This is a genomic window from Streptomyces sp. (assembly GCF_036524955.1).
GTDB lineage: Bacteria > Actinomycetota > Actinomycetes > Streptomycetales > Streptomycetaceae > Actinacidiphila.
In genome coordinates this window covers 1-56,447 of sequence record NZ_DATDBG010000120.1, presented here as the reverse complement: position 1 = coordinate 56,447, position 56,447 = coordinate 1, and the positions used below count along the sequence as shown (strand labels likewise).

Below are 56,447 nucleotides of genomic sequence, written 5' to 3'. Positions count from 1 at the left end.
CGACCGCAGTTGCGGGTGGTGGCCGCAAACGGGCGCGAAGTCCACAACGAATCCACACGCTCCCCTCGGACTGTCTCGGATGTTCTCGGATCTGCCTCGGGTTCGGACGCATCGGCCGTTTGACCTGTGCTCGGATGGTCTCGGATGGTCTCGGATAGTCTCGGGTTGGGACGCACCTTCCTTTGCAAGGCAGATGTCAGGAGTTCGAATCTCCTAGGCTCCACAGGTTGCTCCGCAGTCCGGCGGCCCCTCTCTCCGAACCGGGGGAGGGGCCGCCGGCGTTCAGCGGTCGTCGAACACGGCAGCGCCGGGCGAGGGGTTCCGCCGCTGGGACAGAACCCACCGCCCGGGTGCCGCTGGCTGCCGCGACCGGCCGACCGGCAGCCGCCCGCCGCTATTGCTCGTCCTCGTCCCGGCGGTCGGCCTCCGCCTGCTTGGCCTCCACCTCCGGGTCGAGCCCGGAGGCTTCCGGCGAACCGTCCACGCGGCCCAGACGCGGCGACGATCCGTTCAGCGAGGAACCGGTGTCGTCGAGCGGGTCGACCACCGACAGGGTGCCGCCGCCCGGAGTCGTCCGGTCGCCGCTCCCCGTCGGTTCGGACGGCTCCACCAGCCAGTCGGGATTGGCCTGCTTGCTCCACCATTTCCATGCGGCAACCGCAGCGCTTCCGGCCAGGCCGACGACGACCAGGCCGCGGAAGACGCGGCCCGTCTTCTCCCGCCGGATCCGCCTGCGCACCAGCCGGTCGATGTCCTCGGCCGTCACCTGGCCGCGCAGGGCGTGCAGGGCGGCGGCGCCGCGCAGAACCGCCTCGTCCCGCGCGGGGACGGCGACCGAACGGGTCACCGCGACCACCGTGCCCACCTTGGGCGCGGTGAACTCGGTGGCGGCCCTCGCGCTCTCCCGGGTCCGCCGGGCGGCGGCCTCCATGGCGTGTACGGCCTTGGGCGGCATCGCGGCCTGGGCCTGGACACGGGCCTGCCCCACCCGGGGCGCCAGCCGTGCCTCGTACTGATGCTTCGCCAGCACCCCGGCCTGGCGGCCGTAGACGCCGGCCTGCCGTCCGTAGTGGGCGGCGTTCTCCCTGGCCGTGCTCGCGTACGGTGCCGCCACCTCCGCGGCGTGCCGCACGCTGTCCTTCGTCACGTCGGCCGCGTGGCGCACGCTGTCGATGCGGGTCACAGGAACCTCCTCCTCGGTGGCGTACGGTTTTCGCCTTTCCACCCGGTTTGAAATCATGCCCGGCGCGGTGGGATACGGCATGTGCGGCAAGGCATACGGGTCAGCGTGCCCGGTCGGGGTCGTACCGCGGACCGGCGAGGGGGGAACCCCCGCGCGCCGAGCCGGTCCGTGCAAGGATTTGCCCCTCAGTGAAGACTATGGAAGGTAGAACGTGGCCGAGCAGCTCTACGCCACCTTGAAGACCAACCACGGCGACATCGTGATCCGGCTGCTGCCGAACCACGCCCCGAAGACCGTGGAGAACTTCGTCGGGCTCGCCGAGGGCACGCGCGAGTGGACCGACCCCAGCACCGGCAAGTCGTCCCACGACAGGCTGTACGACGGCACGGTGTTCCACCGCGTGATCTCCGGTTTCATGATCCAGGGCGGCGACCCGCTGGGCAACGGCACCGGCGGACCGGGCTACGAGTTCGCGGACGAGTTCCACCCGGACCTGGCGTTCGACAAGCCCTACCTGCTGGCCATGGCGAACGCCGGTCCCGGCACCAACGGCTCGCAGTTCTTCATCACCGTCTCGCCCACCACCTGGCTGACCCGCAAGCACACCATCTTCGGCGAGGTCGCGGACGAGGGCAGCAAGAAGGTGGTGGACTCGATCATCGGCTCGCCGACCAACCCGCGCACCGACCGACCGCTGGAGGACGCCGTCATCGAGACCGTCGTCGTCGAGAAGCGCGCGGGCTGATTCCACCGGTCCCGGACAGCGCCTGATCCCGTACCCTTCGGGAACACCACGCCGCGCCCGCACGTATGCGTGGATGAGCGTGCGGGATCACGCGCCGTCGTCAGGGGAGTGGGCTTCATGGACCAGGCGGTCTGCTGCTATCGGCACCAGGACCGGGAGACCGGTATTCGCTGCACCCGGTGCGAGCGGCCGATCTGCCCCGAGTGCATGGTGAGCGCCTCGGTGGGCTTCCAGTGCCCGGAGTGCGTCGGGGAGGCCCACCGCCGGACCGCGCCGCCGCGTACGGTGGCCGGGGGCCGGACGGCGGGCGACCCGTTCCTGGTCACCAAGATCCTGATCGGCCTGAACATCGCGGTGTTCCTGCTGGTGAAGGCGGTCGGCGACCGGCTGGTCGGCGATCTGGCGCTGTACGCGTCGTGCGGTACGAACCCCTTCACCGGGCAGCACATGTGCGCGGGCGTCGCCGACGGCCAGTGGTACCGGGTGCTGACCTCGGCGTTCCTGCACGAGCAGTACTGGCACATCGGCTTCAACATGCTGTCGCTGTGGTGGATCGGCGCCCCGCTGGAGCGGCTGCTGGGCCGGGTCCGGTACCTCGCGCTGTACCTGGTCTCGGTGCTGGGCGGCAGCGCGCTGGTGCTGCTGCTCTCGCCGAGCAGTCACACGCTCGGTGCCTCGGGGGCGGTCTACGGCCTGTTCGGCGCGACCGCCATCTACATGCGGCGGATGCGGTACGACATGCGGCCCATCCTGATCCTGCTCGCCCTGAACATCGTCTTCAGCTTCACCTGGGCGAACGTGAGCTGGCAGGGCCACATGGGCGGGCTCGTCGCCGGCACGCTGGTCGCGGTGGGGATGGCGTACGCGCCGCGGGACCGGCGCGCGCTCGTGCAGTGGGGGACGTGCGCGGGGGTGCTGATCGCCTCGCTGGTACTGACCGGTGTGGCTGTGGCACAGGTCACGTCCTGACGGCCGTGTCCCTGGCGTTGATCACACGTTATCCACAGCGTGTAGGTGAGGCTTCGCGCGTTGTGCACAGCTTGTGGGAGCTGCGGCGCGGAGGGCCGACCGTCCGGATTTTTCCCGAAAGATCAACGTTTTTGCCTGCCGGAGCAACGAAAGACCGGTGGCCGACAGTGCGGCCACCGGTCGTATCGGCGTCAACCTCGTAGAGGTTATCCACAGATCTTCCGACCTTTTCCCCACTGTGGATAACCGTGTGGAAAAGTTCGGGGCGCTGCCTTCACCGGCCGGGAGCGCCCGTGTTCCACCGGTGCGGGCGCCCTACTTCCACTGGGTCGAGACGACGAACCCGCCCGCGATGAAGCCGAAGCCGACCACGATGTTCCAGTTGCCGAACGCGTCCACCGGCAGGCTGCCCTGCGTCACGTAGAACAGGACGATCCAGGCCAGCCCGACGATGAAGAACGCCAGCATCAGCGGCGCCACCCAGCTGCGGCTGCCGAGCTTGATGGCGGTGGCGGTCCTCTCCGGTGGCGGAGTGAAGTCGGCCTTCTTGCGGATCCGTGACTTCGGCACGAGGGACTCTCCTGTCGATGCGCGCTGCTACCGCTTCCGGGCGTCGGTTAGCGTAGTGCTTACTCGGGCTGTAAGGAGACAGAGTACGGTGACGGAACGCGGTGATACTGCGCCCACCCCCTCCTCCCGTCCTGCCCACCGCACCGTAGCGCTGCGAGTGCTCAGCGCGGGAGTGTTCGCGCTGGCCGGGCTCATCTTCTGGATGAGCTTCGACACAGCCAAGGGCGTCGACATCCGCAGCGACGATCCGCTGCCGAAACTGTCGGACAACGTGCGCAAGAAGAACAGCCGGAACGAGCGGCTGGAGCAGCAGCTCGCGGCCATCCGTGGCGACGTCGACCAGCTCACCCGGCGGGGCAGCGGCCTCGGCCCCGCCGAGCGCAGGCGGATCGACGCCCTCGGCCGGGCGGCCGGCACCGCCCCGATCAGCGGGCCCGCGCTGAACGTCACCCTCAACGACGCCCCTCCGAACGCGACCGCGCTGGTCCCCGGCGTGCCCGAGCCGCAGCCCAACGACCTCCTCATCCACCAGCAGGACATCCAGGCCGTGGTCAACGCGCTGTGGCAGGGCGGCGCCCGGGGCATCCGCGTCATGGACCAGCGGCTGATCTCCACCAGCGCGGTCCGCTGCGTCGGCAACACCCTCATCCTCCAGGGCCGCGTCTACTCGCCGCCCTACCGGATCACCGCCGTGGGTGACCAGGGCGCGCTGCGCCAGGCCCTCGACCGCAGCCCCGCGATCCGGAACTACCTCCAGTACGTGGAGGCGTACGGCCTCGGCTGGAAGGTCGACGCCGACAGGAAAGTCACCCTTCCTGGTTACTCGGGCTCGGTGGACCTGCACCACGCGAAGCCGGTGACCGGGCCCTGACCTCGGCTGCGGCCCCTGGCGGGTGACGCCGCGCCGAAGCTTTGTCCCGCCGACGCCCCTCGGCGGTCGATCTCCCTTTACTCTGTTCCGGGACAGGAAGGAAGGCACCGCATGTACGGCTGGATCTGGCGGCATATGCCGGGCAACGCGTGGGTGAGGGCGTTCACCTCACTCGTGCTGATCCTTGTCGTCGTCTACCTTCTCTTCCAGTACGTGTTCCCGTGGGCGGAGCCGCTGCTCCCCTTCAACGATGTGACTGTCGACAACGGAATGGCCACTGTCCGATGAGCGCACGCATTCTTGTCGTCGACAACTACGACAGCTTCGTCTTCAACCTGGTCCAGTACCTCTACCAGCTCGGCGCCGAGTGCGAGGTGCTGCGCAACGACGAGGTCGGGCTCGCGCACGCGCAGGACGGTTTCGACGGGGTGCTGCTCTCCCCCGGTCCCGGCACTCCCGAGGAGGCCGGCGTCTGCGTGGACATGGTGCGGCACTGCGCCGAGACCGGGGTGCCGGTCTTCGGCGTCTGCCTGGGCCTCCAGTCGATGGCGGTCGCGTACGGCGGGGTGGTCGGGCGGGCGCCGGAACTGCTGCACGGCAAGACGTCGCTGGTGACGCACGAAGGCACCGGGGTCTTCGCCGGGCTGCCGAACCCCTTCACCGCGACCCGCTACCACTCCCTCGCCGTCGAACCGGACACACTCCCCGACGAGCTCCGCGTCACCGCCTGGACCGAGAACGGCATCGTGATGGGGATGCGGCACCGCGACGCACCCGTCGAGGGCGTGCAGTTCCACCCCGAGTCGGTGCTCACCGAATGGGGGCACCTGATGCTCGCCAACTGGCTCGCCGAATGCGGTGACCCGGGGGCGGTCGACCGCTCCCGCGGGCTCGCTCCGGTGGTCGGCACGGGCGGTCCCACCGGGAGGGCCGGGGCGTGACGACGCTCCGGCCGGAGCGTTCCGCCGACGGCCCGGTGTCCTACGAGGACACCGGCCAGTTCGCGGCGGTCGTCGGCCGGCTGGACGACCCGCTGAACGATCCGCTGCCGGGGCGGCAGCCGATGCCGCCGGCCCATGGGGAGCCGGTGTTCGGGGGACGGCCCGATGACCCGGAGTCCGGTTATCCGCAACCGGTCTTCGCGGAACCGCCGGCCTATCCGGACCCGGTCCTCACGGAGCCACCCGTCTTCACACAGCCGCCGGTCCTCACAGGGCCGGCGTTCGCAGGACCGGCCCGTACGCAGCCGGCGCCGGCCCACGGGGAACCGCCCTACGCGCAACCGGCCACCGCGCCCCCCCTGTTCACCGAGCTCGACCCCGTACCCACCGGACCGGAACCGGACCCCGGGCTGTCCCGGGCGGACCCGCGGCCCGCGTCGGCTCCCCCGGACGGGGGACGGGCCGCCCGGCGGAAGGCAGCCGCGCGGCAGGGCCCGGGCGGACACGCAGGCGGCGGCCACCGGGCCCGCGGACGCGGCGGCACCGCTCCCATCGCCCCGGCTGAGCCCTCCGCACCGCTCAGCCGGGTGGAGGCACGCAGGGCCGCGCGGGCCGCGAAGGACAGCACCGGGGTCCTGATCAGCCGGATCGTCGGCGAACTGTTCATCACGACCGGCCTGCTGATGCTCCTCTTCGTCACCTACCAGCTCTGGTGGACCAATGTCCGCGCCCACCAGCAGGCCAGCGGCGCCGCGAACAACCTCCGGGACCAGTGGGACTCGACCGAGGACGACCCGAACCGGGTACCGGGCACCTTCTCGCCCGGCGAGGGCTTCGCGATCATGTACATCCCCAAGCTCGACGTCAAGGCACCCGTCGCCGAGGGCATCTCCAAGCAGAAAGTGCTGGACAAGGGCATGATCGGCCACTATGACGGTGCGCTGAGCACCGCGATGCCCTGGGACAAGGCCGGCAACTTCGGGGTCGCCGCACACCGCAACACCCATGGCGAGCCGTTCCGCTACGTCAACCACCTGGTCCCCGGCGACAAGGTGGTGGTCGAGACGGCGAACACGTACTACACCTACGCGGTCACCAGTGCGCTGGCGTCCACCCCGCCCTCCAACATCAGCGTGCTGCGGCCCGTCCCGGTCGGCTCCGGGTTCACCCGGCCCGGCCGCTACCTCACGCTGACGACCTGCACCCCCGAGTTCACCAGCACCAACCGGCTGATCGTCTGGGGCAAGCTCGTCGAGGAACGGCCCCGCACCCAGGGCAAGCCCGACGCACTGCTGGGGGGATAACCGGGTGACGACCAGCACGACGGGCGGGCGGGGACGCATCGCTGCCACCGTCAGCCTTCTCGGCGAGCTGTTGATCACCCTCGGCCTGCTCCTCGGTCTCTTCGTCGCCTACTCCCTGTGGTGGACCAACGTCATCGCCAACCGCCACGAGCAGCAGGCGAGCGACCAGGTCCGCGAGAAGTGGTCGCAGGCCCCGGCCCGCGGCCTCGACACCCAGGACGGCATCGGCTTTCTGCACGTCCCGGCCATGGGCCGCGACTACGAGGTGCTGGTCAAGAAGGGCACCTCCAGCAAGATCCTCAACGGCGGCGTGGCCGGCTACTACACCGAGCCGACCCCTTCCGCCCTCCCCTGGGACCGCGGGGGCAACTTCGCCCTAGCCGCCCACCGCGACGGCCACGGCGCCAAGTTCCACGACATCGACAGAATCCACACCGGGGACGCGGTCGTCTTCGAGTCGAAGGACACCTGGTACGTGTACGAGGTCTACAAGATCCTCGACCAGACCTCGCAGTACAACGTCGCCGTCACCGACCCCGTCCCGACGCAGTCCGGCACGACCAGGCCGGGCCGCTACATCACCCTCACCACCTGCACACCCGTCTACACCTCCCGCTACCGCTACGTCGTCTGGGGCGTGCTCGTCCGCACCCAGAAGGTCGACGCGCAGCGGACCCCGCCGGCGGAGCTCACTCGGTAGGCGGTGCCCCGCGACGGCCGGTACGGCGAAAGGGGGCGGCCCGCACCTCACGTGCGGGCCGCCCCCTTTCATCGTGTCCGCTCAGCCGGGATCAGCCGCCGCCCGGGAACGTCCGGATGTGGACCGGCTGGCCTTCCTGGAGGGGCGCGCCGGGCCCGGGATCGGTCATCAGGACCCGGGCGCCGTCCCCGTTGGGGCCGTCGACCACGATCTGGAGGTTGAGCCCCAGACCGTTCAGCTGGTTGATCGCCTCCTGGAGCGGCTTGTTGAACAGGTCGCCCGGCATGGTCGCCTGCGGAGCCTGGGTGGGCGGCGGGCCGCTGGAGACGGTCAGCACGATCGGGGTGTCCAGCGTCTGCTCGCCCTCGCTGGGCTGCGGGGTCTGGCTGATGACGCTGCCGGCCGGGGTCTCGGTGGAGGGCTGGTCCTGCTGGGCGCGGACCACGTTGGTGAAGCCCTGCGCGTGGAGCGCGGCGACCGCGGCGTCGAACGGCTCGCCCTTGACGTTCTGCGGCGTGGTCTTCTTCGGCTCCTGCGACACGGTCAGGGTGATCTCGGTGCCCTTGGGCTTGACCTCACCCGGATCGGGGTTCTGGTCCAGGACGATGCCCGGGTCCTTGGTGGTCGAGGTCTGGTACTTGATCTTGGACGTGAAGCCCTTGTCGATGAGCTGCTGCTGAGCCGAGCTGACCTTGTCGTTCCGCACGTCCGGGACCTCGACCGGCGCCTGGCCCTTGGACAGCGCCACGGTGACCGTCTTGTCGGACGGGACCGGCTCGTTGGCGGCGGGGGTCTGCTTGCAGACGAGGTTCTTCTCGACGTTGGCGCAGAACTCGGCCGGGCCCTGGACGATCGTGAGATCGACGTTGGTCGCCGCGCGCTGGGCGTCTGCCAACGAGCTGTTGACGAAGTTCGGCACGACCGCGTTGTCCGACGGCGAGGCACCGCCGAACAGCGCCTTGCCGAGGAAGATCGCGCCGATCAGGACGAGGATGCCCGCGACGACCAGCAGCACCGTGGAGGTGTTGTTGTTGTTCTTCTGGCGGCGGCGGTCCGGCCGGTCGTCGTACCCGTAACCGCCGTCGTCCTCGCGCATCGGCGGCAGCATCGAGGTGTGCTGCCCGTCGGGCTGCTGCGGCAGGGCGGTGGTGGGGGCGGAGTCACCGTACTGGTGCGGATAGCCGTAGCCGACCGCGCCCATCGCGGCGGTCGCGGCGACCGGCTGGCCGTCCAGCGCCGCCTCGATGTCGGCCCGCATCTCGTCGGCCGACTGGTAGCGGTAGTCGGGGTCCTTGGTCAGCGCCTTGAGGACGATGGCGTCCATCGCCGGGGTGACCTCGGGGTCGTAGACCGACGGCGGCTGCGGGTCCTCGCGGACGTGCTGGTACGCCACCGCGACCGGTGAGTCGCCGACGAACGGCGGCCGTACGGTCAGCAGCTCGTACAGCAGGCAGCCCGTCGAATACAGGTCGGAGCGGGCGTCGACCTGCTCGCCCTTGGCCTGCTCGGGGGAGAGGTACTGGGCGGTGCCGATGACGGCCGCCGTCTGCGTCATGGTCATACCGGAGTCGCCCATGGCGCGGGCGATGCCGAAGTCCATCACCTTGACCTGACCGGTGCGGGTGAGCATGACGTTGGCCGGCTTGATGTCACGGTGGACGATGCCCGCGCGGTGGCTGTACTCCAGGGCCTGAAGGATGCCGACAGTCATCTCCATGGCCCGCTCGGGGAGCAGTTTGCGCCCGGAGTGCAGCAGCTCGCGCAGGGTGGAACCGTCCACGTACTCCATCACGATGTACGGGATCGAGACCCCGTCGACGTAGTCCTCACCGGTGTCGTACACGGCGACGATCGACGGGTGGTTGAGCGAGGCGGCCGACTGCGCCTCACGACGGAACCGGGCCTGGAAGGACGGGTCGCGGGCGAGGTCCACCCGCAGTGTCTTCACGGCGACGGTACGGCCGAGGCGCGTGTCGTGGGCGAGGTAGACCTCGGCCATGCCACCGCGACCGAGCACCGAGCCCAGCTCGTACCGGCCGCCGAGGCGACGCGGCTCTTCCATAGCTCTGCCCTCTCCTCAAACCCGTTCTCAACCCGAATCAACCGAATCGCATCACGTCATATCGCTTCTCGCTGTGTCGCGTACTGCCCTATCACGTGAAGCGCTGCCTTGCGCCTGCTCGGGCATACGCTACCGGGCGTCCGCGGGTGGGCCGCTCCCCGGCCGTCCGCTGATACCTGACCGGTACCTGGTAGCGAGCAGACCGGGCCGGGCGTGACGTACCTCTCATGTCCGTGTCACCTGCCGAGGACCGCCTCCATGACGTTCTTGGCGATCGGTGCGGCCAGACCGCCACCGGTGATGTCGTCGCGGTTGGCGGCGCCGTCCTCGACCACGACCGCGACGGCGACCGGCGAGCCCTGGTCGGTCATCGCGTACGAGACGAACCACGCGTACGGCTTCTGGTCGTTGTTCACACCGTGCTGCGCGGTGCCGGTCTTGCCGCCGACCCGCACCCCGGGGATCTGCGCCCTGGTGCCGGTGCCCTCCTTGACCACCGTCTCCATCATCTGCTGGAGCTTCTGCGCGTTCTCCGGGGAGAGCGGCTCGCTCAGCTTGCTGGGGCTGGTCTGCGCGATGGTGCTCAGGTTGGGCGCCACCAGCTTGTCCACCTCGTACGGCTTCATCAGCACGCCGTTGTTGGCGATCGCGGCGGCGACCATGGCCATCTGCAGCGGGGTGGCCGTGGTGTCGAACTGGCCGATGGAGGAGAGTGCGACTTGGTCCTTGCTCATCTTCGTGTCGAAGTTGCTGGCGTCCGCCCGGACCGGGACGAACTGCTCCTGGTTGAAGCCGAACTTCTCGGCCTGCTCCACCATGCCCTTGAGCCCCACCTCCTCGGCGCCGAGCTTGCCGAAGACGGTGTTGCAGGAGTACTTCAGCGCTACGCGCAGCGACGCGTTCTCGCAGGGAATGTTCCCCTCGTTCTTCAGCTCGGTCCTGGTGTTGGGCAGGATGTACGGCAACTCGGTTTGCGTCTCGGCGTCGATGTCGGAGAAGCGCCCCGACTCCAGCGCCGCGGCGGCGGTGACCAGCTTGAACGTCGAGCCCGGCGGGTAGGTCTGGCGCAGCGCCCGGTTCTGCGACGGATCGTCCGGGTTGTTCTTCTTGTTGAGCGCGATCCAGTTCTTCTCGTCGGTCCTGGAGTTGCCGGCGATGGTCGAGGGGTCGTACGACGGGGTGCTCGCCAGCGCCAGGATCGCTCCGGTGCGCGGGTCGATCGCGGCGACCGCGCCCTTCTTGCCGCCCAGGCCCCGGTACGCGGCCTTCTGCGCCTTGGCGTTCAGGGTGGTCACGACGTTGCCGCCCTGCTTCTGCTTGCCGGTGAGCAGGTCGATGGTGCGGTTGAAGAAGAGCCGGTCGTCGTTGCCGGTGAGGAACTTGTCCTCGACGCCCTCCAGGAACGTGGTCCCGAACGCCTGCGAGGCGTGGCCGGTCACCGGGGCCCACATGGCGCCGTCGGTGTAGGTGCGCTTGTACTGGAAGTCGCTGCCGGAGGTCTCGGTGTGGCCGGTGATGGCCCGGCCGTCGACGATGATGTCGCCGCGCGGCTGGGCGTACTGGTTGATGGCCACCCGGCGGTTGTGCGCGTCGTTGGAGAGCTGGTCGGCCTGGACGAACTGGACGTAGTTCACCCGCAGCAGCAGGGCGAGGACGAGCAGGCCGCAGAAGACCGCGACCCGTCGCAGCGGCTTGTTCACTGAGTACGCACCACCTGGGTCGCTTCGGCGTCGGGAGACGGGGCGGGGCTGGGGGCCGGCCGCCGAGCGGTGTCGCTGATCCGGAGCAGGATCGCCACCAGCGCCCAGTTGGCGATCACCGAGGAGCCGCCCTGGGCCAGGAACGGCATCGTCATACCGGTCAGCGGGATCAGCCCGGTGACGCCGCCGGCGACCACGAACACCTGGAGCGCGAAGGCGCCGGACAGCCCGATGGCCAGCAGCTTGCCGAACGGGTCACGGGCGGCCAACGCGGTACGGATACCGCGTTCGATCAGCAGCCCGTAGAGCAGCAGGACGGCCATCAGACCGGCCAGCCCCAGCTCCTCGCCGACCGTCGCCAGGATGTAGTCGCTCTTGGGGGCGATGCCGCCGATCAGCCGGGAGTAGCCCTGGCCGAGCCCGGAGCCGAAGATGCCGCCGGAGCCGAAGGCGTACATGGTCTGCGCGGTCTCGGTGACGCCGCCGTTGGAGGCCAGGTCCAGCGGGTGCAGCCAGTTGTGGACGCGCTCCTTGACGTGCGGCTCGAACGACGACACCAGGACCGCGCCGCCCGCGCTGAGCAGCAGGCCGAAGACGATCCAGCTGGTCCGCTCGGTGGCGACGTACAGCATGATCACGAAGAGGCCGAAGAACAGCAGCGAGGTGCCGAGGTCGGTCTCGAAGACCAGGATCAGCAGGCTGATCGCCCAGATGACCAGGATCGGGCCCAGGTCCCGGCCGCGCGGCAGGTACAGGCCCATGAAGCGGCGGCTGGCCAGCGCGAGGGCGTCCCGCTTGACCATCAGGTAGCCGGCGAAGAAGACGGTGATGACGATCTTCGCGAACTCACCCGGCTGGAGCGAGCCGATGCCGGGCAGCGTGATCCAGATCTTCGCGCCGTTCACGCCGGGGAAGAACACCGGGGCGACCAGCAGCGCCATCGCCACCATCATCGAGATGTACGTGTAGCGCTGGAGAATCCGGTGGTCCTTGAGGAAGACCAGCACGCCGACGAAGAGCGCCACACCCAGCGTGGACCACAGGAGCTGGTTGGGCGCCATCGCCTTGCCGAGCGCCGGTTCCTGGTCCAGCCGCCAGATCAGCACCAGGCCGAGGCCGTTGAGCAGGGTGGCGATCGGCAGCATCAGCGGGTCGGCGTACGGCGCGAACTTGCGGACCAGCAAGTGCGCGATGCCCGCCAGCAGGCCGAGGCCGACCCCGTAACCCAGCAGTCCGGCCGGGACCGAGTTGTCCTTGGCCAGGCCGACGTTGGCGTACGCGAAGACCGGGATGGCCACGGCGAACACCAGCAGGGCGAGTTCGGTGTTGCGGCGGTTGGGCGCGCCGACCGACGTGATGGTGGTGGTGTTGCTGACGCTCATGACGAGCCGGCTCCTCCTGCTGGTCCCCGTGCTTCTACTGGCCCGTACCGCAACTCTGGGCCAGCTTCTTCTCGTCGGGTGTCAGGGACAGGGGCGGGGCGGTCGTCGGGGTGGTGCCGGCGGTGGGTCCGGCGCCGGGGGCGGGCGTGGCGGAGGGCTTTCCGGCCGTGGGGGCGGGCGTCGCGCCCGGCTTGCCGGCCGTGGTGGGCTTCCCTGCCGCACCGGCGGCGCCCAACTGGTCCTCGGCGGCCTTCGCGGCGGCCTTCGCCCGGTCCTCGACGGCCTTGGCGTCGGCCACCTTCTTGCACACGCCGGCCTGCGTGGCCAGCTCGTCGGCCTTGTCGTCGGCCTGGCCGAGGCTGCTCATCGCGATGGTGTCCTCGACCTGCTTGCGCTGGTACGCAGGGAGGTACTTGAGTTCGATGTCGGTACGGTCCTTGTGCACCTTTGACAGGCTGATCCAGGCGAGCTTCTGGTCGATGCCCCGGTAGACCGCCACGTGCTCGCCCCTGGCGCCGACGTAGTACTGGGTCTGGGTCCAGGTGTAGGCGCCGAACAGGCCGACGCCGACGACCGCGAGCACGGCGACCGCGACCAGGCCGCGTTTGAGCCATGTGCGGTTCTTGGCCGGCTTGTCGAAGCCGGCGTCGTCGTAGGTGCCGAACGAGCCGAGCGGGGAGCCGCCGGCCGACGGGTCGCCGCTGCCGGGCGGGCCGAAGGCACCGGCCGGGCCGGCCTGCTGCGGGGTGCGGCCCAGCTCCGAGGCGCGACCCGCCGGAGTCTGGAGGTGGCGGGGGTCCTGGAACGGCAACTGGGTGTCGGCGACCGCGCCGACCACCACCGGGGTGTCGTTGAGCTGCGCCGCCAGGGTGTCGCCGTCGTCGGTGTCGAGGACGTCGGCGACGATGCAGGTGATGTTGTCGGGGCCACCGCCGCGCAGCGCGAGCTGGATCAGCTCCTGCACGGTCTCGTGCGGCGCCTGGTACCCGGCGAGGGTGTCCTCCAGCGTCTGGTGGCTGACCACCCCCGACAGCCCGTCGGAGCAGATCAGGTAGCGGTCGCCGACCCGTACCTCACGGATCGACAGGTCGGGCTCGACCCGTTCGCCGCTGCCCAGCGCCCGCATCAGAAGGGAGCGCTGGGGGTGGGTGGTGGCCTCCTCCTCGGTGATCCGGCCCTCGTCGACCAGCCGCTGCACCCAGGTGTGGTCCTGGGTGATCTGGGTGAGGACGCCGTCGCGCAGCAGGTAGGCGCGGGAGTCGCCGACGTGCACCAGGCCGAGGCGCTGGCCGGTCCACAGCAGAGCGGTGAGGGTGGTGCCCATGCCCTCCAGTTGCGGGTCCTCCTGGACCATGTGCAGCAACTGGTCGTTGGCGCGCTGCACCGCGGTGCCCAGCGAGGTGAGGATGTCGGAGCCGGGGATGTCGTCGTCGAGGGTGACGATGGTGGAGATCACTTCGGAGGAGGCGACCTCGCCGGCGGCCTGGCCGCCCATGCCGTCGGCGATCGCGAGCAGACGGGGGCCGGCGTAGCCGGAGTCCTCGTTCCCCTCGCGGATCATGCCCTTGTGCGAACCGGCGGCGAAACGCAGGCTCAGAGACATGCGTACCTCCCCCGTCGGTTCCGGGTACATCCGCACGCTGCCCACCCTCTCGCTCGCGTGTCGTGGCTCCGCTCGCCCATAGTGCGACTACTTCCGCAGCTCGATGACGGTCTTGCCGATGCGGATCGGCGCACCCAGCGGGACCGGCGTGGGCGTGGTCAGCCGGTTCCGGTCCAGATAGGTGCCGTTCGTGGATCCGAGGTCCTCGACGATCCACTGGCCGTCGCGGTCCGGGTAGATCCTGGCATGCCTGCTGGACGCGTAGTCGTCGTCGAGCACAATCGTCGAGTCGTGCGCCCGGCCCAGGGTGATCGTCTGGCCCTGGAGCGCGACCGTGGTACCGGCCAGCGAACCCTCGGCGACGACGAGTTTGGTGGGGGCGCCGCGTCGCTGGCGGGCGGCGGCGGGTTGCGGCTGGCGAGGGGCCGCCGCCTGCGCCTGCTGCCGCTGCTGCGGCGGGCGGGACCGGTCGTCCCCGCGGCGCGCGGCGCGCTGGGTCACCCGGGTCCCGAACAGGTCACTGCGGATGACCTGCACCGCGACGATCACGAACAGCCACAGCACGGCGAGGAAACCCAACCGCATGACCGTCAGGGTCAGCTCTGACATTGGCCCCGCTTCACCCTTCGGTTTGCCTGTACACGATGGTGGTGCTCCCGACGACGATGCGGGAGCCGTCGCGGAGCGTAGCGCGCTGGGTGTGCTGCCCGTCCACCACGATGCCGTTGGTCGATCCGAGATCCTGGACCACGGAGGGCGTTCCGACCCGGATCTCGCAGTGCCGGCGCGACACGCCGGGGTCGTCGACCCGTACGTCCGCCTCGGTGGAACGGCCGAGGACGAGGGTCGGGCGGGAGATCTGATGGCGGGTGCCGTTGATCTCGATCCACCGCCGGGCGCCGGCCGCGGGGGAACCGGCGGGGACACCGGTGCCCGGCAGCCGGGTGACGGGGGCCGGGCCGCTGGGGCGGGATGCCACTCCGGGGGGCGGCGAGGCGGGCATCGGCGGGGCGCCGAGGGGGCGCTGCGGGGCGCCGGGCTGCTGGTAGGCGGGGCGCTGGGGCTGGCCCTGCTGCGGGTAGGCCTGCGCGTTCTGCCCGTACGAGGGCAGCGGCGGGCTCTGCTGCCCTCCGTGCGGGTTCTGGGACTCGCTCCCGGCGAGGGTGCGGCTGCGCACCCGGTACAGCCCGGTGTCCAGATCGGCGGCCCGCTCCAGGTGCACCTTGATGCCGCCCATGAACGTGTACCGCTGCTGCTTGGCGTAGTCCGCGACCATCCCGGCCAGTTCCTCGCCCAGCTGCACGGCGTACGGGCTCAGCCGCTCGTAGTCGGGGGCGCTCAGCTCGACGACGAAGTCGTTCGGGACCACGGTCCGGTCGCGGTTCCAGATCGTGGCGTTGTTGTCGCACTCACGCTGCAGCGCGCCCGCGATCTCGACGGGCTGCACCTCACTCTTGAACACCTTGGCGAAGGTGCCGTTCACCAGGCCTTCCAGCCGCTGCTCAAAGCGCTTCAGTACACCCACCGGGCACCTCCTTCCTCGGGGCCTTCCTGCGAGCCGTTCCGTTGCTGTTCTCGATGGTGTTCCGGTCCTGCTGCGGCGGTCCGCCGCGGTCCTGCTTCCGTCTGCCTGCGGTACTGCTTACCGATCGTATCCACGCGTGGGACAAACCGGTGGTTCCCCGATCTGCCTGTACAGGGCAGTGTCGACCCTCACACCATGCTGCTCCTGCCCATCCCCCGCCCACTGCGATGGTAGAGGCGGCGCCGGTCCGTTGGTCGCCGGTTCGCCTGTCCCCGGTCGAGTGTTCCCAGTGTCCCGCACCGCCACGCCCCCCTCGCCGCCTCCCCCTGCCCCCCTGCCCCGCCTCGGCCGCCGCGGGCGAAACGCATGTGATTCCACCTCGCACGCCGTGCTAATCTTCTGCATGTCGGAAGGCGCTCTGACACTCACTCGGACCGACCAGTCCCCGGGTGTGTGAGAATCGGACGACAGCACCCATGCGCGGGTGGCGGAATAGGCAGACGCGCTGGATTCAGGTTCCAGTGCCCGAAAGGGCGTGGGGGTTCAACTCCCCCCTCGCGCACACAGTGACAGAGCCCCCGTCCCGGGATTACCGGGGCGGGGGCTTCTGCATGGACGGGGTTCCGCGGAACACCGAGAAGGGTGGCACGCCGCCGGGAACCGGGGCAGGGTGGTGTCCGTTGGAGCCAGTGGGCAAAGGAATCGTCAAATGGCGCCGCCCGCGCCGAACTGAGCAGGGAGAACCACCATGGGTGTCAGCCTCTCCAAAGGCGGCAATGTCTCGCTGACGAAGGAGGCCCCCGGACTCACGGCGGTCACCGTCGGCCTCGGCTGGGACGTACGCACGACCACCGGCACGGACTTCGACCTGGACGCGAGCGCGCTGCTGCTCGACGCGGCGGGCAAGGTCGTCTCGGACAAGCACTTCGTCTTCTTCAACAACCTCAAGAGCCCTGACGGCTCCGTCGAGCACACCGGTGACAACCTCACCGGTGAGGGCGAGGGCGACGACGAGGCGATCAAGGTGAACCTGGCCGGCGTTCCCACCGAGGTGGACAAGATCGTCTTCCCGGTCTCGATCTACGAGGGCGAGACCCGGCAGCAGAGCTTCGGCCAGGTGCGCAACGCGTTCATCCGCGTGGTCAACCAGGCCGGCGGCACCGAGCTCGCCCGTTACGACCTCACCGAGGACGCCTCCACGGAGACCGCCATGGTCTTCGGTGAGCTGTACCGCAACGGCGGGGTGTGTAATTCCCGCGCCGTCGGCCAGGGCTACGCCTCCGGCCTGCGCGGCATCGCCCAGGACTTCGGCGTCAGCCTCTGACAACCTCCGACGCCTCCGCGAGGCGTCGGAGGAACGGGACGCGCTCACCCGGCGGGGGTGCCGGTGAGCGCGGTCCCGGGCGCCGTACGGCTCACGCCGCGAACCGCGCCGCCAGCGTCTTCGCCTTCGCCGCCGCGTCCTCGTGTGCCTTCGCCCGCGAGGCGTCGGCGGCGTCTATCAGAGCGGCCATCTGGGGCTTGGTCCTGGCCAGCGTCAGCTCGGGAATGATGAAGTCCACGTCCAGCGCGAGCATGCCGGTGAGCACCTTCGCCAGGTACGTGGTCAGGAACTCGTAACTCTCCCGCGGCGTGCCGGGGCCGTAGCCCCCGCCGCGAGCGGCCACCACCGTGACCGGCTTCCCGGCCGCGGACGGCGACTCCCCCGCCGTCCTGCCGATGATGATCACCTGGTCCAGCCACGCCTTGAGCGCGGAGGGGACGGTGAAGTTGTACATCGGGGTGCCGATCAGGACGGCGTCGGCGCGTTCCAGCTCTTCCGCGAGCTCCGCCCGCAGGGCAGCAGCCTCGGCCTGCGCGGGGGTGCGGCTCTCGGCCGGGGTGACGGCGCCGACAATCCCGTCCGCGGTCAGGTGCGGCAACGGGTTCTTCGCGAGATCGCGGTAGATCACCACACCGTCCGGGTGCTGGCTCTGCCACTCCTTGCGGAAGGTCGCGGTGACCTCGCGGGAGATCGAGGGCTCGTGGAAGGCGGAGGAGTCGAGGTGCAACAGCGTGGCCATGGAAGCCTCATTCGGGTAGTTCCGGGCGAGTCCGCGGTCGCGCACGCCGTACGGGCTTGTACGTACGTGGGCGGCGTCGTACGGCGTTGTGCGACGTCAGCGGAGCCACAGGTTCGTGCGTAGCTATTGATAACACAGCAGCTTACTTTCTTGCAGTTCCTACCTCGCGGCGGAGTACCCTGTGTGCATGGACCGGGGACAGCAGGTGCGGGCGCGGGTGCCGTGCGCGGGCGTCGACGTGGCCTTGACGAGGGTCTTCGAGCTGTTCGGCAAACGCTGGACCGGTCTGATCGTGGCCGTCCTCACCCATCGCCCGGCGTACTTCGCCGAGGTGCGCCGCGCCATTCCGAAGATCAGCGAGCGCATGCTGTCCGACCGGCTGTCCGAACTGGCCGACGCCGGGCTCGTGGTGCGGGAGGTCGATCCGGGCCCGCCGCTGCGGGTCAGCTACGGACTCACCGAGGCCGGGCAGGCCATCCGCCCCGCCCTGCACGAGCTGGGCAAATGGGCCGAGCGCTACCTTCCTGACGGCCAGCCGTGCACCGAGGACGCAGAGTCGTGCACCGAGGACGACGTGGCGGCCGGCCTGGTGACGACGGCCAGTCTGCTCCCCGAGGGGCGAGAGGACGCCTGACGCCGGCGGCGGGCGTGGCCCCGTACACGCCGGACTCGCTACGGATGCTGCGCTGCGTCCGCGTTGTACCGCACCAGACAGCCCGCGAACTGCTCCAGGTCCGCCGGTGCCCAGCCGGCCAGCCGCTCTTCGAAGGCGCCTCGCCGGTTCTCCCGGGCCGCGGCCAGGATCTCCGTCCCCCGCTGGGCGAGGTGAAGCACCTGTACCCGGTGGTCCGCCGGGTCCACTCGGCGCTCGATGAAGCCGAGCCGTTCCAGTGCCGCCACCTGGCGGCTCACCGTGGACTTGTCCAGCAGGTAGTGCGTGGCCAGATCGGTGGCCCGGCAGCCCTGCTGCTCTGCCACGTGGGCGAGAATCGTGTACGACACCAGCGAGAGCTCGGGGTGCATCCGCGCGGCGGTGGCGCGCGCCCGGCGTGCGAAGGCGGTCAGTTCACGCTGGATGGTCTCCAGTGACGCCTCGCGCGGCGGACATCGCGGCCACTCCCCCTCCCACCTGCAGAGTTGTAGAATGCAACGATATCAGTCGGGGAGGGGAAGCTCGAACCAGACCACCTTGCCGACCGCCTTGCGGCTGGTTCCCCAGCGTCGCGACAGATGCGAGACCAGAGCGAGCCCGCGCCCCTGCACGTCGTCCGGGTCCGCGCGCTGCAACTGCGGCAGGTTGTGGTTGTCGTCGCTCACCTCGACCAGCAGTTTGCCGACCCGCATCAGCCGTAGCTCCACCTCGTAGGAGGCGGCCGTGATCGCATTGGTGACGAGCTCGCTGACCAGCAGTTCCGCGGTGTCGGCGAGTCGGTCCAGGCCCCAGTGCACGAGCTGGCGGCGGGTCAGAGCGCGGGCCTTCGCCACCTCGCTGTGGTCGGGGCGCAGCGTCCAGCCCACCACGTCCTCCGGCGCGATGCCCTCGAACCGGGCGACGAGCAGCGCCACATCGTCCCTGCGGTCCTCCGAGTGCAGTCGGCCGAGGATCTGCTCGCACACGTCCTCGGGCGTCTGCTGCGGCTCGATCACATGGGCGCACAGAGCGGCGAGCCCGGCGTCTATGCCCTGACCGCGTACCTCCACCAGCCCGTCGGTGCACAGCACCAGCCAACTGCCGTCGGGCGCCGGCACCTCGACGGTCTCGAACGGCACCCCGCCGACCCCGATCGGCGCGCCGCCGGGGATCTGCAACAGCTCACCCCGTCCGTCGGAACCGGCCAGCACCGGCGGGATATGGCCCGCGTTGGCCAGCGTCAGTGTGCGGCGGACCGGATCGTAGACCGCGTAGACGCAGGTCGCGAGGTGTTCGGTACCGAGGCGGTGGGCGAGGTTGTCGAGGTGGCGCAGGATCTGCGCGGGCGGCAGGTCGAGGCCGGCCATGGTGATCACGGCGGTACGGAACTGGCCCATGACGGCCGCAGCCTGGAGCCCGTGCCCCATCACGTCGCCGACGATCAGGGCGACCCGGCCGCCGGGCAACTGGATCGCGTCGAACCAGTCGCCGCCGACCTGCGCCTGCCGGTCCCCCGGCATGTAGTGATGGGCGATACGGACGCCGGGGATCCGCGGCGGCCGGGTGGGCATCATCGAGCGCTGCAAGGTCGCGGCGGCGCGCGATTCCTGCCGGTGCAGGCGGGCGTTGTCGATGTGGACGGCGCCGCGCGCCACGACCTCGCTGGCGGTGGCGGCGTCCCTGGCGTCGAAGGGGCGGCGGCCGGGGCCGCGCAGGAAGCACACCCGGCCCAGCACGGTGCCGCGCGCGGTGAGCGGCGCCACGATCATGGAATGGCCGGCCAGCAGCGGGCCGAGTGCCGGCACCCCCAGGTCGAGGGCGATGTCGGGGGCGATCGCGGGGTCCACCACGGGCACGAGGACCGGATCGCCGAGCCGCGGCACGATCTTCTCGGCGGGCATGGCCAGCAGCTCGCCCTCCGGCAGCGCGGTCTCCCACATCCCCGCCGGGCCGATGCGTGCGATGGCGACCCGGCGTACCAGAACGGTGTCCCCCGGTCGGTCGTCCTTGTGCGGTTCGGTGTCGGAGAAGAGCTGGTCCACGACCAGGACGGCGGCGAAGTCGGCGAACCGCGGCACCGTCACCGAGCACAGCTCGCGCGCGGTGGTGTGCAGATCGAGCGTCGATCCGACGACCGAGCCGGTCTCCCGCAGCAGCGCCAACTGCTCGTCGAGCGCGTTTCCCGCCGGGTGGGCCCGGAGCCCGGACCCCCCGTCCGCGCCGGACAGCAGCGGGGAGAGCGAGTGGAGGACGGTGGGCGGGGGGAACTGCACCGCGGTCAGCGCGGACGCGCTGGTCGGATCGGCGACCGGGGAGGCCGTACCGCTGGTGGTGGGCCCGTTGGGGTGCGGGGCCGGCGGGAGTTCCCTGCGTACCGAGGTGCCGGCGCGGGAGGCGGCGGCGACCCGGGCGTAGTCGTGCGGCATGACGGGCAGCCGAGTACCGCCCTCGACCTCGAGGGCGGGGTGGCCCAGGGGTGCGATCTGGCGCACGATGCGGTCCAGCCGACCGGGGCTGACGCTCGGCAGCACCGTGCCGAGCTGGGCGGCGAGCGCGTGGCCCTGCGCGGGATCGGCTGCGGGCGAGAGCACCGCGGCGACCGAGATGTCCTGGCGCTGCAGGCCTTCGGCGGTGTACGGCAGCAGCCTTCCGCCGACGGCGATCCGCAGGCCGCCGGTACGCAGCGGCTTGGCGTGCGCGGCGATGGCCAGCAGGCTGCGACCGACCGGTTCGGTGATGCGGTAGGTCCACCACAGGACGTCCCGCAGGTTGCCGTCGCGGTCGGTGGCGGCCAGCGCGCCGGCCCACGCCTGGTGCGTGAGGTCGTCCAGCAGGTCGAGGGTGTCCTGGTGGGGTGCGGCGGACGGTAGCCCGGAGGCGCCGGCCGCCCGGCGCGTCGCGGTGAGCAGCCCGGAGGCGCGCTGGCCGAAGACGTGTTCCCAGTGGTGGCCGAACAGCTCCTCGGCGCCGCGGTTCCAGTACGAGATACGGCCGTCGGGGTCGACGCAGAGTACGGCGAGGCGCAGGAGGGCGGCGACTCCGGTGAACGGCGGGAGCGGGGGCGCGGCCGGTTGCGGTGGGACGGGTTGCGCTGCGGCGGTGTGCGGGGGCGCGGCTCCGGGGGAGGTCGCGGCGTCGCCGTCGGGATGCACGGTGCTGTCGGGGTGCACGGCGCTGTGGGTGGCCGTCGCACCGTTGAGTGGCGCATGGGGGTCTGCGGCGGAGGCCTGCTGCCGCCGCTTGTGAGTGCCGTCCTGTTCCGGGAACGCCGGGTGCCCATGCGGCTCATGGTCATCGCGCTGTTCGTGACTGGCGGGACGGTCGGTGTGATGATCTGGGTCAATGGCTGCGGGATGCCGGGTGATCTCGTCCAACGTCGTGCACCTGCGGTTCGGCGCTGAGTAGGGTCCTGACGGTCAAGGCAAGCACGAAACCGCTGTCGGAGTCGGCTGAATAGCCGGATTACCCCCCGCGGTGGGACAGACGGCACCGTCGTCCGACACGGGCGGCGAAGGGGAGGGGGAGCGGTGAGCACACGGGTGCCGCATGTTGCGGGGTTCGCCGGACGGCCGCGGGCGGAGTCGGTGAAGAGCGCGGGGAAGGCAGCGCGCAAGCGGATGCCGCGGGGCGCGCACGGCCGGCCCGAGACCTGGACCTGGCCGGACCGGCGCCGCAATGGCGTGACCGCGGCGGTCGAGGCCGTCGAGGAGTCCAACGCCGGCCGCATCCCGGAGTTGATACCGCTGCGGGTCGGCCGCATGGCGGCCGGGCCCTTCGCCTTCCTGCGCGGCTCGGCGGGGCTGATGGGCGCCGACCTCGCCGACACGCCTGTCACCGGGATCGGCGCGCAGATCTGCGGTGACGCGCACGCGGCCAACTTCGGGCTCTACGCGGACGCCCGTGGTCGCCTGGTGATGGACATCAACGACTTCGACGAGACAGTGCACGGTCCGTGGGAGTGGGACGTCAAACGGCTCGTCGCCTCGCTCGTGCTGGCCGGGCGGGAGGCCGGCGCGGCGGAGGACGTGTGCCGGGCCGCGGCGTACGCGGCGGCCGGTGCGTACCGCCGCACGATGCGGCTGCTCGCCAAGCTGCCGGTGATCGACGCGTGGAACGCCATCGCCGACGAGGAACTGGTCACCCACGCTGACGCCCGGGACCTGCTGGGCACCCTGGAGCGGGTCTCGGCCAAGGCCCGGCGCAACACGAGTGCGAAGTTCGCGGCGCGGGCCACGGAGGAGGCCGAGGGCGGCGGGCGCCGGTTCACCGATGCGCCGCCGGTGCTGCGGCGGGTCGCGGACGCCGAGGCCGCGGCGGTGGCGGGCGCGCTCGACGGCTATCTGCGCACGGTCGGCGAGGACCGGCTGCCGCTGCTCGCGCGCTACACCGTGCACGACGTGGCCTTCCGCGTGGTCGGCACCGGCAGTGTCGGCACCCGGTCGTACGTCGTCCTGCTCCTGGACCACCTGGGGGAGCCGCTGGTCCTCCAGATCAAGGAGGCTCGGGCGTCGGCGCTGGTGCCGCATGTCGCGAAGGCGGGGTTTCACGTGGAACATGTGGAACACGAGGGGCGCCGCGTGGTGCTCGGACAGAAGCGGATGCAGGTGGTCAGCGACTTCCTGCTGGGCTGGGCCGAGATGGACGCGGTGCCGTATCAGGTGCGGCAGTTCCGGAACCGCAAGGGGAGCGTCGACCCTGCCGCCCTGGAACCCGGCCTGCTCGACGACTACGGCCGGATGACCGGTGCCCTGCTCGCCCGCGCCCACGCCCACAGCGCCGACCCGCGGCTGATCGCCGGCTACTGCGGCAGGAGCGACGAACTGGACGCGGCACTGGCGGAATTCGCCGTGGCGTACGCGGACCGCACGGAGGCGGACCATGCGGACCTGCTGGTGGCGATCCGGTCGGGACGGCTGGCGGCGGAACTCGGGAGCTGAGGGAAGCCTCGGGTGAACGGCGGGCGCGGCGTAGTAAGGGGCGTCGCGCAAGCCGGTCGGCCGTCGTACAGGTCCACGCGTCGGCCGTCGTGCAGGTCCGGCATCCTCAGGAACGCGGTGGCAGGGCCTAGGCTGTCCGGGTGACGAACACCTCCGGAACCGAAACGTCCGCCGCTTCCGCCGCCGGCTCCGCGCCCGCGCCCGGCCCGGAGGAACGGCTGGCGAAGGCGGTACGGGCGGCCGAGCAGGCGCTCATCGAGTTCGAGATCGCGGTGGAGACCTTCCGGGTCGAGGTGGAGAACTTCTCCCGGCTGCACCACCAGCGGCTCGGCCCGATGTACGCGCGGCTTGACGAACTCGACGCGCTGATCGCGGAGGCGGTCGCGGCGCGCAGCGGGGACCGGAAGGACATCGAGCGGGCCTGGCAGGCCAGGGCGCTGGTCATGCCGATGCCGGGTGTGGAGGAGCTGTTCGGCGGGTTGCTGGGATCCGACGGCGTACGGCCGGTGGAGGACCCGAATCCGCCGCGCCGGGTCCGGCCGGGCAAGGAGGCCCAGCGCCTCTACCGCGAACTCGCCCGCAAGGCCCACCCCGACCTCGCCCAGGACGACGCCGAGAAGGAACGCCGCAGCGCCTTCATCGCCCGCGTCAACGAGGCCTACGCGTACGCCGACGAGGAGGCACTGCGCTCCCTGTCGGAGGAGTGGGACGCCGGGCCGGTCCCCGAAGAGGCCCTGCCCGGCGAGGCCGAGGTGCTCTACGCCCGGCTGGAATGGCTCGCCGAACGCAAGGAGAAATTGGCCGCCATCGCGGTGGACCTGGACGAGAGTGCCATCGGGCAGATGATGAAGCTCTCGCCCGACGACCCGGACGCGCTGCTCAACGAGATCGCCGAGCAGTTGCTCGCCCAGGTCGCCCAGCGCGAGGCACGGCTGGCCGAGCTGGTCGGCCAGGGCTCCGGGGGCTGAGCGGCGGGCGCCGCGACCGGCTTCCCGGTCCCCGGGTACCCGGGTGAACGGGGCCGGTGGCGCGCTCGGCTGAGGTAGCGTTTCAGCGTTCCTCGTGGGCGGCCCGATCGCGGGCCGCCATGTGTCCCGTGCTCAGGAGGCCGTCTCCCGATGTTCCGCTCCCAGCTCCCCGCGGTGGATGCCGCCGCCGTACCGGCCGATGCGATCCTGCTGGACGTTCGGGAGAACGACGAGTGGGCCGCGGGCCACGCCGAGAACGCCCTGCACATCCCGATGGGCGAGGTCGTCGCCCGCATCGCCGAAGTACCGGACGGCGGCCGGGTCCACGTCGTCTGCCGCGTCGGCGGCCGGTCCGCGCAGGTCACCCAGTACCTGATCGCCCAGGGCATGGACGCGGTGAACGTCAGCGGCGGCATGCTCGACTGGGAAGCCGCCGGCCGCCCCCTGGTGGACGCCACCGGCGCCGAGGGCTACGTCCTCTGACCGCGTCCCCGCGAAGCCGGAACACTCAGGTGTCGAAGTCCACCTCAACGACCTGCGTCAGGGGGTGCGACTGGCAGGCCAGCACATAGCCGGCCTCGGTCTCCTCCGGTTCCAGCGCGAAGTTGCGGTCCATCCGCACCTCGCCCGAGACCAGCTTCGTCCGGCACGTTCCGCACACCCCGCCCTTGCAGGCATAGGGTGCGTCGGGGCGGTTGCGCAGCACCGTCTCCAGTACCGACTCGCCGTCCACGGTCGGCCAGCTCCCGCCACGGCCGTCCAGTGTCGCCCGGACTGTGGCGCCGCCGGGTACCGGCTTCCCTGCGGCTGCCGGGACCTCGTCCACATGGAAGATCTCCTGGTGGACCCGGGAGCGCGGCACGCCCAGCGCCCGCAGCGCCCGCTCGGCCGAGGTGACCAGGCCCAGCGGCCCACACAGGTACCAGCCGTCCACCGCGGCCACCGGCAGCAGCCCCGGGAGCAGCGCGGTCAGCCGGCCCGCGTCCAGCCGGCCCGACGGCAGCCCCGCCTGCTGCTCCTCCCGGGACAGCACCGGCACCAGCTGGAACCGGTCCGGCCACCGGTCCTTCAGGTCCGCCACCTCCTCCAGGAACATCATGGACGCGGCGGTCCGGTCGCTGCGCACCAGGCAGAAGACCGCCTCCGGCTCCCGCGCCAGCACCGTGCCGATCTGCGACAGCACCGGTGTGATGCCACTCCCGCCGACGACCGAGGCGAACCGTCCGGGTCGCGGCTCCAGCACGAAACGCCCCGCCGGAGTCAGCACGTCCAGCACGTCCCCCGTGGCGAGTTCCTTCAGGGCGTACGTGGAGAACTCCCCGTCGTCCACCAGCCGCACCCCCACCCGCAGGCGCTGCGGACCGGGGCCCTCGGCCGCGGGCGCCGGATCGCACAGCGAGTACGTCCGCCGTATCTCGGCGCCGCCCACCTGGCGGCGGATCGCTATGTGCTGCCCGGGCGCGTATCGGTATGTGCCGCGCAGCTCCTCGGGGACCTCGAAGGAGATGGTCACCGAGTCATCCGTGAGCGGGCGGACCTCCGCCACCCGGAGCGGATGGAACACCTACACCTCCTTGAAGTGATCGAACGGCTCCCGGCACGACTCGCACCGCCGCAGTGCCTTGCACGCCGTGGACGAGAAGCGGCTCAGCAGCCGGGTGTCGGTCGAACCGCAGTGCGGACAGTGGATCGCCAGGTCCAACGGGACCGGACCGGGCACCGGCCACGGCCCCGGGCCGGTCGGTGGTTCCGACGCCGGGCCGGAACCGCCGCCCTGCGAGCCGCGCGGGCTCTGCCGGGTCTGCGGGCGTGGCGGCGCCACCCCGGCCTCGGCGAGCTTGCGACGCCCCTCCGGACTGATCGCCTCCGTCGACCAGGCGGGCGAGAGCACGGTTCGCACCGCGACCTCGGCCATGCCGTGTGCCCTGAGCACTTCGGTGATGTCGGCGGCCATGGCGTCGAGCGCGGGGCAACCGGTCCAGGTCGGGGTCAGCTCCACCTGCACCCGGCCCGGGCCGAGCACCCTTATGCTCCGCAGCACCCCCAGTTCGGACAGGGAGATCACCGGCAGTTCGGGGTCCGGCACGGCGCCGACCAGCCGCAGCAGCTCCTTCTCCAGCCCGGTCGGAGCCATGGCATCTCCGGTCACCATGACGCCCCCGGGTGCGCGCGGTGCAGGTACTGCATCTCGGCCAGCAACCGCCCGAACGCCTCGGTGTGCACGCCCCCCCGCCCCCCGTCGGCCGCCCACGGCGTCCGGTCGAGGCTCTCCGGTATCGCGAGGGTCGCCCGCCGCAGGATGCCGCCCACTCGCTCCAGCCAAGGGCTGCGCAGCGCGGGCAGATCCACCCCGAGCCCTTCCAGCGGCTCGAACAGCTCGCCCGTGTAACGCCACAGCCGGTCCAGCGCCCGTTGCACCCGGCGGTGACTCTCCTCGGTTCCGTCGCCGAGCCGCAGCGTCCACTGCTCGGCGTGGTCGCGGTGGTAGGCCACCTCCTTGACCGCCTTCGTGGCGAGCGGTGCGAGCTCGCCGTCCGTGGCCGCGAGCGCCGCGTACAGCAGCTCCTGGTAGACGGAGAAAAAGAGCTGCCGGGCGATGGTCTCGGCGAAGTCCCCGTTGGGCCGCTCCACCAGCTGGACATTGCGGAACTCGTGTTCCTCGCGCCCGTAGGCCAGTTCGTCCTCGTCTCCGGTGAGCGAGAGCAGCGTACGGGCCTGGCCGAGCAGGTCGAGCGCGATGTTGGTGAGGGCGACGTCCTCCTCCAGCACCGGTGCGTTCCCGGCCCACTCCCCCAGCCGCTGGGCGAGCACCAGGGCGTCGTCCCCCAGCGCGAGGGCGGCGGCGCGCGGTGGCGACGTACGCTCGGTCGCGGTCACAGGTGCTTCACTCCTTCCGGGATGTCGTAGAACGTCGGGTGGCGGTACGGCTTGTCGGCGGCCGGTTCGAAGAACGGGTCCTTCTCGTCGGGGGAGGACGCGGTGACCGCCGAGGACGGCACCACCCAGATCGAGACGCCTTCCGCGCGCCGGGTGTACAGGTCGCGGGCGTTGCGCAGGGCCATCTCCGCGTCCGGCGCGTGCAGGCTGCCCGCGTGGCTGTGGCTCAGCCCGCGCCGGCTGCGGACGAACACCTCCCACAGCGGCCACTCGCCGCTGGGCCGGCTGGCCGGTGACGGCCCGGTGGCGACCTGCCCATCGGTGGGCTGTCCGGCCGTGGCCCGACCGGCGGTGGACCCCGTCATGCCCGTGCCTCCCTGTGCTTGGCCGCGTACGCCGCAGCCGCCTCCCGTACCCACGCGCCGTCGTCGTGTGCCGCGCGGCGCCGCTCGAGCCGTTCCTCGTTGCAGGGCCCGTTGCCGCGCAGCACCTCCTGGAACTCCTTCCAGTCGATCGGGCCGTAGTCGTAGGTCCCCCGCGACTCGTTCCACCGCAGATCGGGGTCGGGCAGGGTGAGTCCGAGCACCTCGGCCTGCGGGACGCACATGTCCACGAAGCGCTGCCGCAACTCGTCGTTGGAGTGACGTTTGATCTTCCACGCCATGGACTGGGCGGAGTGCGCGGACTCGTCGTCGGGCGGGCCGAACATCATCAGCGACGGCCACCACCAGCGGTTCACCGCGTCCTGGGCCATGGCGTGCTGCGCGGGGGTGCCGCGGCTGAGGGCGAGCAGCAGTTCGTACCCCTGCCGCTGGTGGAAGGACTCCTCCTTGCAGATCCGCACCATGGCGCGGGCGTAGGGACCGTAGGAGCAACGGCACAGCGGGACCTGGTTGGTGATCGCGGCGCCGTCGACCAGCCAGCCGATGGCGCCGACGTCCGCCCAGGTGAGGGTGGGGTAGTTGAAGATCGAGGAATACCGCTGGCGGCCGGCGTGCAGTGTGTCGAGCAGGTCGTCCCGGCTCACTCCGAGGGTCTCGGTGGCGCTGTAGAGGTAGAGCCCGTGGCCTGCCTCGTCCTGCACCTTGGCCATCAGGATCGCCTTGCGGCGCAGGGACGGCGCCCGGGTGATCCAGTTGGCCTCGGGCTGCATGCCGATGATTTCCGAGTGGGCGTGCTGCGCCATTTGGCGGATGAGGGTGGAGCGGTAGGCGTCCGGCATCCAGTCGCGGGGCTCGATCCGGGTGTCGGTGGCCACTGCGGCGTCAAATGCCGCCACCAGGGCGTCCTGGTGCGCCGTAGGCTGACCGGCGGTCACCGCGGGCTGTGCCGTGGTCGTCATCGGCCCCCTCCCTCTCTCGTCGGTGGCGCATCCGTGTCGGTGGTGTGAGATCGCGGACGGCTGCAGTGCGTAGCCGACCGATCGTTCGGTTGATTCCATGGTCGAGGGTGCGAGATGGGGTGTCAAGCCATTGCATGAGCCTGTGGATAACTCGGTAAGGTCACCCGCCGGGACCCGGGATCGGTAGCGTGCTCGCGGCAGCAGGCTGCCGGGGCGCGGGCGAGAGCGGAGAAGCGATGGAGTCTTTGGAGGGGGCGCCGCTCCGGGCGGGAGCGCTGTCACTGCCCGCCCGTACAGCTGTCGCGGTGACGGTCGGCGTCGTCACGGTGGGCGCCCTCTACCACCTCGCCATGGTGTTTCTGCACGTCGCGCCGGAGAACGCGCTCAGCAGGGAACACGCGGCGGCGATCAGCGATTACATCTATCCCGAGTTCGAGCAGAACTGGAAGCTGTTCGCCCCTGACCCGCTCCAGCAGAACATCCACGTGCAGGCCCGCGCCGAGGTCCGCAAGCCCGGGGGCGCCCAGGAGACCACCGGCTGGATCGACATCACCGGTATCGACGTCGCGGCCATGCGGCACGACCCCCTGCCCAGCCACACCCGGCAGAACGAACTGCGGCGCGCCTGGGGTTTCTACACCGGCACGCACGACTCCCAGGAGCGGCCCACCGCAGGCGACCGCAGCGACCTCAGCCGCGGCTACCTGCTGCGAATCCTGGTATGGCGCTTCGGCCCGGAACTCAACGGCGGCCAGGTCTTCCGCATCCAGGTCCGCGGCGCCACCACACCAGTGCCTCCGCCCTACCGGGGCGTCGGCCAGTCCGATACCGCCATCACGACCCAGTACCGCGAACTGCCGTGGTGGCACGTGAACACCACGTCGTCCGGACCGGAGCACGCCTCGTGAGCGCCCCCGGCACCCCGGTCCCTGGCACCCGGCTCCCCGTCAGCCACGCACCCTCCGAAGCGTCCCCGTTCACCGGTCTGGTCCCCGGCCTCCGCCGGGCCGTAGGCCGAGGCCTTGCCAAAGTCACAGGCAGCGCGGCCGGTCCCTACCAGAGCGCGATCCTACGGATCGGTTTCTCGCTGGTGTGGCTGCTGTTCCTACTGCGCGAGTGGCCGCACCGCGCCGAGCTGTACGGCCCGGACGGCTCCTGGAGCTTCGCGCTGGCCCGGCGGCTCATCGCCGACAACCACGCCTTCACCCTGCTGATGTGGAGCGACAGCCGAGCCTGGTTCGAGACCGTCTACGCGGCTGCCATCGTCGCCGCCGCGTTGCTGCTGGTCGGCTGGCGGACCCGGACCGCGGCGCTGCTCTTCATGGTCGGCGTGCTGTCCCTGCAGAACCGAAGCATCTTCGTGGGTGACGGCGGCGACAACGTGATCCACCTCATGGCCGTCTACCTGGTCTTCACCCGTTGCGGGCAGGTCTGGTCACTCGATCGCCGACGGGCGGTGCGGGAGGCGACGGCCGGCCGGTCCGGCGGCGCGGACCCCGTCGGGATCGCCCTGTGGACGGTGCTGGGCACGGCTCTGGTGGCCGCCTCGCTCGTCGGCAGGCTCACCACGGGCTGGGCACTGATCTTCTGGGCCTGCTGGGGCGGGCAGGCCGTGTGGTGGGCGGTACGCCGCTACGCGCCGGGCGAGCCGCGCACGGTGCTCGACATCGTCGCCGACGTCGTCCACAACGGCGCGATGCTGGTGATCGCCGCCGAGGTGTGCCTGATCTACTCCACCGCCGGCTGGTACAAGATCCAGGGTGGTCGCTGGCAGGACGGCACCGCGCCGTACTACCCGCTCCACCTGGACGACTTCACTCCCTGGCCCGCCTTGTCCCACACTCTCGCCGGGCATGCGGTCCTGATCATGCTGATCGCCTACGGCACCGTCGTCGTGCAGGTCGCCTTTCCCTTCGCGCTCTTCAACCGGCGGGTCAAGAACGTGCTGCTCGCCGTCTTGATCCTGGAACACGTCTCCATCGCCGTCCTGCTCGGCCTCCCCTTCTTCTCACTCGCCATGATCGCCGCCGACGCGGTGTTCCTGCCGACCGGCTTCCTGCGCTGGGCCGGTGAGCAGGTCGTGCGGCCGCTGCGGCCCCGCCGTGAACCACCGGGCGCGGCTATCGATCCGCAGCGGTCCCCCGACGCCACGGAGCAGGCCGCCGCCCCGTAACCCCACCGGCCCGGGACCGTAGGCTGACGCCATGACCGAGGACGAGGCCACCCGCCCAGAGGTGTCCGCCGACCCGGCCGCCACCGGGGCCGCCGCCGCGGTCCGGCGCTGGCGGGCGGTGGCGACGGACCCCGACACCGTGCTTCTCGACGGCTTCCACGCCCTCAAGCACGCCCTGCGCTTCGGCGCCGCCGTTCACGTCGCGGTCACCGCCGACAAGGACGCCACCCTGCGACTCGCCGCCGACCTGGCCACCGATCTCACGGCCGACCTCGGGCCGCGAGTCGCCGAGATCCCGGTCGGGGCGCTGCGTGAGCTGGTGGCCCGGGTCCACCCCACGGCAGTGGCCGCGCTCGCCGCCAGGTCCGACCGGGAAGCGAACCTGGCGGCACTGGCACGGCTGCCCCGTCAGGCCCCCGTCGTCGTCCTGGACAACCCGCGCAACCTCGGCAACGTCGGCGCCGTCATCCGGCTCGCTGCCGGGTTCGGCGTCACCGGCGTCATCACCACCGGCGATCTCGACCCCTGGCACCCCAACGCCGTACGGTCCGGCGCCGGGCTGCACTACGCGACCGCGGTGGAACGCACGACCGCGACTGGACTGCCGCCGGGCCCGCTGTATGTCCTCGACCCCGAGGGCAAGGACATCCGTGCCACCGAGCTTCCCGACGACGCGCTGATCGTCTTCGGCTCCGAACGGCACGGCGTCTCCGGCGAACTGCGCGACCGGGCCGCCGAGCTGGTGGCCCTGCCCATGCGGGCCCAGGTCTCCAGCTACAACCTCGCCACCAGCGTCGGCATGACTCTCTACCACTGGGCGGCCACCTCCCGGTCGCCCCTGGTGCCGGGACGCTTCTGACCCGGGCCCGGTCCGAGGGCTGCCCCGACGTCCGGCCAGCGGAGGGGGTCCGGGAGCCTGTCCCCGGGACCGGCCCGCGTATTCGGTCCCGGGCGACCCGCGATCAGCCCGCTGACCTGGCCCGGAAGCAGTTCCGGGTCCTCCCCGAGTGACCCGGACCTCGCTGTCAGGCTGGCCTGCGCACCTCCACCATCCGGAACCGGTTCGCCACGAACGCCCCGTCGCACAGCGCCGCGTTCGCCGCCGGATTGCCTCCCGAGCCGTGGAAGTCGGAGAACGCCGCGGTCTGGTTGATGTACACCCCGCCCGTGAGATTCAAGGAGAGCTGCGCGCACTCCTCCCAGCAGATTTCCTCAAGCAGCCGTTCCACTTCCGCCGAGGTGGTGTATCCGCCGACGGTCATGGCGCCGTGTTCCCGGATGGTGCGCCGCAGCAGTTCAAGGGCGCCGGTGGTCGAGTCGACGGCCACGGCGAAGGAGACCGGACCGAAGCACTCGGACATGAACGCCGCTTCCGCGTCGGGCTTGGCCCCGTCCAGCCTCACCACGGTCGGCGTGCGGACAACCGCGTGCGGGAAATCCGGGTGCGTCACCGAGCGGGAGGCGAGAGCCACCTCTCCCAGGCCGGGGGCGGCATCGAGCCGCGCCTCGACCTCCGGATTCACCAGGGCGCCCAGGAGCGCGTTGGCTCGCGTGTCATCACCGAGCAGCCCGTCCATCGCGGTGGCGAGGTCGGCGACCACCTCGTCGTACGTCCGCAGGCCGGTGTCGGTGCTGATGCCGTCCCGAGGGATCAGCAGGTTCTGCGGGGTCGTGCACATCTGGCCGCTGTAGAGGGACAGGGAGAAGGCGAGGTTGGAGAGCATGCCGCGGTAGTCGTCGGTGGAGTCGATCACCACGGTGTTGACGCCGGCCTTCTCGGTGAAGACCTCCGCCTGCCGGGCGTTGGCCTCCAGCCAGTCGCCGAAAGCCGTGGATCCGGTGTAGTCGATGACGCGGACCTCCGGCCGTACCGCCAGGGTCTTGGCCAGGCCCTCGCCCGGCCGCTCGGCGGCCAGGCACACCAGGTCCGGCGGGAATCCCGCCTCGGCCAGCACCTCGCGTGCCACCGCCACGGTGAGCGCGAGCGGCAGCACGGTCCGCGGGTGCGGCTTGACGAGCACCGCGTTGCCGGTGGCCAGCGAAGCGAACAGGCCCGGGTAGCCGTTCCACGTCGGGAAGGTGCTGCAGCCGATCACCAGGCCGATGCCGCGTGGCACCGCGGTGAAGGACTTGCGGAGGCTGAGCGGGTCGCGCTTGCCCTGGGGCTTGATCCAGTCAGCGTTCCCCGGGGTGCGCACCTGCTCGGTGTACGCGTACGCCACCGCTTCCAGGCCGCGGTCCTGGGCGTGCGGCCCGCCCGCCTGGAAGGCCATGGTGAACGCCTGGCCGGAGGTGTGCATCACCGCGTACGCGAACTCGTGAGTCCGCGTGTTGATCCGGGACAGGATCTCCAGGCACACCACCGCCCGCGCCTCCGGTCCCGCGTCCCGCCAGGCGGGCATCGCCGCGCGCATGGCCGGCAGCAGCACGTCCGGGTCCGGGCGCGGGTAGTCCACGCCCAGCTCTATGCCGTACGGCGACCGCTCGCCGCCCGTCCAGCCCACGGTGCCGGGCTGGTCCAGCTCGAAACGGCGGCCGAGCAGCGCCTCGAAGGCGGCACGGCCCTCCTCGGAGTCGGGGTACGCCTTCGGGTGTTCCGGATAGGGCGACCAGTACGCACGGGTCCTGACGGCTTCCAGCGCCTTGTCGAGCGTGCCGCGATGGCGTTCGATCAAGGGGACAGCGGAGAGATCGGCGGGCATGGGACCAACTCCTCGTCGAGCTGGGCTGAGTGGCTGGGACACCGCTAGATTAACCGAATGTTCGGTCGGTACAAGGGCAATGCCGTCCGGCCTGTGGACAACTCCGGGATCCGGGCCGACCGGGAATCAACCACCAGGGGGTTGTGGCGCGTGACCGCACTTGACCGCAGCAGCACCGTGGCCGTCGTCGGCGCCGGCACCATGGGTCAGGGAATCGCGCAGGTCGCGCTGCTCGCCGGCCATCGCGCACTGCTCCATGACGCCGTCCCGGGACGGGCGCGGTCGGCTGCGGACGGCGTCGCGGGCCGCCTCGACCGCACGGCAGCCAAGGGCCGGCTCAGCGCCGAGAGCCTCAGGACGGCGCTCCCCCGACTCGCCGCCGCCGACGCCGTCGAGGAGCTGGCCGAGGCCAGGCTCGTCGTGGAAGCCGTCGTGGAGGACCTGGCAGCCAAGCAGCGGCTCTTCGCCCAACCGGAGGCGGTCTGCGGTGATGACTGCCTGCTGGCGACCAACCCCTCGTCGCTGTCCGTCACCGCGGTGGCCGGCGGACTGCGCCTGCCCGCCCGCCTCGTCGGCCTGCACTTCTTCAATCCGGCGCCGCTGCTGCCGCTGGCCGAGGTCGTCGCGGGCGCCGCCAGCGATCCGGCGGCCGTCACCCTCGCCCACGACACCGCCGCGGCCCGCACGACGTGGACACCGCGATGCGGCTCGGCGTGAACTACCCGGTGGGCCCGCTGGAGTGGGGTGAGCGGATTTCCGTCTCCCATGTCTGCGACCTCCTCGATGCCCTGCATGCGTGGTACCCGAGTGGCCGTTACGCTCCCGCCCCGGAACTGAGGCGGCGTGCGAACGCGGCGGGAAATGTGGTCTCCTCATGACCATGCCGAAGCGCGACACCTATACGCCTGACTCGCTGCTCGCCGTTGCCGTCGAGGTCTTCAACGAGCGCGGATACGACGGCACGTCCATGGAGCATCTGTCGCGCGCCGCCGGCATCTCCAAGTCGTCCATCTATCACCATGTGCGGGGCAAGGAAGAACTGCTCCACAGGGCGGTGGGCCGCGCTCTTGAGGGCCTTTTCGGCGTCCTGGAGGAGCCGGGCGCGCGCGAGGGGCGCGCGATCGAGCAGCTCGAGTACGTCACACGGCGCACGACCGAGGTGCTGATAGCGGAACTTCCCTACGTCACGCTGCTCCTGCGCGTACGCGGCAACACCAAGACCGAGCGGTGGGCCATGGAGCGCCGCAGGGAGTTCGACCAGCGGGTGTCCGGGCTGCTCAAGGCCGCTGTGGCGGAAGGTGACCTGCGCGCGGACGTGGACGTCAGACTGGCCACGAGGCTGCTGTTCGGGATGATCAATTCCATAGTGGAGTGGTACCGGCCGAACGCGCGCGGCGCCGTGGACGGCGAACAGGTCGCGGACGCGGTGGTGCGGCTGGCGTTCGACGGCCTGCGGACGTAGCCGGGGCCCCGTCTCGGCTCCGCACTGGCCGATCGTCGTCCTCGCCGAATCCGGCTGGGGGGCTCATTCCCCCACCACGATGTCCGTTTCCTCGAAGACCAGGAGCGTCCGGCTGCTGAGCACCTCCTCGATGGCCTGCAACCGGGTCAGCACCAGCTCGCGCAGGCTGCGGTTGTCCACTGTATGGACCAGTAATAAAACGTCGAAATCGCCGCTCACCAGAGCAATATGGACGACACCCGGAAGAGTGACGAGTTTTTCACGAACGGTCCACCAGGAGTTCTGGACGATCTTGAGCGTGATGTAGGCCGAAGCGCCGTGCCCGGCCCGCTCGTGGTCGACGCGAGCGGTGAAACCTCTGATCACTCCGTCCTCGATCAGCCGGTTGATCCGGGCGTACGCGTTGGCGCGCGACACGTGCACGCGCTCGGCCACCGAACGCACCGAGGCCCTTCCATCCTCCTGGAGCAGCCGCAGGATCGTGCGGTCGATCGCGTCCAGAGGTCGGACCGGCGGTTCTCGTTCGGCCATCTGTTCTCTCGCCATCCCCCGGCGGCTCCATACCATGGACGTCCTGGCTCCATCTCAGGCTGTGCAGAACCGTTTGTCCACAGGCGGAACCACCCTGTAGCCAAAATGCCTCCGGCGACCGAACAATCGGTTGGGAGAGCGGAACCCGCTCGCGCCCTACGACCGCTCTCGGTCACCGACCACAAGGAGGTGCTTGCGATGACCGTGCTGGACACCCCTGCCTGGCGCCCCCGCACCGATGCCGCCCCGCTGCTGCCCGACCGGGAGCCGTACCGGCTGCTCGGCACCCCGGCCGCCGCCCGACTCGACGCCGCCCTGCTCAGGACGCTGTACGGGCATCTGGTGCGCGGCCGCCGGTACAACCAGCAGGCCACCGCGCTGACCAAGCAGGGACGCCTCGCCGTCTACCCGTCCAGCACCGGCCAGGAGGCCTGCCAGATCGCCGCCCCCCTCGCGCTGCGTCCCCAGGACTGGCTGTTCCCCAGCTACCGGGACACCCTGGCCGTGGTCGCCCGCGGTGTCGACCCCGTCGAGGCGCTCACCCTGCTGCGCGGGGACTGGCACACCGGCTACGATCCGCGCGCCCACCGGGTGGCCCCGCTCAGCACCCCGCTGGCCACCCAGCTGCCGCACGCCGTCGGACTCGCCCACGCCGCCCGGCTCAGCGGTGACGACGTGGCCGCGCTCGCCATGGTCGGTGACGGCGGCACCAGCGAGGGCGACTTCCATGAGGCGCTGAACTTCGCGGCCGTCTGGCAGGCACCTGTCGTCTTCCTCGTGCAGAACAACGGCTTCGCGATCTCCGTTCCGCTCGCCAAACAGACCGCCGCGCCCACCTTCGCCCACAAGGCGGTCGGGTACGGCATGCCGGGACGGCTGGTGGACGGCAACGACGCGCCGGCCGTGCACGAAGCGCTGACCGAGGCCGTCGACCGGGCGCGGGCAGGCGGCGGACCGACCCTCGTCGAGGCGGTCACCTACCGGATCGACGCGCACACCAACGCCGACGACGCCACCCGCTACCGCGACGACAGCGAGGTCGCGGCCTGGCGTGCCCACGACCCGATCGCCCTGCTGGAACGCGAACTGACCGGCCGCGGCCTGCTCGACGACGCACTCAGGCGGGCCGTGGCGGACGAGGCCGAGGCGATGGCCGCGTCCCTGCGCGAACGGATGCACGACGACCCGCGGCTCGACCCGATGGAGCTGTTCGCGTACGTCTACGCCGAACCGACACCCCAACTGCGCGAACAGCAGGCCCTGCTGCGGGCCGAGCTCGAAGCGGAGCGGCAGTCATGACCACCGCCATGCCATCCACCGACCGGGCACCCGCGCTCACCCGCAAGCCCGCCACGATGGCGCAGGCCCTCAACCAGGCCCTGCGGGACGCGCTCGCCACCGACCCCGCCGTCCATGTGCTGGGCGAGGACGTCGGCACCCTCGGCGGCGTCTTCCGGATCACAGACGGGCTCACCAGGGAGTTCGGCGAGGACCGCTGCACCGACACCCCGCTCGCCGAGGCGGGCATCCTCGGCACGGCGGTCGGCATGGCCATGTACGGGCTGCGGCCCGTCGTCGAGATGCAGTTCGACGCCTTCGCGTACCCCGCGTTCGAACAACTGGTCAGCCACGTGGCCCGGATGCGCAACCGCACCCGCGGCGCGACGGCGCTGCCGATCACCGTCCGCATCCCCTACGGCGGCGGCATCGGCGGAGTGGAGCACCACAGCGACTCCTCCGAGGCGTACTACATGCACACCCCCGGGCTGCACGTGGTCACCCCCGCAACCGTCGAGGACGCCTACGGGCTGCTGCGGGCCGCCATCGCCTCCGACGACCCGGTGATCTTCCTGGAACCCAAGCGGCTCTACTGGTCCAAGGCCGACTGGTCACCGCAGGCGCCGAACGAGGTCGCACCGATCGGCCGGGCCGCTGTGCGGCGTCCCGGCCGCACCGCCACCCTCGTCACGTACGGCCCCTCGCTGCCGGTCTGCCTGGAAGCGGCCGAGGCCGCGAAGGAGGAGGGCTGGGACCTGGGCGTGGTGGATCTGCGCAGCCTCGTGCCGTTCGACGAGGAGACCGTCGCGGCGGTGGTACGCGGCACCGGGCGCGCGGTCGTCGTCCACGAGTCGTCCGGATTCGCCGGCGCGGGCGCGGAGATAGCGGCCCGGATCACGGAGCGGTGCTTCCACCACTTGGAAGCACCGGTACTGCGGGTGGCCGGATTCGACATCCCCTACCCGCCGCCGATGCTGGAACGGCACCACCTGCCCGGTGTCGACCGCATCCTGGACGCCGTGGGGCGCTTGCAATGGGAGGAGGGGTGATGGCCGCCGTCAGGGAGTTCACCCTGCCCGACCTGGGCGAAGGGCTCACCGAGGCGGAGATCGTCCGCTGGCTGGTGGAGGTCGGCGAGGTGGTCGCCGTCGATCAGCCGGTAGTGGAGGTGGAGACCGCCAAGGCCGTGGTCGAAGTCCCCTGCCCCTACGGCGGAGTGGTCACGGCCCGCTTCGGCGAGGAGGGCGACACCCTCACGGTCGGCCGCCCGCTGGTGACGGTCGCGGTCGGCTCGGGCTCAGCGCATGGCCGGGCCGGCGGTCCGGTCGGCGGTCCGGGGCGCCGCTCCGGGGGCAGGAGCGGCGAGGTCGGCAGGGACGACGCAGCCGGCGGGGACAGCGGGGAAAGCGGGGGCGACCGTGGCTCGGGCAACGTCCTGGTCGGCTACGGTACGGGCTCGGCGGCGGCCCGGCGCCGCAACCGGGTACGGGCCGCGAGCGCCGCGACGGCGGCGGTGGACGGCGTGGCGACCTCCTCGGCGGATTCCCGGCCCGTGTCCCCGAAGGCGGCTCCTGGGGCGGCCGCTCCCCCGGAGGAGGGCCAAGGTCTGACCGGACCCGCACTCCGCGGCCCGGCGCTGACCCCCCAAGGCCTGACCGGACCCGCGGCCCAAGGTCCCACCGGACCCGAGGCCCAAGGCCCGACCGGACCCGCGCACCAGCGCCCCGCACCGGCACAGCAAGGCCCGGTCGCCGTGATATCGCCGCTGGTCCGCCGGATCGCACGGGAGCACGGTCTGGACCTGCGCGCCCTGACCGGTACGGGCCCGGACGGGCTGATCCTGCGGGCGGATGTCGAGCACGCGGTGGCCGAAGCGGGCGCCCTGGCCCCGGCTGCCTCCGCCCCTGCCCCGGCGCCCGCCCCGGCCCCTGCCGCGGCCCCTGCCGCGGCCCCCGCCCCGGCCGTGGAAGGCGTCGAGCGGATTGCCCTGCGGGGTGTGCGCGGCGCCGCCGCGGACAAGCTCTCCCGCAGCCGCCGGGAGATCCCGGACGCCACGTGCTGGGTGGACGCGGACGCCACCGAACTGCTCGCGGCACGGGTCGCGATGAACGCCGCGGCGCAGGCATCCGGCGCGCAGCGGATATCGGTCCTGGCGCTGCTCGCCCGGATCACGACGGCGGCGCTGGCCCGCTTCCCGGAGCTGAACGCCACGGTGGACACCGAGCGGGGCGAGATCGTCAGGCTGCCGGCCGTGCACCTCGGCTTCGCCGCGCAGACCGAACGCGGGCTGGTGGTGCCCGTGGTCCGGGACGCGCAGTCCAGGACCACCGCCGGGCTGGCCGCGGAGACAGCCCGGCTGACGGAGGCGGCCAGGGACGGGTCGCTGACGCCGGCCGAGTTGACCGGGGGCACGTTCACGCTGAACAACTACGGGGTCTTCGGGGTGGACGGTTCCACACCGATCCTCAACCATCCCGAGGCGGCGATGCTGGGGGTCGGCCGGATCGTCCCCAAGCCGTGGGTGTACGAAGGGGAGCTGGCGGTGCGGCAGGTGGTGCAACTGTCGTTCACCTTCGACCACAGGGTGTGCGACGGCGGTACGGCCGGGGGGTTCCTGCGGTTCGTGGCCGACTGCGTGGAGAACCCGGCGGTGCTGCTGTCCGCGGTCTGATCCCGGCGGTGGCCGCCACGGAACGCCCACGAACGACCGCTTCACCCACCGGCAGAGGGATACTCGCGGGCATGACCAGTGGTTACGACGCCGTGGTGCTGGCCGGTGGCGCGGCCAGGCGGCTCGGCGGCGCCGACAAGCCCGCGCTGTCGGTGGGCGGGCGGGTGCTGCTCGACCGGGTGCTGGCGGCGTGCGCCGCCGCGGGTAGCACGGTGGTCGTGGGACCGCGCCGGCCGACCGTACGGCCGGTGTGCTGGACCCGGGAGGACCCCGCGGGCGGCGGCCCGCTGCCCGCGCTCGCCGCCGGGCTGGCGGCCCTGGACGACGCCCATCGCTCGGGGCCCGGCGGTCCGGACCGGCCCGCGGTGGTGCTGGTGCTCGCCGCGGACCTCCCGTTCCTGACCGCGGACGCGGTGGACGAACTGGTGGACGTGCTCACCGCACAACCCACCGCACGGGATGACGGCACGGGCTTTGCCCCGGCCGACCGCGCGGTCACGCAGAGCGGCGCGGACCGGGAAACCGGCACGAGGACGGAATGGGAAGGGGTGATGCTCACGGACCCCGGCGGACGGGAACAGCCGCTGGCGGCGGTGTACCGGATCGAACCGCTGCGGCGCGAGCTCGCCCTGCTGAGCACGGAGCACGGGAGCCTGGCCGGGTTGCCGCTGCGGTTGCTGACGGGGGAGTTGGGCCTGAGGAGGATCGCCGACCCCACGGGGGAGGCGTCGTTCGACTGCGACACATGGGAGGACATCGCGGTGGCGCGGGCCCGGCTGGGTACCGCTCGGGAGGGGTGAGCCCGGCTGGCGTCGGAGCACGGATCGGGGACCATGGGCTTGTGTTGGACGAATGGATGGCAGCAGTCAAGACCGAACTGGGCATCGACCTCGACGTGGACACCGGCGTTCTGCTCGACCTGGCCCGTGACGCCGCGCACGGCGTCGCCCGGCCCGCCGCGCCCTTGACCACCTTCCTGGTGGGCTACGCGGCGGCGCGGGCGGGCGGCGGTCCGGACGCGGTACGGGAGGCGGCTGCCACGGCCGCCGCCCTGGCCGCGCACTGGGCCGGGGACGAGGGCGGCGAAGCGGACCCGGCAGGATGACCGGCACCGGCGGCGACGCGGCCGACCGCGCCCTCGACGACGCCCTCGCCCTGACCAACGAGCGGCGCCGCCCGCCGGGCGCGCCCGGCCCGTCCCGCACCGACCCGCTGTCTGTCGCCCTCGGGCTCGGCGAGGACGAGCCTCCCCGGCCCCCCGGGCCGCCCCGTGCACCCTCCGCCCCCACCGCCACCCCGCGGCTTTCGCACATGCCCGATTCCCGGCATGCCCACGGAAGTACCCCCGCCACCCCCTGGCCCGAGGCGCGGCGGATCGCGCGGCAGGCGGGCCGGCGGCTCGGGGCGCGGGTCGAGCCCTTGGGGGAGGGCGCGGTGGGCATGGCGCTGACGAGGGGGTTGGTGGCCCTCACCGACCTGCCGTCGTTCGACTCCTCGGCGATGGACGGATGGGCGGTGGCGGGTCCTGGTCCCTGGCGGCTGACCGGGCAGGTGCTCGCGGGGCAGCGGTGGAGGCCTCCGCTGAACGACGGGCAGGCGGTGCGCATCGCGACCGGCGCCGTCATGCCGCCGGGGGCGACCGCGGTGCTGCGGACCGAGCACGGCGGGGTGGAGGGGGAGTGGTTGCGGGTGAGGGCGCCTCATGCGGCGCCGGCGCCGGGTCAGGACGTGCGGCCTCGGGGCCGGGAGTGCCGGAGCGGCGAGGAGTTGCTGCCCGCGGGCACCGTGGTGACGCCGGGGGTGCTGGGGCTGGCGGCGGCGGCCGGGTACGACGAGCTCACGGTGACCGCGCGCCCGCGGGTCGAGGTGCTGGTGCTCGGCGACGAGTTGCTGGACCGCGGGCTGCCGCGGGACGGCCGTGTGCGGGACGCGCTCGGCCCGATGCTGCCCTCCTGGCTGCACGCGCTCGGCGCCGAGGTGCTGGCCGTGCGGCGCCTGGTCGACGACGCCGACCTGTTGAGGGAGGCGGTCACCGCCAGCCCCGCGGAGCTGGTGGTCACCACGGGCGGTACGGCGGGCGGTCCGGTCGACCATGTCCACCCCGTGCTGGCGGCGATCGGCGCGGAACTGTTGATCGACGGCGTGGCCGTACGACCGGGGCATCCGATGCTGCTGGCCGAACTGCCGTCGGGAAAGGGGCATCTGATCGGGCTGCCGGGGAACCCGCTGGCCGCGGTGTCCGGGGTGCTGACGCTGGCCGCTCCCCTGCTGCGTACGCTCGCCGGTCGTCCGGTGCCGGCACCGTACGCCGCGGCGCTCACCGCGGACGTGACCGGCCATCCCGTCGACACCCGCCTGGTCCCGGTGGTCTTCGACGACGAGTCCGCCGCCCGACCGCTGCACTTCGCCGGTCCCGCGATGCTCCGTGGCCTGGCCGCCGCCGACGGCATGGCGGTGATCCCGCCAGGCGGTGCCCGCGCCGGGGACGAGACCGCGGTCCTGGACACGGGGGTGCTCGGCCCGACCTGGTGAGCAGCGGGTCTGCCGCATCCTGCAGGACCGCAGCCTGACCCGGCGGCCGGTCGTGCCCGCCCTCCTCCTCGCCCTCCCGCGCGCCGACCGTGATCGACCGCCGGGCCGCCCCGGCCGGAGCGCCTCGCCGGGATGATGGGAGCCGGAGTTCGGCGTTGCCGCGTCGTACCGCCGTCCAGGACGCTGTGAAGGAGTCGCCATGGCCGCCCGGGTCACCGTCAGCCTCGACGCGCATCTCGCGATCGAGGTCATGCTCCTGACCGGCACGAAGAACCCGCAGGACGCGGTGGAACTGATCGTCCGCGACTACCTGGAGCGCGGCCGGCGCACGGAGGCGCGGATCGGCGATCCCGACGACGGTTCGCGGGTCAGCGACCTCCAGCCGTACCAGCCTCCGGAGGGCTGACCGTCACCCGGCCCTGTTGCCGGCGCGGTGGACGCGGCGCGTGCCGGAGTAGCCTCGCCTGCATGTACGCGATCACGATTCCGCAGCCGGGCGGCCCGGAGACGCTGACCTGGGCCGAGGTGCCGGACCCGGTGGCGGGGGACGGAGAGGTCGTCATCGAGGTAGTGGCCACCGCCGTGAACAGGGCCGATCTGCTCCAGCGGCAGGGCTTCTACGACCCGCCGCCCGGCACCTCCCGGTATCCAGGGCTGGAATGCTCGGGGCGGATCGCCGAAGTGGGCCCGGGCGTGACGGGCTGGTCCGTCGGCGACGAGGTGTGCGCGCTGCTGGCGGGTGGCGGCTACGCCCGGCGGGTGGCGGTCCCGGTCGGCCAACTCCTGCCCGTCCCCAAGGGAATCGACCTGGTCACGGCGGCGGCGCTGCCCGAGGTGACGGCCACGGTCTGGTCGAACGTGTTCCAGCTCGCGCACGTGCGTCCCGGTGAGACGCTGCTGGTGCACGGCGGTTCGAGCGGGATCGGGACGATGGCGATTCAGCTCGGCAGGGCGGTCGGCGCCAAGGTCGTGACCACGGCGGGCAGCGCCAGGAAGCTGTCCGCCTGCCTGGAACTCGGTGCCGATGTGGCGATCAACTACCGCGAGCGGGACTTCGTCGCGGAGCTCGGTCCGCGCGGTGCGGACGTCATCCTGGACGTGGTCGGCGCGAAGTACCTGGCCCGGAACGTGGACGCGCTGGCGGTCAACGGCCGGCTCGTCGTGATCGGACTGCAGGGCGGGGTGAAGGCGGAACTGAACCTCGGCAAGCTGATCGCCAAACGTGCGACCGTCGCCGCGACGACGCTGCGGACCCGGCCCGCGGAGGAGAAAGCGGGCATCGTGGCCGCGGTGCGCGACCACGTGTGGCCGCTGATCGAGGCCGGTGTCGTACGCCCGGTGGTGGACCGTGTCCTTCCGCTTACGGAGGCGGCCGACGCCCACCGGCTGATGGAGAGCAGCGAGCACATCGGGAAGATCCTGCTGCGGGTGTGAGCGCTGTCGCCCGCTTAGTGGAGGCAGCGTCCCGTGCCGCCGTCCCGCGACACCGTCCCGTGATGACACCGCCCCGCGACACCGTCCCGTGATGACACCGCCCCGCACCGCCTCCCCGGTGCTTTCAGACGGCGAGGTGGCGTTCCATCCAGTCCGCCGCGGTACGGCGGAACAGGACGCGGTTGTGCGTGCGCAGAAACGCATGTCCCTCGTTGGGCAGTACCAGCAGTTCGGCCGGGATCCCGCGGTTGCGGGCCGCCCGCACCATCTGCTCGGACTCGCTCAGCGGGACGTTGGTGTCATGCTCACCGTGGACGGCCAGCAGCGGTGCGCGAAGCGCGTCGATGCGGCTCATGGGTGACAGCGCGCGCAGCAGGTCCCGGTCGCGCTCGGGATGGCCGTACTTGGCGACCGCCGACCGCGCGATCCACGGCTCCGTCCCGGCGAAGAAGGTCTGCAGGTCCGACATGCCGCACACCGAGACACCGGTACGGAACAGCTCCGGATGCCAGACCAGGGACGCCAGCGTGAGGTAGCCGCCGTACGAGCGTCCCATCACCGCCAGCCGCAGGGGGTCGGCGAGACCCGTCGTGATCAGGTGCGTCGCGCAGTCGGCCACATCGTTGATCGCGGCGAACCGCCCCGCTCCGAGGTCGGCGTTCACGAAGGAGCGACCTGCGCCCAGTGAGCCGCGCACGTCGGGGGCGAAGATGTTCAGGCCGCGGCCGAGCAGCTCGTGGTAAAGCGGACTGAACACCGGTCGTTCCTGCTCCTCCGGCCCGCCGTGGAGGTGGATGACGCACGGGGCCTGGCGGCCGGGGTCACGGCCCGGGGCACGGTAGTACCAGCCGCCCAGCGGCAGCTTGTCGCGGGCTCGCAGGCGCAGGCGCTCGGGCCGCACGGGTGGGCGGCCGGGTGCGACGGCGTCCTCGTCACGCGACGACCACATCGTACGTACGGGTGCCGCGCCTTCAGCCGTCAGCCAGATGCCGGGGCGGCGACGGGAACCGGACACGGCCAGGAACAGTCCCCCGGGGGCCGCCGGGCTGATCCGGGTCACCACCTCGTGCGGCAGGGGGACGGGGCAGGGCGGGGAGGCTCCCGCTGCCGGGCCCTCGCCGTCCGCGCCACCGCTGTCCGGCGTGTCACCGCCTGCCTCCGCGCCGCCTGCCTCCGCGCCGCCACCGGATCCGTTCCGCGGCAGCGTCAGGGTTTCGAGCTCCGTGCGGCCGTGCACGTTCCACGCGAGGACGGCGGTGCGGCCGTCGTCCGACACCCACAGCAACTCCAGGTCGGCGTCGTCCCGTTGCGCGGTCACCCGCAGATGTCGACATGTGCCGTCGGGTTCGAGTTCGGCGGTCATGAGGGCCGCGAACTGGCGGTCGGCGTCGCTGCGCAGATACAGCTCCCGGCCGTCGGGCGAGAACCGGCCGATCCACGGATCGCCGTCGGCCACCGGCACCGAACACACCGTCTCAAGGCTGTCGGTCCGCAGCACCACGGCCTCACGCCTGCCACGCGGCCCGCGGCGCAGCAGGACGAGCCGGCCGTCCGGGGTGGTGTCGCACACCCGCAGCGCGGCGCCCGCTGGTTCGGTGGCGAGCAGTGCGGGGGGACGTACACCGGCTGGATCGGCCAGGTACGCGGTCAGGCCCGCGCCCACGAGGTGCGGCTCGGGCGCGAGCGCGAACGCCGGGCGGAGCGCCGTGCCGTCGGGCCGCGGGCCGCCGGGAGCCGGGCTGCCGTCCACCGGTTCCCGCGCCCCGGGCCCGACCTCCCCGTGGTGCGCGCGGCCGAGCAGTACGGGGCGGCCGTCGCTGCTGGTCCACTCGGTCGCGGACGGTTCGTGGTGCGGCTCGGGGGGAGGCTCGGGGCGGTACTCCGGGCGGTGGGAAGCCCGTTCCCCGGGCTGATGGTCGACAGCACCGTGCCCTGCCGCGAAGAAGCCGGGGGGAGGGGCGGCGGCGGTGACGGCCAGGGCCGAACCGTCGCGGGTCCAGCGGCCGAGGTGGGCGCTGCTGCCCTCCAGAGCGCCGGCCAGCACCCGGCGGTCGCTGCCGTCCGGCCGGACGCAGAGGACGCGGGTGTGTTCGCCGCCGCCGGGCGCGGTGGTGTAGGCGATCCAGAGGCCGTTCGGGGACCAGGAGACCTCGATCACGGGATCGGGCCCGGCGTCCAGGAGACGCACCTCGCCGCCGTGGGCCGAACCCGTCCACAGCTGGGGAACGCCGCCGCGGTTGCAGATGAAAGCCACCTGCCCGCCGGTGGGGTCCGCCGACGGGTACCAGCAGCCGTGAGCGGTCACGGGGCTGTGGGCGGCCGGCGCCCCGCGGGCGTCGGGGAGGACGGCCGCCAGGGGGGCCGTGCGCGCTACCGTAAGGCCGCCCGGCTCCTGATTCGCCCGTGGCTCCTGCGGCGGCGGTGGCGAGGACGCGCTCATGGGGTCGGTGCCTGCTCATCCACCACGGTCTGCCCCTCCCTCAGCTGATCCCGTGGGCCTGAAGCCACATCTCCAGCAGAGCCACCTGCCACAGGGCGTTCGCCCCGCGCCTCGTACGGTGGGCGTCCGGTGCGGCCAGCAGTTCGGCGACGTACGAGTCCCGGAAGACACCCCGGGAACGGGCCTCGGGAGCGGACAGGACCTGCTGGATCCGGTCGAGCACCGGTGGGGCCATACGGCGGATCGCCGGCACGGGGAAGTAGCCCTTGGGCCGGTCGACCACCTCGCGCGGCAGCAGTTTCCGGGCGGCGTCCTTGAGTACGCCCTTGCCGCCGTGGGCGAGTTTGAACTGCGGTGGACAGGCAGCCGCCAGCTCGACCAGCTCGTGGTCCAGGAACGGCACGCGCGCCTCCAGGCCCCAGTCCATGGTCATGTTGTCGACCCGCTTGACCGGGTCGTCGACCATCAGGACGTGCGTGTCCAGTCGCAGGGCCGCGTCCAGCGCGGTCTCGGCGCCCTCGACCGCCATGTGGGTGCGGACCAGATCGCCGGAGACGTCGTGGTCCGCCAGCAGGTCCGGCGTGAGTATCCGGCTCAGTTCGGCGTGCGACCGGTCGAAGAACACCTGCGTGTACGTCTCGGGCTCCCGCTCGCGCGGTACGGCCGCCAGCGCCGGATGCCAGCGGTACCCGGCGAAGATCTCGTCGGCACCCTGCCCGCTCTGCACGACGCTGACGTGCTTGGAGACCTGCTCCGACAGCAGGTGGAAGGCGACCACGTCATGGCTGACCATCGGTTCGCTCATGGCCGCCACCGCTCCGTCCAGAGCGGTCTGCAGCAGGTCCGAGGGGACCATGATCCGGTGGTGGTCCGTGGCGAACTCCCGCGCCACCAGGTCCGAGTACGTGAACTCGTCGCCCTGCTCACCGCTCTCCGTCTCGAAGCCCACGCTGAAGGTGGCCTGGTCGTCCTGGCCGGCTTCGGCGAGCAACGACACGATCAGGCTGGAGTCCAGGCCACCGGAGAGCAGCACACCCAGCGGGACGTCGGCCACGATGTGGCGGCGGACCGCGGTGCGCAGCGAGTCGAGCACCGCCTCGCCCCAGTCGTCGGCGTCCATGCCCGCGTGCTCGGGCCGACGGCTGTAGGACGGCTGCCAGTAGCAGTGGTCGTGCTGACTGCCGTCGGGCTCGACGACCCGCACGGTGGCCGGGGGAAGTTTGCGCACTCCGGTGAGGACGGTGCGGGGTGCCGCCACCGTGGCGTGCAGGGTCATGTACTGGTGCAGTGCGGCCGGGTCGAGGGAGGTGTCCACGCCACCGCCCGCGAGCAGGGCGGGCAGTGAGGAGGCAAAACGCAACCGGTCGGGCCGCTCCGTCAGATAGACGGGCTTGATCCCGAGCCTGTCACGGGCGATCACGACCCGGCCGGTTTCCGACTCGGCCACGGCGAAGGCGAACATGCCGAGCAGACGGTCGACACAGGCCGTACCCCACTGCCGGTACGCCTTGAGCACCACCTCCGTGTCGGAGGTGGAGAAGAAGCGGTGGCCCTGGCTCTCCAGATCCTTCCGCAGCTCGCGGTAGTTGTAGATGCATCCGTTGAAGACTCCGGTGAGCCGGCTCTCGGGGTCGGTCATCGGCTGGGCGGCGTGTTCCGACAAGTCGATGATCTTCAGACGACGGTGGCCGAGCGCCACGGCGCCCTGCGACCACAGTCCCCGGCCATCAGGTCCACGAGGCGCCAGTCGGTCGGTCATCCGCTCCACCGCGGCCACGTCCGGCCGCCCGCCGTCGAGGCGGATCTCCCCGCTCAGTCCGCACATGCCGCCTGACCTCCGTCGCTCCGGCGGTCCAGGCCATGGGGGAAGACCGTTGCCGCTGTCGGATCGCAGCCGCAGGAGAATGTCCTTCGGTGCATGGTCGTCGTCCTGTCTCGATGGCCCCGGGGGGCATTCGGCGCAGGCGCCGCGAGCCGGGTGGCTCGGCCGCCAGGACCGGGCCGGGTGGCTCGGTCCTGGCGGCCGTGAGCGCGTGACGCGTTCCGGTCGGCCCGCGCGCGGCAGGAGGCATTCGCGCTCGTGCGGTGCGCGCGGGGCTGGGCGGCGGTGGTGCCTGTCCGAACGGCTCGACGGGATCGAGGGCGCTGCGCCGTCGTACGCCGCGCGGTCGCTCCGCACGGGTGGTCCGCCGATGCCCGGGTTGCCGCCGAAGGGGGTCTCAGCCTTGTGTACGGGGTCGCCCACCTCGCCCACCGCTGCCGGCCCTGTGGTACCGCACGGAGGCGCCTGCCGCGGGAGTCGGCCGGGACGATCGCTTCCCTGCGGCTCCGGACGCTGCCGGTGAGATGGTTGGGCCGTCCGGGGGTTCGGGGTTCGGGGGTGGGGGGCACCGGGAGCATCACCTTCGGGGTGGTCCGTCTGCCCGGGACGTGGTCGCCGCGACGGTGCTTCACCGCACCCCGGCCCTGTGGGCCCGCTGACTTCGGCATCGCTGATCCTCTCCGGCCACGACACCCCTCCTCCTAGCTTCTCCGGATCGTCATCCGCGCACAAATCCTTGGACGCGTCGGCAAGATCCTTTTCCAGCGGCAGGACCCGCCGGGCCAATGCGCCACCTGGGCCGGGGTGCCCTCCATCCGGTGCGCGACGGCAGGGGAGCGGCGGTCGTCCGGAGGCTGGGCGGTACGCCGCGGGGTGCGGTGCCGGACCGAGACCGAGCGGGAGCCCGTCACTCGCCGCCCGGCCCGGTCGAACGCGGGCCGCGGTCGGAGGTTTCGCGTCGCGGGGCACGACTCCGGCGGGATCGGGCGGACGACCGGGGCGAGCGGCGGCGTCCCGGCCGTCGCCGTAGGAGCCCCCGGCATCGCGCGGCTCTGTGTGCCGGTCACCCTTCGTGCTCCCCCGTTCGTTGTCGCGCGGTCCGACGTAGTGGCCGCCGCTGACAACCGACCTCGCTGCTCGACGGGCCCCCGCCTCGGCAACCGACCTCCGGGTGCCGGAAATATCAGCTCATGTGACTCTGAAATCACACAAGGTGCGGCGGAAGGGCTGAGCGCGTGCGGTGGCCAGCGGGGAGTCGGGATGCGATACGTACGACGCTCCGCGCAGGGGTTCCCCTGCTGCTCGTGGGCGCGCTGCTGGTACCGGCGGGTCCCGGTTGGGCCGCGCATCCGCCGCCGCCCGAGTCCGGCGCGCCGCCGCCTCCCGTGACCGGCGACCCCGCCGCGCTGCGTGGCGCGACCGCCGATCCGGCTTTCCCCGCCACGGAATCCGCCGCCCCCGCGCCGGCCCCGGTACGCCGGCTCCTGCCGGTGCCCACGTCCGGCCTCACGCCGGCGCCGCGCGCGACGAACGCCCCGCCGCCTTCCACGGCGGCCCCGCACACCCCCGCGCCCTCACCGCGCCCCTCTCGGACGCCCGAGCACACCGCGTCGGCCAACCCGCTGCGCCCGATGACGACCACCACCGGGCCGTACGTCCCCCCGCTGGTCGGGGAGCAAAAGCCCCCTGCCGTACGGCCGAGCGACGCGCACCCCTCCGTAGACCAGTACGACCACCGGTACGGGCGCGACGGCCGGGTGCCGTCGCGGGCCCCGGCCCTCGTCCCGCCGTCCGGAGCGAGTCCGAGTCCCGCACCCGCGGGCCCGGCGGCGCAGGGGCAGCCGGGGGACCAGCCGGATTCGGACGACGGGGCGCGCGGGGCGATGCGGGTGCTGCCGTTGGGTGCGGGGATGGTGCTGGTGGGGCTCGGGCTGGGATTTCTGGGGCTGCGGCTGCGGCGTTCGTGACGGCGCCGGGTGGCGGTGGACCCGCGCGAACCCGCCGCGCAACGAGCCGGCGATCGAGCACCCCGGGGCAGGGCACCGCGCGGGACGGACGTCTGCGCGGCCCTCCCGGACGATCGCGGGGCAACTCACCCGCCGGGCCGAGGCGTAGCGGGCGTCGCACACCCCCCCGGCCGCGCGTTCGGGCTGCCGGGGGTGCGGGACAATGGCCCCATGGAGATGCCGATGAACGAACGGTCGCCGGAGAGCTCGCAGAACCCGCAGGTCCTGGTCGTCGGGCCGGACGGCATGGCGCTGGGCGGTGGCTCGCCCACGGGTGAGGGCGAGGAGTCGCGGGAGATTCCCGTAACGGAGATGGTCGAGCAGCCCGCGAAAGTCATGCGTATCGGCAGCATGATCAAGCAGCTCCTGGAAGAAGTGCGGGCGGCACCTCTTGACGAGGCGAGCCGGGTGCGGCTGAAGGAGATCCACGCCAGCTCGGTGAAGGAGCTGGAGGCCGGGCTCGCGCCCGAGCTGGTGGAGGAGCTGGATCGGCTGTCCCTGCCGTTCACCGACGACAACGTGCCGAGCGAGGCCGAGCTGCGGATCGCCCAGGCCCAGCTCGTGGGCTGGCTCGAAGGGCTCTTCCACGGCATCCAGACCGCGTTGTTCGCCCAGCAGATGGCGGCCCGCGCCCAGCTCGAACAGATGCGCCGCGCCCTTCCTCCGGGAATGGCCGGCCACGACGACGAGCAGCCGGGTCAGCAGGGCCGCTCCGGGCCGTACCTGTAGCAGCGGTCGGCCGGCCCGCGCGTGTCCGAGCGTCGGGCCGGCCGGTCATCCGTGGCTCTGGCCTTTGGCCGGCTGGGCCCCCGGGGTCAGTTCGCGCCCTTGCCGGTGGAGACCCAGAGGGTGACCTTGCCGCCGGTCTTGGGGTTGTAGTCGTCCAGGTACTGGGGGGACTGGGAGGTCACGGCGCCGTTGCCCCACTGCTGCTCGTTCACGTGCTTGATCGTGTACTGCCAGCCAGCGGCCTCCATGCAGGCGACCGCGGAGTCCACGTGGATCGACGTGAAGTCGGGCATGGTGACGACGTCGGCGTCGTCCGGGTTGATCAGGTCGTTGTGGGCCTGGGTGCACTTGTCCGGGTCGACGGTGCGGCTCTGGTCGCCCTGGACGACGTCGTTCGCGCCCGTCGTGCTGGTCGGGGTGGGGCTGGCCGCGGTGACCGAGGTGGCCGGGGTCGTCGGGTCGCCGGAGCCGCCCGCCGTGGTGTCGGAGCCGCCCTTGGCCAGGGCGACGGCGACCACCACGACGACGGCGACGGCCGCGACCGCGACGATCGCGACGACGGTGGCCGTGGTGCCGGACCGCCCGCCCCGCCCGCCGCCCGGACCGTGCCCGCCCCCCGGACCGGGCCGCTGCTGCGGCGCCTGTCCCGGGGACCGCATCGGGGAGTGCTGCGGGGCCAGGCTGTACGCCGGAGTGGGAGGCGGGGTCCGCGGTGCCTGCTGCGGGTAGCCGTAGGCGGAGGGCGGCGGGGTCGAGGGACCGTAGCCGTGTTGCGGGGTCGGCGCGTACGGGGTCCGGATGTGCGCCGCGGGGGTGTGCACGTGGCCCTGCGCGGAGGGGAAGACCGAGGCCGCGACGCCCTCGCCGCGGCTCGTGGTGCCGACCGCCCCCGAGAGCAGCGGCATCGCGTTGTGCGCGGTGGCGGCCAGTACCCGGTCGGTCTCGTCGTGCATCGTGTCCGCGGTCGGGAACCGCTCGGCGGGGTTCTTCCGCAGCGCCCGGGCGACCAGCGCGTCCACCGCCGGGCTCAGCGCCTGGTTGTAGGCGGAGGGCGCCGGCGGGATCTCCTGGACGTGCTGGTAGGCCATGGCCAGCGGCGAGTCCGCGTCGAACGGCAGCCGGCCGGTGAGAAGCTCGAAGAGCATGCAGCCGACCGAGTACAGGTCGGACCGCTCGTCCACGCCGCGCCCCAGGGCCTGCTCGGGGGAGAGGTACTGCGGGGTGCCGACCACCATGCCGGTCTGCGTCATCGAGGTGACGCCGGACTGCATGGCCCGTGCGATGCCGAAGTCCATGACCTTCACCACACCGCGCTTGGTGATCATCACATTGCCGGGCTTGATGTCCCGGTGCACCAGGCCCATCTCGTGGCTGACGGCGAGGGCGGCCAGCACATCCCCGGTGATCTTCAGAGCCTTGCCGGCCGGCATCGCGCCGTGCTGCGCGATGTCCGCCGCGAGGACGTCGCCGAGCGGCTTGCCCTCGACGTACTCCATGACGATGTACGGCACCAGCTGGCCGTCCATCATGTCCTCGCCGGAGTCGAAGACCGAGACGATGTTGGTGTGGTTGAGCTTGGCGACGGACTGTGCCTCGCGGCGGAAGCGCTCGCGGAACGACTGCTCGTTGCCCAGGTTGGTGTGGAGGGTCTTGACGGCGACCGGCCGGTCCAGCACGGTGTCATGTGCCAGGTGCACCGACGCCATGCCGCCCTGCCCCAGCAGGTCGCGCAGTACGTACCGCCCGCCGCCGACCGAGCGCCCCGTGTACCCGCCCTGCGTGGCGTCCCCGCTCATCAGTACCGCTACCCCCTGGGAAATCAACCGGGACAGACTCGTCCGCAAGCTTGCCCGCCAAGTCTGGCCGATCGCGGGAGCACGTCAAGTTCGTTGACCATCTCGTCACCTGATGCGCATCGTCCGCGCACAAAGCCCGGGACCGCCCCCACGACCGCTCCGACCCGGACCTTTGACCAGACCTTCCCCCACCGCGAAAAGCGGTACCGTGGCCGCACCAGGGCACCCTTCATACGTATGCGGCAACGGACGAGCGACGGCGAGGACTGATGGTCGACCCCAACGAGACGGCCGCCGGCACCGGAGCGTCGGAGGCTTCCGGCCACTGGGGCGTGGGTTCCCTGGTGGGTGACGGCCGCTACCGGCTGACCGGCCGGCTCGGCCGGGGCGGCATGGCCGAGGTGTTCGCCGCCGAGGACGTACGGCTCGGGCGGACCGTCGCCGTGAAGTTGCTGCGCACCGACCTGGCGGAGGACCCGGTCTCCAAGGCCAGGTTCACCCGCGAGGCGCAGGCCGTGGCGGGGCTGAACCATCACGCGGTCGTCGCGGTGTACGACTCCGGCGAGGACCGTACGCCGACCGGCACCGCCCCGTACATGGTCATGGAACTGGTCGAGGGCCGCACCATCCGGGACCTGCTGTCCGGCCCGACACCGCCGCCCGTGGACCAGGCGCTGCTGATCGTCTCCGGCGTGCTGGACGCCCTCGCCTACAGCCACCAGCACGGCATCGTGCACCGCGACATCAAGCCCGCCAATGTGATCATCACCATGACGGGCGCGGTCAAGGTCATGGACTTCGGTATCGCGCGGGCCCTGCACGGCGCGGCCAGCACGATGACGCAGACCGGCATGGTGATGGGCACCCCGCAGTACCTGTCGCCCGAGCAGGCGCTCGGCAAGGGCGTCGACCACCGCAGCGACCTGTACGCGACCGGCTGCATGCTCTACGAACTGCTCGCGCTGCGTCCGCCCTTCGTCGGCGAGACCCCGCTGTCCGTGGTCTACCAGCACGTCCAGGACGAGCCGCGGGTCCCGTCCGAGGCGAACGACCGGGTGCCCCCGGAGCTGGACGGGCTGGTGCTGCGCGCGCTGGCCAAGCAGCCGGACGACCGGTTCCAGACCGCCGAGGAGATGCGCGGCGTCATCACTTACGCCCATCAGGCGCTCACGCAGTACGGCGGCTGGACCGGCGGGGTCTGGAGCACCGGCGCGATCGCGTCGGTCGCGGGCACGGCGCCGACCCGCACCATCCGGACGGGCCCCAGCAGCACCGCGGAACTGACCACGCCGCTGCTCGCGGGCGTCTCCGGCACCGGGGACGACGACGGCGCGCAGGGGTACGGGCAGGGGTACGGCACCCCGGGCAGCGGCAACGGCGGCAACCGCTGGCTCAAGCCGGTCCTGTTCGCGGTCGCCGCCGTGCTCGCCGTCGTCCTCGGCGTGGTCCTGGCCACCCGCGGCTCCGGTGGCGGTGAGACCCCGGCCGACACCACGCCGCCGTCGAGCGTCTCCCAGGACACCGGAGAGCCGTCGCCGACGCCCAGCGAGGAGCCGACGGGAACCGGCGAGGTCAGCACGAGCCCGACGGACACCGCGAGCACGCCGCCGAGCGAGTCCCCCACGACGACCGCTCCCCCGACGGCCACCACCACCGCGCCGCCGACCACGCCCCCCACCACACCGCCCCCCACGACCGCGCCACCCACCACCACGCCTCCGTCGGCCACCACGACCCCGCCGCCGGTCACCCCGCCGTCGACGCCGGCCGTGACAACCCAGGCGCCCCCCGGCGACAGCACCGGAGGCGGGCGCGCGTAACGGCCCTGCGCCCCTGCGTCCCAGTAACCGCGCGACGTCCCTACTCCGTAAAGGCCCCCAGTCCGATGAGCCCGGGGTCGGCGGTGTCCCGGGCGACGTGCTGCTTGAGGAAGAAACGGCCGAGGGCGGTGGTGATCAGCCGGCCCCGGTTGAGCAGGCCGTGGGGTACGGGTTCGCAGGTCAGCGGGGGACCCGCGTCCTGGTAGCGGAGCAGCAGGGCGGTCAGCCCCGACGGCTCCTTCGCCGTGCCCGCCATGTGGCACAGCGTAGATCGTTCTCCGCCGCGGACCGGGGCGCCGCCTCAACCGTCGCCCTTCCCCCCGTAATCTCCCGCGACCTCCCGTGGCCTCTTGTGGCCTTCCGCAATCTCGTGTGATCTCACCTCCTTACGCGCTTTCCCCATCCGGGATACGGTGCGAATGTGCCGGCGATGGCCTGGGCCCACGCGAACTTACTAGGAAATCCAAGCAAAACCGCAGGTCAGAAACTGTGCGCTGCGCGTACGCGAAAGTCTCCTGTTATGGGTAACGTCTGCGTTGCAGGTCATTCGCCGGGCAATGTCACGCCCGGCTCGACCATGCCGCACACACCCCGTGCGCTGCGTCGGACCAGGTGAGAGCCGCACTGGTCGCCCGGCGGATCCCGGGGGCCGGACAGACGGAGGAGCGAACGTGAGCGTGAAGAGCACTGCCGCGCGGAGGACAACCCGCGGCGGCGCGAAGCGCCGAGGGGGCGGGCCCGAGCTCGTACAGTTGCTGACCCCCGAGGGCGAGCGCGTCGAGCACAGCGAGTACTCCATCGACCTGACGCCGGAAGAGCTGCGTGGTCTGTACCGCGACATGGTGCTGACCCGGTGCTTCGACGCGGAGGCGATCACCCTGCAGCGGCAGGGGGAGCTGGGCCTGTGGGCCTCGCTGCTCGGCCAGGAGGCCGCCCAGATCGGTTCCGGCCGGGCCACCCGTTCGGACGACTACGTGTTCCCGACGTATCGCGAGCACGGCGTCGCCTGGACCAGGGGCGTGGACCCGCTGAACCTGCTGGGCATGTTCCGCGGGGTCAACCACGGCGGCTGGGACCCCAACGAGAACAACTTCCACCTCTACACGATCGTCATCGGCTCGCAGACGCTGCATGCCACCGGTTACGCGATGGGCGTGGCCAAGGACGGCGCCGACACAGCGGTCCTCGCGTACTTCGGCGACGGCGCGTCCAGCCAGGGCGACGTGGCCGAGGCCTTCACCTTCGCGGCGGTCTACAACGCGCCGGTGGTCTTCTTCTGCCAGAACAACCAGTGGGCGATCTCCGAGCCCACCGAGCGGCAGTCACGCGTCCCGCTCTACCAGCGCGCGGCGGGTTACGGCTTCCCGGGCGTCCGGGTGGACGGCAACGACGTGCTGGCGGTGCTCGCCGTCACCCGGGCGGCCCTGGACCACGCGCGCAGTGGCCAGGGCCCGACGCTGGTCGAGGCGTTCACGTACCGGATGGGCGCGCACACCACGACCGACGACCCGACCCGCTACCGCGCGGACGAGGAGCGCGAGGAGTGGGCGGCCAAGGACCCCATCCAGCGTCTGAGGAGTTACCTGGACAAGCAGGGCCTGGCCGACGACGCGTTCTACGCCGAGGTCGAGCGGGAGAGCGGCGCGCTCGCCAAGCGTGTACGCGAGGGCGTGCGGACCATGCCGAACCCCGACACCATGGCGATCTTCGAAAACGTGTACGCGGACGGACACCCGCTCGTCGACGAGGAGCGCGCGCAGTTCGCCCGCTACCTGGCTTCCTTCGAGGACACGCCGGCCGCCGGTGCGGCCGTTCCCGGTGAGGGGCGCTGACATGAACCAGAAGATGGCGATGGCCAAGGCCCTCAACGAGTCGCTCCGCAAGGCGCTGGACAACGACCCCAAGGTCCTCATCATGGGCGAGGACGTCGGCAAGCTCGGCGGCGTCTTCCGGATCACCGACGGACTGCAGAAGGACTTCGGGGAGAGCCGGGTCATCGACACCCCGCTCGCCGAGTCCGGCATCGTCGGGACCGCGATCGGCCTGGCACTGCGCGGCTACCGGCCGGTGGTGGAGATCCAGTTCGACGGCTTCGTCTTCCCCGCGTACGACCAGATCGTCACGCAGCTGGCCAAGATGCACGCCCGCGCGCTCGGCAAGATCAAGCTCCCGGTCGTGGTGCGCATCCCGTACGGCGGCGGCATCGGCGCGGTGGAGCACCACAGCGAGAGTCCCGAGGCGCTGTTCGCGCACATCGGCGGCTTGAAGGTGGTCTCGCCGTCCAACCCCTCGGACGCGTACTGGATGCTCCAGCAGGCCATCGAGTGCGACGACCCGGTGATCTTCTTCGAGCCGAAGCGGCGCTACCACGTCAAAGGTGAGGTCGACGAAGACGCCGTCGACCTGCCGATGGGCGCCGCGCGGGTTGCGCGCGCGGGAGATCAGGTGACGCTCGTCACCTTCGGCTCGCTCGTGCCGACTGCGCTGGATGCTGCAACCGCGGCCGCCGAGGAGGGAATCTCGATCGAGGTCATCGACCTGCGCTCGCTCTCTCCGATCGACTTCCCCACGATCGAGACCTCGGTGCGCCGCACCGGCCGGCTGGTCGTCGTGCACGAGGCGCCGCAGACGGCGGGCCTCGGCGCCGAGATCGCCGCGACGATCACCGAGCGCTGCTT

General features: G+C 71.7%; 50 protein-coding genes, 2 tRNA genes and 2 pseudogenes. 32 read left to right on the top strand and 22 right to left on the bottom strand.

Annotated features, from left to right (window positions below; all coding sequences use genetic code 11):
- Positions 1–152 precede the first annotated feature (152 nt).
- Positions 153–223 (top strand) — tRNA-Ala (locus VIW71_RS10535).
- A 171-nt stretch (positions 224–394) separates the two neighbouring features.
- Here the strand turns inward: VIW71_RS10535 and VIW71_RS10530 are convergent.
- On the bottom strand, positions 395–1,183 hold the full coding sequence (locus VIW71_RS10530) for a DUF5324 family protein (protein ID WP_331621821.1): 789 nt from the start codon (positions 1,181–1,183) through the stop codon (positions 395–397).
- 211 nt (positions 1,184–1,394) lie between these two features.
- Between VIW71_RS10530 and VIW71_RS10525 the strand changes: the two genes are divergently transcribed.
- Entirely contained in the window at positions 1,395–1,928 is a 534-nt protein-coding gene (locus VIW71_RS10525) for a peptidylprolyl isomerase (RefSeq protein WP_331621820.1), read from the top strand.
- A 117-nt stretch (positions 1,929–2,045) separates the two neighbouring features.
- Positions 2,046–2,897, top strand: coding sequence for a rhomboid family intramembrane serine protease (locus tag VIW71_RS10520; RefSeq protein WP_331621819.1), 852 nt, complete (start codon positions 2,046–2,048; stop codon positions 2,895–2,897).
- Positions 2,898–3,212: 315 nt separating this feature from the next.
- Here VIW71_RS10520 and crgA read toward each other — a convergent pair whose 3' ends face one another.
- Positions 3,213–3,467, bottom strand: coding sequence for a cell division protein CrgA (gene crgA, locus VIW71_RS10515; protein WP_331621818.1), 255 nt, complete (start codon positions 3,465–3,467; stop codon positions 3,213–3,215).
- An 88-nt stretch (positions 3,468–3,555) separates the two neighbouring features.
- On the opposite strand from crgA, the gene VIW71_RS10510 reads away from it, so the two are divergent.
- From VIW71_RS10510 to VIW71_RS10490, 5 genes are all read left to right on the top strand, one after another.
- Complete coding sequence (locus VIW71_RS10510) at positions 3,556–4,338, top strand: DUF881 domain-containing protein (protein ID WP_414720721.1); 783 nt, start codon at positions 3,556–3,558, stop codon at positions 4,336–4,338.
- 111 nt (positions 4,339–4,449) lie between these two features.
- Positions 4,450–4,626, top strand: a complete 177-nt coding sequence (locus VIW71_RS10505; protein ID WP_331621817.1) for a hypothetical protein — start codon at positions 4,450–4,452, stop codon at positions 4,624–4,626.
- On the top strand, positions 4,623–5,279 hold the full coding sequence (locus VIW71_RS10500) for an aminodeoxychorismate/anthranilate synthase component II (protein WP_331621816.1): 657 nt from the start codon (positions 4,623–4,625) through the stop codon (positions 5,277–5,279). The genes VIW71_RS10505 and VIW71_RS10500 overlap by 4 nt, the downstream gene beginning before the upstream one ends.
- On the top strand, positions 5,276–6,583 hold the full coding sequence (locus VIW71_RS10495; protein ID WP_331621815.1) for a class E sortase: 1,308 nt from the start codon (positions 5,276–5,278) through the stop codon (positions 6,581–6,583). The genes VIW71_RS10500 and VIW71_RS10495 overlap by 4 nt, the downstream gene beginning before the upstream one ends.
- A gap of 4 nt (positions 6,584–6,587) precedes the next feature.
- Positions 6,588–7,283 carry a class E sortase gene (locus VIW71_RS10490; RefSeq protein WP_331621814.1) on the top strand — a complete coding sequence of 232 codons (696 nt, stop codon included), beginning with the start codon at positions 6,588–6,590 and terminating at the stop codon, positions 7,281–7,283.
- Positions 7,284–7,374: 91 nt separating this feature from the next.
- Here the strand turns inward: VIW71_RS10490 and pknB are convergent, their stop codons facing one another.
- The 6 genes from pknB to VIW71_RS10460 form a co-directional block, all read right to left on the bottom strand.
- On the bottom strand, positions 7,375–9,345 hold the full coding sequence (pknB, locus tag VIW71_RS10485; protein ID WP_331621813.1) for a Stk1 family PASTA domain-containing Ser/Thr kinase: 1,971 nt from the start codon (positions 9,343–9,345) through the stop codon (positions 7,375–7,377).
- A gap of 236 nt (positions 9,346–9,581) precedes the next feature.
- Entirely contained in the window at positions 9,582–11,045 is a 1,464-nt protein-coding gene (locus tag VIW71_RS10480; protein ID WP_331621812.1) for a peptidoglycan D,D-transpeptidase FtsI family protein, read from the bottom strand.
- Positions 11,042–12,427 (bottom strand): FtsW/RodA/SpoVE family cell cycle protein, encoded by a 1,386-nt coding sequence (locus tag VIW71_RS10475; RefSeq protein ID WP_331621811.1) that lies wholly within the window; start codon positions 12,425–12,427, stop codon positions 11,042–11,044. Before VIW71_RS10475 ends, VIW71_RS10480 begins: the two co-directional genes overlap by 4 nt.
- A 34-nt stretch (positions 12,428–12,461) precedes the next feature.
- On the bottom strand, positions 12,462–14,060 hold the full coding sequence (locus VIW71_RS10470) for a Stp1/IreP family PP2C-type Ser/Thr phosphatase (RefSeq protein ID WP_331621825.1): 1,599 nt from the start codon (positions 14,058–14,060) through the stop codon (positions 12,462–12,464).
- A 57-nt stretch (positions 14,061–14,117) separates the two neighbouring features.
- Positions 14,118–14,639, bottom strand: coding sequence for an FHA domain-containing protein FhaB/FipA (locus tag VIW71_RS10465; protein ID WP_331621810.1), 522 nt, complete (start codon positions 14,637–14,639; stop codon positions 14,118–14,120).
- Between the two features lie 10 nt (positions 14,640–14,649).
- Positions 14,650–15,555 carry a DUF3662 and FHA domain-containing protein gene (locus VIW71_RS10460; RefSeq protein ID WP_331621809.1) on the bottom strand — a complete coding sequence of 302 codons (906 nt, stop codon included), beginning with the start codon at positions 15,553–15,555 and terminating at the stop codon, positions 14,650–14,652.
- Positions 15,556–16,033: 478 nt separating this feature from the next.
- Here VIW71_RS10460 and VIW71_RS10455 point away from each other — a divergent pair.
- Positions 16,034–16,117: transfer RNA gene (locus tag VIW71_RS10455), tRNA-Leu, on the top strand.
- 186 nt (positions 16,118–16,303) lie between these two features.
- Positions 16,304–16,879, top strand: a complete 576-nt coding sequence (locus VIW71_RS10450) for a TerD family protein (RefSeq protein WP_331621808.1) — start codon at positions 16,304–16,306, stop codon at positions 16,877–16,879.
- 91 nt (positions 16,880–16,970) lie between these two features.
- On the opposite strand, the gene VIW71_RS10445 is transcribed toward VIW71_RS10450, so the two are convergent.
- Positions 16,971–17,618, bottom strand: coding sequence for an FMN-dependent NADH-azoreductase (locus VIW71_RS10445; protein WP_331621807.1), 648 nt, complete (start codon positions 17,616–17,618; stop codon positions 16,971–16,973).
- A 187-nt stretch (positions 17,619–17,805) separates the two neighbouring features.
- Here VIW71_RS10445 and VIW71_RS10440 point away from each other — a divergent pair, with 187 nt between their 5' ends.
- Positions 17,806–18,252 (top strand): winged helix-turn-helix transcriptional regulator, encoded by a 447-nt coding sequence (locus VIW71_RS10440; RefSeq protein WP_331621806.1) that lies wholly within the window; start codon positions 17,806–17,808, stop codon positions 18,250–18,252.
- 38 nt (positions 18,253–18,290) lie between these two features.
- Here the strand turns inward: VIW71_RS10440 and VIW71_RS10435 are convergent, their stop codons facing one another.
- Complete coding sequence (locus VIW71_RS10435) at positions 18,291–18,764, bottom strand: MarR family winged helix-turn-helix transcriptional regulator (protein ID WP_331621824.1); 474 nt, start codon at positions 18,762–18,764, stop codon at positions 18,291–18,293.
- A 9-nt stretch (positions 18,765–18,773) separates the two neighbouring features.
- Positions 18,774–21,419 carry a SpoIIE family protein phosphatase gene (locus VIW71_RS10430; protein WP_331621805.1) on the bottom strand — a complete coding sequence of 882 codons (2,646 nt, stop codon included), beginning with the start codon at positions 21,417–21,419 and terminating at the stop codon, positions 18,774–18,776.
- A 357-nt stretch (positions 21,420–21,776) separates the two neighbouring features.
- Here VIW71_RS10430 and VIW71_RS10425 point away from each other — a divergent pair, with 357 nt between their 5' ends.
- The 3 genes from VIW71_RS10425 (at position 21,777) to VIW71_RS10415 (ending at position 24,637) form a co-directional block, all read left to right on the top strand.
- The gene (locus tag VIW71_RS10425) at positions 21,777–23,186 is read left to right on the top strand and encodes a DUF2252 domain-containing protein (RefSeq protein WP_331621804.1); all 1,410 of its coding nucleotides are present in this window, start codon (positions 21,777–21,779) and stop codon (positions 23,184–23,186) included.
- A gap of 140 nt (positions 23,187–23,326) precedes the next feature.
- The gene (locus VIW71_RS10420; RefSeq protein ID WP_331621803.1) at positions 23,327–24,154 is read left to right on the top strand and encodes a hypothetical protein; all 828 of its coding nucleotides are present in this window, start codon (positions 23,327–23,329) and stop codon (positions 24,152–24,154) included.
- Between the two features lie 150 nt (positions 24,155–24,304).
- A complete protein-coding gene (locus VIW71_RS10415) occupies positions 24,305–24,637 on the top strand; it encodes a rhodanese-like domain-containing protein (RefSeq protein WP_331621802.1) in 333 nt (110 codons plus the stop codon).
- Between the two features lie 25 nt (positions 24,638–24,662).
- Here the strand turns inward: VIW71_RS10415 and VIW71_RS10410 are convergent, their stop codons facing one another.
- From VIW71_RS10410 to paaA, 5 genes are all read right to left on the bottom strand, one after another.
- Positions 24,663–25,718: a 2Fe-2S iron-sulfur cluster-binding protein gene (locus tag VIW71_RS10410; protein WP_331621801.1), complete on the bottom strand. Its 1,056-nt coding sequence runs from the start codon at positions 25,716–25,718 to the stop codon at positions 24,663–24,665.
- Entirely contained in the window at positions 25,719–26,288 is a 570-nt protein-coding gene (gene paaD / locus VIW71_RS10405) for a 1,2-phenylacetyl-CoA epoxidase subunit PaaD (RefSeq protein WP_414720720.1), read from the bottom strand.
- Positions 26,289–26,299: 11 nt separating this feature from the next.
- Positions 26,300–27,031: a 1,2-phenylacetyl-CoA epoxidase subunit PaaC gene (gene paaC, locus VIW71_RS10400; RefSeq protein WP_331621799.1), complete on the bottom strand. Its 732-nt coding sequence runs from the start codon at positions 27,029–27,031 to the stop codon at positions 26,300–26,302.
- Positions 27,028–27,294, bottom strand: a complete 267-nt coding sequence (gene paaB, locus VIW71_RS10395; protein WP_331621823.1) for a 1,2-phenylacetyl-CoA epoxidase subunit PaaB — start codon at positions 27,292–27,294, stop codon at positions 27,028–27,030. Before paaB ends, paaC begins: the two co-directional genes overlap by 4 nt.
- 98 nt (positions 27,295–27,392) lie before the next feature.
- Positions 27,393–28,373: a 1,2-phenylacetyl-CoA epoxidase subunit PaaA gene (gene paaA, locus VIW71_RS10390; RefSeq protein WP_331621798.1), complete on the bottom strand. Its 981-nt coding sequence runs from the start codon at positions 28,371–28,373 to the stop codon at positions 27,393–27,395.
- 236 nt (positions 28,374–28,609) lie between these two features.
- Between paaA and VIW71_RS10385 the strand changes: the two genes are divergently transcribed.
- From VIW71_RS10385 to VIW71_RS10375, 3 genes are read left to right on the top strand one after another with little or no spacing between them, the layout of a single operon-like run.
- On the top strand, positions 28,610–29,281 hold the full coding sequence (locus tag VIW71_RS10385; protein WP_331621797.1) for a DUF5819 family protein: 672 nt from the start codon (positions 28,610–28,612) through the stop codon (positions 29,279–29,281).
- On the top strand, positions 29,278–30,546 hold the full coding sequence (locus VIW71_RS10380) for an HTTM domain-containing protein (protein WP_414720719.1): 1,269 nt from the start codon (positions 29,278–29,280) through the stop codon (positions 30,544–30,546). Before VIW71_RS10385 ends, VIW71_RS10380 begins: the two co-directional genes overlap by 4 nt.
- A 31-nt stretch (positions 30,547–30,577) precedes the next feature.
- Complete coding sequence (locus VIW71_RS10375) at positions 30,578–31,405, top strand: TrmH family RNA methyltransferase (RefSeq protein ID WP_331621796.1); 828 nt, start codon at positions 30,578–30,580, stop codon at positions 31,403–31,405.
- 166 nt (positions 31,406–31,571) lie between these two features.
- On the opposite strand, the gene paaN is transcribed toward VIW71_RS10375, so the two are convergent.
- Positions 31,572–33,248: a phenylacetic acid degradation protein PaaN gene (gene paaN / locus VIW71_RS10370; protein ID WP_331621795.1), complete on the bottom strand. Its 1,677-nt coding sequence runs from the start codon at positions 33,246–33,248 to the stop codon at positions 31,572–31,574.
- A 150-nt stretch (positions 33,249–33,398) separates the two neighbouring features.
- Between paaN and VIW71_RS10365 the strand changes: the two are divergent.
- From VIW71_RS10365 to VIW71_RS10360, 3 genes and pseudogenes are all read left to right on the top strand, one after another.
- A pseudogene (locus VIW71_RS10365) lies at positions 33,399–33,929 on the top strand (3-hydroxyacyl-CoA dehydrogenase NAD-binding domain-containing protein); the annotation flags it as partial.
- Between the two features lie 20 nt (positions 33,930–33,949).
- Positions 33,950–34,126, top strand: a complete 177-nt coding sequence (locus VIW71_RS26535) for a 3-hydroxyacyl-CoA dehydrogenase family protein (RefSeq protein WP_414720718.1) — start codon at positions 33,950–33,952, stop codon at positions 34,124–34,126.
- Positions 34,123–34,710 (top strand): TetR/AcrR family transcriptional regulator, encoded by a 588-nt coding sequence (locus VIW71_RS10360; RefSeq protein WP_331621794.1) that lies wholly within the window; start codon positions 34,123–34,125, stop codon positions 34,708–34,710. The genes VIW71_RS26535 and VIW71_RS10360 overlap by 4 nt, the downstream gene beginning before the upstream one ends.
- A gap of 63 nt (positions 34,711–34,773) precedes the next feature.
- Here VIW71_RS10360 and VIW71_RS10355 read toward each other — a convergent pair whose 3' ends face one another.
- Positions 34,774–35,256, bottom strand: coding sequence for an Lrp/AsnC family transcriptional regulator (locus VIW71_RS10355; protein WP_331621793.1), 483 nt, complete (start codon positions 35,254–35,256; stop codon positions 34,774–34,776).
- 183 nt (positions 35,257–35,439) lie between these two features.
- On the opposite strand from VIW71_RS10355, the gene pdhA (VIW71_RS10350) reads away from it, so the two are divergent.
- The 7 genes and pseudogenes from pdhA (VIW71_RS10350) to VIW71_RS10320 all read left to right on the top strand — a co-directional run bounded on the left by pdhA (VIW71_RS10350) (position 35,440) and on the right by VIW71_RS10320 (position 43,156).
- Positions 35,440–36,540, top strand: coding sequence for a pyruvate dehydrogenase (acetyl-transferring) E1 component subunit alpha (gene pdhA / locus VIW71_RS10350; RefSeq protein ID WP_331621792.1), 1,101 nt, complete (start codon positions 35,440–35,442; stop codon positions 36,538–36,540).
- Entirely contained in the window at positions 36,537–37,568 is a 1,032-nt protein-coding gene (locus VIW71_RS10345) for an alpha-ketoacid dehydrogenase subunit beta (protein WP_331621791.1), read from the top strand. The genes pdhA (VIW71_RS10350) and VIW71_RS10345 overlap by 4 nt, the downstream gene beginning before the upstream one ends.
- Complete coding sequence (locus VIW71_RS10340) at positions 37,568–39,190, top strand: dihydrolipoamide acetyltransferase family protein (protein WP_331621790.1); 1,623 nt, start codon at positions 37,568–37,570, stop codon at positions 39,188–39,190. Before VIW71_RS10345 ends, VIW71_RS10340 begins: the two co-directional genes overlap by 1 nt.
- Before the next feature lie 71 nt (positions 39,191–39,261).
- A pseudogene (locus VIW71_RS10335) lies at positions 39,262–40,295 on the top strand (DUF6457 domain-containing protein).
- Positions 40,292–41,722: a molybdopterin molybdotransferase MoeA gene (locus VIW71_RS10330; protein ID WP_331621789.1), complete on the top strand. Its 1,431-nt coding sequence runs from the start codon at positions 40,292–40,294 to the stop codon at positions 41,720–41,722. The pseudogene VIW71_RS10335 and the gene VIW71_RS10330 overlap by 4 nt, the downstream one beginning before the upstream one ends.
- Before the next feature lie 199 nt (positions 41,723–41,921).
- Positions 41,922–42,128 (top strand): hypothetical protein, encoded by a 207-nt coding sequence (locus tag VIW71_RS10325; protein ID WP_331621788.1) that lies wholly within the window; start codon positions 41,922–41,924, stop codon positions 42,126–42,128.
- Between the two features lie 62 nt (positions 42,129–42,190).
- Positions 42,191–43,156: an NAD(P)H-quinone oxidoreductase gene (locus VIW71_RS10320; RefSeq protein ID WP_331621787.1), complete on the top strand. Its 966-nt coding sequence runs from the start codon at positions 42,191–42,193 to the stop codon at positions 43,154–43,156.
- Between the two features lie 124 nt (positions 43,157–43,280).
- On the opposite strand, the gene VIW71_RS10315 is transcribed toward VIW71_RS10320, so the two are convergent.
- Both VIW71_RS10315 and VIW71_RS10310 read right to left on the bottom strand, forming a co-directional pair.
- On the bottom strand, positions 43,281–45,596 hold the full coding sequence (locus VIW71_RS10315) for a prolyl oligopeptidase family serine peptidase (protein ID WP_331621786.1): 2,316 nt from the start codon (positions 45,594–45,596) through the stop codon (positions 43,281–43,283).
- Positions 45,597–45,636: 40 nt separating this feature from the next.
- Entirely contained in the window at positions 45,637–47,421 is a 1,785-nt protein-coding gene (locus VIW71_RS10310; protein WP_331621785.1) for an N-acetylglutaminylglutamine amidotransferase, read from the bottom strand.
- Positions 47,422–49,049: 1,628 nt separating this feature from the next.
- On the opposite strand from VIW71_RS10310, the gene VIW71_RS10305 reads away from it, so the two are divergent.
- Positions 49,050–49,385 (top strand): hypothetical protein, encoded by a 336-nt coding sequence (locus VIW71_RS10305; RefSeq protein ID WP_331621784.1) that lies wholly within the window; start codon positions 49,050–49,052, stop codon positions 49,383–49,385.
- A gap of 210 nt (positions 49,386–49,595) precedes the next feature.
- On the top strand, positions 49,596–50,153 hold the full coding sequence (locus VIW71_RS10300) for a bacterial proteasome activator family protein (protein WP_331621783.1): 558 nt from the start codon (positions 49,596–49,598) through the stop codon (positions 50,151–50,153).
- 86 nt (positions 50,154–50,239) lie between these two features.
- Here the strand turns inward: VIW71_RS10300 and VIW71_RS10295 are convergent, their stop codons facing one another.
- The gene (locus VIW71_RS10295; RefSeq protein ID WP_331621782.1) at positions 50,240–51,949 is read right to left on the bottom strand and encodes a protein kinase domain-containing protein; all 1,710 of its coding nucleotides are present in this window, start codon (positions 51,947–51,949) and stop codon (positions 50,240–50,242) included.
- Between the two features lie 269 nt (positions 51,950–52,218).
- Here VIW71_RS10295 and VIW71_RS10290 point away from each other — a divergent pair, with 269 nt between their 5' ends.
- Complete coding sequence (locus VIW71_RS10290; protein WP_331621781.1) at positions 52,219–53,769, top strand: protein kinase domain-containing protein; 1,551 nt, start codon at positions 52,219–52,221, stop codon at positions 53,767–53,769.
- 40 nt (positions 53,770–53,809) lie between these two features.
- On the opposite strand, the gene VIW71_RS10285 is transcribed toward VIW71_RS10290, so the two are convergent.
- The gene (locus VIW71_RS10285; RefSeq protein WP_331621780.1) at positions 53,810–54,025 is read right to left on the bottom strand and encodes a hypothetical protein; all 216 of its coding nucleotides are present in this window, start codon (positions 54,023–54,025) and stop codon (positions 53,810–53,812) included.
- Positions 54,026–54,440: 415 nt separating this feature from the next.
- Between VIW71_RS10285 and pdhA (VIW71_RS10280) the strand changes: the two genes are divergently transcribed.
- Together pdhA (VIW71_RS10280) and VIW71_RS10275 are read left to right on the top strand one after the other, a co-directional pair.
- Positions 54,441–55,601 carry a pyruvate dehydrogenase (acetyl-transferring) E1 component subunit alpha gene (gene pdhA / locus VIW71_RS10280; protein WP_331621779.1) on the top strand — a complete coding sequence of 387 codons (1,161 nt, stop codon included), beginning with the start codon at positions 54,441–54,443 and terminating at the stop codon, positions 55,599–55,601.
- 1 nt (position 55,602) lies between these two features.
- Positions 55,603–56,447: alpha-ketoacid dehydrogenase subunit beta (locus VIW71_RS10275; RefSeq protein WP_331621778.1), on the top strand; the 845-nt coding region annotated here is incomplete at its 3' end.

Bases quoted from the DNA above. Each gene is read 5' to 3' on its own strand.
- VIW71_RS10520 (WP_331621819.1), top strand. From the start codon at position 2,046: ATGGACCAGGCGGTCTGCTGCTATCGGCACCAGGACCGGGAGACCGGT.
- VIW71_RS10505 (WP_331621817.1), top strand. From the start codon at position 4,450: ATGTACGGCTGGATCTGGCGGCATATGCCGGGCAACGCGTGGGTGAGG.
- VIW71_RS10500 (WP_331621816.1), top strand. From the start codon at position 4,623: ATGAGCGCACGCATTCTTGTCGTCGACAACTACGACAGCTTCGTCTTC.
- pknB (WP_331621813.1), bottom strand. From the start codon at position 9,345: ATGGAAGAGCCGCGTCGCCTCGGCGGCCGGTACGAGCTGGGCTCGGTG.
- VIW71_RS10475 (WP_331621811.1), bottom strand. From the start codon at position 12,427: ATGAGCGTCAGCAACACCACCACCATCACGTCGGTCGGCGCGCCCAAC.
- VIW71_RS10470 (WP_331621825.1), bottom strand. From the start codon at position 14,060: ATGTACCCGGAACCGACGGGGGAGGTACGCATGTCTCTGAGCCTGCGT.
- VIW71_RS10465 (WP_331621810.1), bottom strand. From the start codon at position 14,639: ATGTCAGAGCTGACCCTGACGGTCATGCGGTTGGGTTTCCTCGCCGTG.
- VIW71_RS10450 (WP_331621808.1), top strand. From the start codon at position 16,304: ATGGGTGTCAGCCTCTCCAAAGGCGGCAATGTCTCGCTGACGAAGGAG.
- VIW71_RS10445 (WP_331621807.1), bottom strand. From the start codon at position 17,618: ATGGCCACGCTGTTGCACCTCGACTCCTCCGCCTTCCACGAGCCCTCG.
- VIW71_RS10440 (WP_331621806.1), top strand. From the start codon at position 17,806: ATGGACCGGGGACAGCAGGTGCGGGCGCGGGTGCCGTGCGCGGGCGTC.
- VIW71_RS10415 (WP_331621802.1), top strand. From the start codon at position 24,305: ATGTTCCGCTCCCAGCTCCCCGCGGTGGATGCCGCCGCCGTACCGGCC.
- paaD (WP_414720720.1), bottom strand. From the start codon at position 26,288: ATGGCTCCGACCGGGCTGGAGAAGGAGCTGCTGCGGCTGGTCGGCGCC.
- paaA (WP_331621798.1), bottom strand. From the start codon at position 28,373: ATGACGACCACGGCACAGCCCGCGGTGACCGCCGGTCAGCCTACGGCG.
- VIW71_RS10385 (WP_331621797.1), top strand. From the start codon at position 28,610: ATGGAGTCTTTGGAGGGGGCGCCGCTCCGGGCGGGAGCGCTGTCACTG.
- VIW71_RS10375 (WP_331621796.1), top strand. From the start codon at position 30,578: ATGACCGAGGACGAGGCCACCCGCCCAGAGGTGTCCGCCGACCCGGCC.
- paaN (WP_331621795.1), bottom strand. From the start codon at position 33,248: ATGCCCGCCGATCTCTCCGCTGTCCCCTTGATCGAACGCCATCGCGGC.
- VIW71_RS26535 (WP_414720718.1), top strand. From the start codon at position 33,950: ATGCGGCTCGGCGTGAACTACCCGGTGGGCCCGCTGGAGTGGGGTGAG.
- VIW71_RS10360 (WP_331621794.1), top strand. From the start codon at position 34,123: ATGACCATGCCGAAGCGCGACACCTATACGCCTGACTCGCTGCTCGCC.
- VIW71_RS10355 (WP_331621793.1), bottom strand. From the start codon at position 35,256: ATGGCGAGAGAACAGATGGCCGAACGAGAACCGCCGGTCCGACCTCTG.
- pdhA (WP_331621792.1), top strand. From the start codon at position 35,440: ATGACCGTGCTGGACACCCCTGCCTGGCGCCCCCGCACCGATGCCGCC.
- VIW71_RS10345 (WP_331621791.1), top strand. From the start codon at position 36,537: ATGACCACCGCCATGCCATCCACCGACCGGGCACCCGCGCTCACCCGC.
- VIW71_RS10340 (WP_331621790.1), top strand. From the start codon at position 37,568: ATGGCCGCCGTCAGGGAGTTCACCCTGCCCGACCTGGGCGAAGGGCTC.
- VIW71_RS10330 (WP_331621789.1), top strand. From the start codon at position 40,292: ATGACCGGCACCGGCGGCGACGCGGCCGACCGCGCCCTCGACGACGCC.
- VIW71_RS10325 (WP_331621788.1), top strand. From the start codon at position 41,922: ATGGCCGCCCGGGTCACCGTCAGCCTCGACGCGCATCTCGCGATCGAG.
- VIW71_RS10320 (WP_331621787.1), top strand. From the start codon at position 42,191: ATGTACGCGATCACGATTCCGCAGCCGGGCGGCCCGGAGACGCTGACC.
- VIW71_RS10315 (WP_331621786.1), bottom strand. From the start codon at position 45,596: ATGAGCGCGTCCTCGCCACCGCCGCCGCAGGAGCCACGGGCGAATCAG.
- VIW71_RS10310 (WP_331621785.1), bottom strand. From the start codon at position 47,421: ATGTGCGGACTGAGCGGGGAGATCCGCCTCGACGGCGGGCGGCCGGAC.
- VIW71_RS10305 (WP_331621784.1), top strand. From the start codon at position 49,050: ATGACGACCACCACCGGGCCGTACGTCCCCCCGCTGGTCGGGGAGCAA.
- VIW71_RS10300 (WP_331621783.1), top strand. From the start codon at position 49,596: ATGGAGATGCCGATGAACGAACGGTCGCCGGAGAGCTCGCAGAACCCG.
- VIW71_RS10295 (WP_331621782.1), bottom strand. From the start codon at position 51,949: ATGAGCGGGGACGCCACGCAGGGCGGGTACACGGGGCGCTCGGTCGGC.
- VIW71_RS10290 (WP_331621781.1), top strand. From the start codon at position 52,219: ATGGTCGACCCCAACGAGACGGCCGCCGGCACCGGAGCGTCGGAGGCT.
- VIW71_RS10285 (WP_331621780.1), bottom strand. From the start codon at position 54,025: ATGGCGGGCACGGCGAAGGAGCCGTCGGGGCTGACCGCCCTGCTGCTC.